Origin of the sequence: Rothia halotolerans (genome assembly GCF_004136635.1) — a bacterium.
In the GTDB taxonomy this organism is placed as follows: domain Bacteria; phylum Actinomycetota; class Actinomycetes; order Actinomycetales; family Micrococcaceae; genus Rothia; species Rothia halotolerans.
The window spans coordinates 1-52,141 of sequence record NZ_NOIU01000001.1 but is presented as its reverse complement, the minus strand read 5'-3'; the positions used below and the strand labels follow the sequence as shown (position 1 = coordinate 52,141).

Here is a 52,141-nt window from a genome sequence, read left to right as displayed (position 1 = left end):
GGGCGTTGCCCCGGGGTGACTTCGACTTCGGGCGAGGTGCTCTCCATCAGCAGTCGTCCACCCATTTCTCGGGATGCCCAGCCGGCGAGGCTCGTCCGCGGGCGTGCGCGCTCTTGTCCTCGCGGACGGGCCGCAGAGCCTTGATGTAACGACCATGACGACTGACCGCACCGGACTTCCGCCTCGGCGTCAAAGGTGCGAGATGGAGGCGGGCAGAGCCCGCCCGGGTGGGGAGTGGACGAGAACCCTCACCCGATCGGAGCACAGCCATGAACGCCGCACCCGCCATCACTGTCCACACCGCCCACGATGTCCAGTCGGCGGCCACGACCCGGCACCTCGCCCGCGCCGGCGTCGACTACGAGGCCGTGCCCGCCGACGCCCTGCGGGTCGCCTGGACTGACAGCGCCGGCACCACCCGCGAATGGTCCGGCTACCGCGCCGACCGCCTCGACGAGGCCGTCGCCGACGTCCGGTCAGCCGCCTGACAGACGAGAGCCCCGGCTGCTGATGCAGTCGGGGCTCCTCTTTTGTTGCTCGTGCCGCTCAGTCCGTCGGCTTCGTCCAGTTGCCGGACACGCTGAGGTCGGCCTCCGTGTCGCCGGTCACCGTCGACGAACCCGATCTCAGGACGGTCACGCTCGCCCTCGCGTACGACTGCTCGCTGCTGCGCTCACCGCGGTCCACGTACGGGAAGTGCAGGCCGACGAACGTCTCCGAGTCGTCCTCGCTGCACTCCTCGACGATGGTGAAGCCGCTGCCATCGCTGGTCACGTAGGCCTGGTCCTCCACGAGGTCGTCGTCGCTCGGCAGGGCGTCGACGGGGACGACGGTGGGGGACTTGCCGGTGAGGTTGTACAGGATCGCCGCCTCGGTGGACTCCCTCTCCTTGTCGCCCGGCGTCGTGGCCTTCACCGACTCGAGGCCCCCATCGCCGTACGTCACCGCGACGTCGGCCCTGCACATGCCGGTGCCGAAGGACTTCGGCGTCACGATGTACTTCTCGACGGCCATTGACTGTCCGTCGGGGATCGCGCCCGCGAGCTCCTCGGAGAGCCGGACGACGAACGGCTGGTCCATCGCCGCGAAGGGCATCTGATCGCTCGAGCTCTCGACCTTCGCGTTCTCGAAGTCGTAGACGGTCGTCGGCTCGGCGGGCTCCGAGGGTGACTGGTCGGCTCCGGCGCTGGGCTGGGACTGACTCGTGTCGGAGCCTCCGGTGCCGCCCTTGCCGTTCTGCGCGTCCGTGCCGCCGCAGGCGGTCAGCGCCAGGCTGAGGCCGGCGACGAGGGCGACCGCCGCGGAAAGGCGGGCCTTCTTGATGGGGTTCGTGGTCATGGGTTTCTCCTTGTTCTCTGGATCGATGTCCTTGTGCCCGTGCGGTGCAGGAGCGGGCCGAGGTCGAGGGCGATGCCGCAGGCCGCCCTTCCGATGTCATCAGGCCGGTGACCCCTGGGTCATCGCACTGGGGTGCAGCATCGGGCCGCCGGCTTAGACCGCGGTCTAATAGACCGCCGGCTCACCGCCCTCGGCCGCCCTTGATCAGCTCGCCGACCTTGCGGCGCAGGATCGTCTGGATCCGGCCGGAGAGCCCGGTCGGGACGACGAGGGTGGCGACGATCCCGCCGAGAATGAACATGACGACCTCCATCACTGCTCACCGCCCGTCGTGGGCTCGTCGGTCGCATCAGTGGCTTCCGAGGACGGCGGGTCGGTCGGCTCGGCATCGGGGCTCTCATTTTCCGAGGACTCCTCGCCGATCGCGCCGCACTGCTCGTCGAACTGCGTCTGCAACTGCGAGCCCTGGTCGCCGTCGGAGGCGAAGAAGTTGACGCCCGCGACCCTGACCATGTCCTCGGACAGGACCTCGACTTCGGCCTCCTTCTCCTTGTCCTTGGCGAAGGCTCCCGGCTCGAGCCACGACAGGGGTGCCGTCGTCTCCGAGGTGGCCTCGCCCAGCTCGCCGAAGGCCGTCTCGCGGGCGTCGGTGACAGGCTCGGCGGTCCCCGTCGGGTCGGCCTTGCAGGTCTGTCGCGTGACCTCGACCCGTCCGTCGTCGGAGACGCTCAGCGTGTAGAGGTCGCCGACCGCTGCTGCCGCCGCCTCGGGGTCACCCTCGTCGAACGTGGCCGTCGATGACCCTTCGGTCTCCTCGTCCTCGCCGCCCGCGGCGGGGGCGTAGACGAAGCTGCCCTCGATGGCGAGCTTCTGCGGCTCCTCCGCCTTCTTCTCACCGCCCTCGAGCATCGAGCAGCCGGTCATGGCCAGCCCGGCGATGGTCAGTGCGGCGATGCCGCCGATCTTGGTCGTGGTGCGGTTCACGGTTCCCCCAGAGGTGTTTGCGTGGATGGACTTGACGTCGGTTCGAGTGCTCACGACCGCTCGCCCCGCTTGACCTTCAAGGCCCGGAACAGGCCGGTGAAGAGGGTCGGTGCGCAGATGACCGCGGCGATCGCGGCACCGGCTCCGGCGGCGATGAAGACGTTCGAGAAGATGCCGAGCATTCCCTGGATCGCGGCGCGGGCCGCGATGAAGGCGAGGCCGTAGGCCATCGCGATGAGCGCCAGCCGCAGGATCGAGCTGCGGTCGATGAACGCCTGGACCATGCCGATGATCGAGCGGATCGCGCTCTTGCCGTCCTCGATCCTCGCGTCGTCGCTCGTGCTGTCGGGCAGGACGATGATGCCGTTGCGCAGCAGGAGCGCGACGAACTGAAAGAGGAACGCCGTCGTCAGGGCCGAGGCGAGCTCGAGAAGCCCTGCCTGACCCAGTCCCCAAGCGATCGAGCAGAAGGCCCCGACTGCGAGGACGGTGCCGACGACCCGCCACACGTGAGCGTTCGCGTCGACGTTGTTGTGAATATGGATCGCTGGCTGCTGCGGCCGGTGCTCCGGCGTCGGCTCGATCGGCCGATCGGCGGGGATGCTGGTCATGACTTCTCTCCTTCTTCGTGTCCTTCGTCGTTCTTCTCGACCTCGTCGAAGTCCCACTCCTCGTCCTCGTCGGAGAACAGCGGTTCCTCCTCGTCGACCTGGTCCTCTGGCTCCTCGTCCTGCGGCTCGGACTCGGCGGCGAGGGAGACCTTCTTCTCCTGCGGCTCCGTGGAATCGACTGCGGCGACCGGCGCTCCCGCGTAGGGGTCGAGTCGGACCTTCTCCTTCTCGGCGACCTTGCGGTACGAGCCGTCCTTGTTCTTCACGGGCTTCGGCACCGCGCCCTGCGGCACGGCCGCCCAGCCGGACCGGACGATGTAGTAGCTGGTCAGGACCAGCCCGGCGACGAGCTGCCCCCAGATCGCCATGAACAGAAAGGCGCTCCAGTCGAACTCGGGGACGAACCCCGCCGAGACGGTCACAGGCTCCGCCGCCGAGTGGCTCAGCGCGTACGCGCCGACCGCCAGCACGGCTGCGGCGGCTGCGAGCCACGGCCAGGCCCACAGCCGCCCGATCCTCGGGGCGAAGATCCAGAGGAGGCCGTAGAGGGCGAAGGCGATCACGAGGGCCGGGCCGAGGACGAGCCAGAGGAGCCCGAACGCGGCCATCACCAGGAGGAAGCGGGAGGCCTTCTCCCCGTCCCTGTCACCGGCCTGCACCCACTCGCGCCACCACTGCTGCGTGACGTCCTCGGAGAACGAGGATTCCGCCGTGCCCATGCCGCCCCGACTCAGACGGCGGGCCCTCCGGGCCAGCAGCTCGGCACGCCGACGCTTCGGCGTGCCCGCCTCGGACCGGCTCAGCAGATGCGCCGAGCGCTCCTTCTCCCAGCGGGACGCGGTCACGGCCGGGCCTTCTCGAGGCAGGCGGCGACGTCCTCGCGGTACTCCGCGACGTCCTTCTCGTCCTTCGACTCCGCGATGCAGGACTCGATCTCGACGACCGCGGCCTCCTGTCCCTCGCTCATCTGCGACCCGCCCCCGAGGAGCGCCCCGGCGAAGAAGATCGCGCCGACGACGAAGATCACGACGATCGCTCCGATGGTGAACCGTCCCATTGCTCTGCCCCTTGTCTGTGTGACCTCACCGCAACTATTGCAGCGGATTCGATGAACTAAGATGTTACGACAATGCTACGCTAGACGGGTAACGCAGACAACCGGAGAAGGGGGCGAGAGCTTGTGAGTGACCTGGGAAAGAAGCAGTGGGTGCCGCTGTCCGACGGCGAGCACAAGGCGCTCGGGGACATCGCGGTCGAACGGGGCCTCGGCAGGGGTCTGCTGGCGCGGGTGCTGCTCGTGCACGGCCTCGATCACGTGGACGAGCCCGAGATCGCCGAGCTCATCGAGGAAGAGAAGACCGCGACGAAGAAGCGGGTCAGCGACGGGGCGCGAGTCGCCATCGCCGCCCGCTGGGGGAACACGAAGAAGGAGACGCCATGAGCTTCATGGGCACGATGAAGAACCGGTTCGCGACACCCGAGGCCGACCAGGCCCAGGACGATGCCGGTGCGGGCACGAAGTCGGCACCGTCGAAGCCGAAGCCGATCGACATGCCGTACGCGGGCCTGCTGCTCGAGGACCAGGACCCTCTGGACTACGGGCTCAACGCAGGACGCCGTGTGGGCGAGACCGCGCTGAGCGGCTGGCACATGCTGCTGGCCGGCCTGACCGGCTCCGGCAAGGGGAGGCGCTGCCTCTACGCGAACGTCGTCATGTGGGGAAATCAGTCGGTGATCTTCATGTCGACGAAGGGCGAGGACGTCGCTTGGACGATCAGGAAGCGCGCCCAGCGCGGCCCCGTCTATGTCCTCGACCTCGGCGAGGAGATCAAGGAGTCCCATGTGCAGGGCATCGACGTCACCCGCGTCGTCAGCGATCCCTGCAAGCTCGTCCACAGCGACGACGAGGCTGTGGGGATGGCCGACCTGCTCATCGCCACCAAGGACGTCGGGACCCCTTCGGGCGGGAGCAAGTCGGGCGGCTCCGACTCGACCTGGGAGGGCATGGCGAGCAGGCCGCTGGCGGCCCTCATCCGCGCCGGCGGCGAGATCCCGCACCTCAAGACCGGCCAGCCGATCGACGGCGGCGGCATTCAGTGGGCCCTCGACGCTCTCGACCACCCGCCGAAGAAGACGAAGCCCGGCGAGGCTCCTCCCGCCGACGAGGAGGACTACGTGACCCCGAACTGGGGCAACGCGTACCTGCGTGCCAAGACGCTCGGGTCGCGCCATGCCGAGGCCCTCCGCGCTGTGATGGACATGGAGCAGCGCCAGCGCGACTCCGTCGCGATGACCATGCGCAACGCGCTGAGGGCCTGGTCGCTCGATGTCGTGGCCGGCGACAAGGACGCCGAGGCGTTCGAGCCGGCGATGCTCGAGAAGCCCGGTGCGACGCTCTACATCGTCTCGCCCGGCGACGGCTCCGCGGCCTCGGCGGCCTGCGCGGTGATCGAGCAGTCCATCCGGTGGTGGAGGAAGGGCGTCGACCGGAATCTGCCGACCCTCGGCCTCTTCCTCGACGAGCTCTGCCAGTCGGCTCCACTGCCGAAGCTGCCCGAGATGGTCAGCCTCCTCCGTGGCTACAACATCCGCCTCGTCGCCGCCGTCCAGGGCACGAAGCAGCTGCGGAGGCGTTACGGCGATGCAGCCGAGGAGCTGCTCGAGACGTTCCCGAGCATCCTCGTCCTGCCCGGGACGCCGGCCAAGGAGGCGCTCGAGCTGGCGGCGTGGTTCGCCGGCGAGGACGAGCGGGTCACCACCTCGACCGATCATGGCGGGCGCGGCACGCGGTCGGTCGACCGCGTCGAGCGCGTGACCTCGTCGGAGCTGCTGCCGCGCAAGCCTGGGACTGGACGCCTCCTCATCGGCGGTCAGCCCGGCGTCCTCGTCTCCCTGCCTGACATCGAGGCGACCGACCTCCTGGACTGAAGCAGCGACCCGCAACGCACTGAGGCCGTGGATCCTGAGATCCACGGCCTCTACTCGTGCGCCGCCGGCTGCGGCCTCATCGGGTCACAGGCTCGCGCCCTCGTCCTGCTCCTCGTCCTTATCCTGGGCCTCCTCAGCCTCGGCGCGCCGCTCCCGGTCTTCGCGCATGTTCGCCCGGGCCTCCTCGAAGCGACGAGCAGCTTCGGTCTGGGCCGGCTCCTGCTCTTCAGCTGCGGCAGCCTCCTCGCGCTGGTCCGCGTGCTCTTCGTCGACAGCCTGCTCTGATTCCTCCTCCTGCTCGAGCTGTTCCTGCTGGGCCTGAGCGGCCTCGTTCTCCTGCTCCTGGCGCTGACGCTCCAGCTCCTCCTGCTGCTGGCGCTCGTTCTCCTCCTGCTGCGCGCGCTCGGCCTCTTCCTGACGTCGCTGCATCTCGTGCAGGCGCTGGGCCTCGGAGGCCTGGCCCTGGTCGTCGCCCGAGGCGAGGAGAGCATCGCCCTGCTCGCCCTCGATGAACGCCTCCTGTCGAAGCTGGCGCTCGCGCTCCCACTGGGCCTGCACCCGCCGCTGCGCCTCTGCGTATTCGGCGGAGTTGAGCGCGCCCTCGCCGTAGCGGTCGGCCACCGCCTGCTCCCCGTCGCGGGCGAGCAGCAGCCGCATCCGGTCGGCCTGCTCCTGATCGATCGTCGTCTCTGCCATGATCTCGTTCCTCTCTCGTTGTGGTTCGTTGCCTGTGCCAGGGCCTGCGTCAGGCCCTGGCGCGTCTCGCCCGGGTCAGCCGCATGTCGGCCGCCTGTGCTCGCAGTTCTCGGGCCTTCGCCCGGTACTTCTCCGCTCGCTCTTCCGCGTTGTTGTAGAAGTGGTAGTTCGGGCTCGTGCGTCCCAGCGTCGGCCGCGGCGCGAAGTAGTAGTGCTGTTCGACCTCGGTCTCCTTCGCCTTCTTCTCCATCTCGTCGGCCCAGCCCTCGAGCCTGTTGATCCAGTACTCGATCGACTTCGTCTCGGTCATCGTCATCACCTCCTCTCGTCTCACAGGCCCATGCCCTGGTCGTGGTCGTTCGCGGCATGGGCATCCGATTCGCGGTCGGCGCGGAGGTTGTCCTTCGCCTCCGCGGCTCGCTGTTCAGCGGCAGTCGGCACGAGCTCTGCCCTCCGGGACGCCGTCTCCTGCCGGTGTGCGCGCAGGTCCTCGTCGTAGTCGCGCGGCGAGTAGACGCCCCGCTTGATCAGATCGCGGACGTCCTTCGCCCACGCGCCGTTGAACTCGGCCTCGTGCCGGAGCTCCTCGATGCGGTCATCGTGCTGGCCGAACAGGTTCTGCTGCTGGAGATCCTCGATCTCCTCGTGATGTGCCACGCGGGTGTCGAACGCCATCTGAGCGTCGTCGCGCATCGCTGCCCGCTGCTCGAGCGGCCGGCGGAACCCGGGCGACATGGCGTCCCCGTGCGTGTCGAGCAGCTGCCTCCGGACACCGCCGATCTCGACGAGGCGCTGCTCGAAGGCGGCGTCGGGCATCCGTCCGCGGTAGTCCTCCTCGAGCTGGGCGAGCATGTCGAGGCGTTCCCTGGTCCGCGGCGACTTCACCTCGATGCCGCGCAGGCGGGACGTGAACGTCGTCGTCGGGGACTGCTGCTCCTCGCGTTCGTCGATGCGCGGCGTCGTCGTCGGCATAGCAACGTCGCGTGTCGAGTCTTGAGAGGTGGCAGTGGCCTCGACCGCCTGCGAGGACTCGGCTCGCGCAGCGATGGCTTCGCGCTCCTGCACGGTCTCAGGGCGGCCCAGCGACCACCACTTCACCGCGAGGTAGTTCGCCTCCTCGTCGGTGTACCCGTGCTCTCGACGCATCGCGGCGAGATCATCGCTGCGCATGGTCTCGAGGTAGCCGCTGCGACGGTCGTCCTTGACGATGACCTTCTCGGCGACGAGCCGCGCCAGCTCGTCCTCGGTCAGCCCGGCGAACCGCTGCGGAGGGTCGGCGAGGAACGCCTGCCGATCGCGCTCGAACTGCTCGCGGTCAGCGTCCTGAGCGGCCCAGCGCTGGTCGAAGTCCCGGTCGACGCGCTCGTCGAAGGCCTCGGTCTCGTTCTCGAGCTGCTTGAGCTTGGCCTCCTGCCGCTCGATCGCCTCGGTCACCCGGCGGTCGCTGGCGGCCTGCTGCTCCTTGGCAGCCTGAGTCGCCTCGATCTCGGCGATCTGCTCCTCGGCCTGCTCGCCGAGGACGTGGAGGCCGGCGTCGGCGTTCTCCCGCCGCGTCGCGGCCCGGAACTGCCTCCGCGCGTCCTGCTCGTCGTCGGCGACGGCGTGGACGGTGTTGGCGTGCCGACCACGTGTGAGCGAGACGTACAGGCCGGCGGCATCGGTGCGGTCGGTGAGGACGAGGTGCGCCCGGTCGACGGTCATGCCCTGCGCGCCGTGGCCGGTCAGTGCCCAGGCGAGCTGGACGTCCTCGCGGACGTAAGCTGCCGAGAGCTCCCGGCCCTTGCCCTTGTCGTTCTCGACGACGATGCCTCCGTTGTCCCGGATCTCCTTGACCGTCCAGGTCTCGCGGTTGGCGACGTCGAAGTCACTGTTGTTCTTCCGGGTCGCCACCTTCGCGCCCACGGCGATGCGGTCGCCGTCGCGTCCGGTCACGGTGCGGCTGACGTCGATGTCGCCGCGCTCGATGAGGCGATCGAGGATCCTGTGGTTGATCTCCTGGTTGAGCGCGTTGGTCGCGGAGATGGCCAGGGAGTCCTGACCGGCGGCGAGCTCCTCGACGACCGTCTGGGCGACGCCGTCGATGATCGCCTCGCGGCCGTCGGTGACGAGCTGGTCGCGGCGCTTGAGGAGATCGACGAAGGCGTCCGGCCTCTGGCGCAGGCGCTGCTTGAGCGTGGCAGCCGCGTACTCCTCGTCGAGGGTTCCTTCGGCCGTGCGGAAGCGCTGAAGCTCCTCGAGGACGACGTGCTGGTCGCTGAGCTCGGCGGCCCGAGCGAGGTAGCCGCTGCGACCGACGGCGGCCAGCTGCTTCGAGTCGCCCATGACGGCGTAGGTGCCGACATTCATGTCGTCGACGTACTTGTGCAGGACGGCGGCGGTGGCCTTGTCGAGCATGCCGACCTCGTCCACGACGAGGACGGTGTTCTCGTCCATGCGCCACTGCGGCGGCTGTTCCTTCCACTGATCGGGCAGCACCCATGCGTTGCCGTTCTCCGGGTCCATGAACGCGCCGGCGCGATAGAGCATGCTGTGGACCGAGTTGCCCTCGGCGTCGATGGCCTCGCCGGCCTCGATCGCGCCCTTCTTCGTCGGGGACACCACGACCATGCGCCGACCGGTCTTCATCAGCTGCTCGTTGGCCGCCTCCAGGGTCGAGGTCTTTCCCGAGCCTGCGGCCCCTTCGATGGCGGCGACCCTGTGCGTGCCGGTGAGCATCCGCGCGGCCCTGGCCTGGCCGTCGGCGAGCGTGAACGTGCCCCGGTCGACCTTGACCTCTCCGTCGACGCCCTGGTGGCGGCTGCGGCGCGCGAGGCTCTCCTCGATGGCCTGCTCCTGGTCGATGACCTCCTGGGTCGTCCAGTGCCGGACGTGCTCGGTGCCGTCGCTGATGACCTTGCGCCCGAGTACGGAGACGAGACGTTCCTGGGCCGCGGCGATCGCGTCCTCGCGCATCTCGTCGAGGTCGGCGTGACCGGTCTCGCGCAGCGGCGCGATGCGGCGGTCGAGCGCCCGCATGAGATCTCTGGTCGACCACGCCGAGCGGCGGGACTCGAGCTCGCGGACGACGGACCGGCCCAAGGTCAGCGGGCCCTTCTCGACGATCTCGGCGGCGGCCTTCTCCTGCTCGTCCTCGACGAGGTCCTTGATGTCGGCGACGAGCTTCTCGTAGTCGCGCTGCGTCTCCTCCGACCAAGGCTTGCCCTCGAACGGCAAGAGCCGGCGGTCGCCGATCTTCTGCTTGCCCTGGGGGACCTCGATCTCCTCGGACAGCGCCTTGAGGCTCAGCTGCGCGTCGATGGCGTTGTAGCTGTACTCGACGCCGAGGGTCTTGCCGTTGATGCCCGTGGACTTCGGGCCCGAGCTCGTCAGCCGGTAGTTGTAGTCGTGGTTCCTGCCGGCCACGCCGCGGCGCAGGCCGGTCTCGCGGACGGCGACGCCGCGCTTGTGCATCTCGGCGACGAACGAGTCGCGGTCGTGGACACTGTCGGTCAGCAGCGCCTCGTAGATCGCTCGGCGGATCCGGTCCTGCTGGCTCTCCTTGCCGGCCCGCTTCGCTTCCCAGTACGAGTGCTGGCCGTCGCGGTGCTGGGCTTCGGCGTACTCCTTCGTCCCGACGCGGGCGAAGCTCTGCTCGAAGCCGTATTCCTGATGCGCGTCGAGGAACTGCTCGAACGCGGCGCGGACCGCGTGCACGCGGAGCAGATCACCGGCCATCTTGTGGCCGGCCTTGTACTGCACGCCGTCGAGCTCGAAGTCGGCGTAGATCGTCGAGTTGCTGGCGACGTGGACGTGGACGTTGCCCGACTCACCGTTCCTCTCCAGCCACATCGACTCCTGGATGCCCGGGTACTTCTCGTCGCGCATCGCCTTGACGGCGAGGAAGAATCGGGCGCAGTCCTCGACGCTGTCGGGATTGACGAGGTCGCGGCCGGCCGAGTAGATCGTGTGGGTCGCCTCGGACTCCTTCTCGTACCTGACGAGGTCGTCCGCCTTGACGAGCAGATGGGTCGGGGTCTCGTCGGCGCGAACCGGCCGCTTCCTCCACTGCTTGCCGTCGTGGTACCGAACGTGCGTTCCCCGCTGACCGTTGGCGTGGATGCCGGTCTCCGGATCGACGGCTTCGTAGCTGTCGTTGACCTTGCGCGTCGCGCCCTGGGTGCCATGCTCCTCGCGGACGGCCTTCCACTGAAGGATCTGAGCCTCTGCGTCGTGCGAGCAGTGCCGGGTCGCCGTGAACAGCGGGGCCTCCTGGCCCTCCTCGAGCTTGTCCCGGTAGCGCTGGAGCGGCGCGGCCGTCCGACCGGTGAGGACCTTAGCGACGATGCTGCCGCGGGTGACATCGCTCATGTTCCGGCCCGCATCCGCTCGATGAGGGCGCGGGCATCGGCCAGTACCTGGTCGTCGGTCAGCTCGATGGAAGCTTGCACGTCGAGGCGGCGCTCGATGCCGCGCACCGCGTAGATGAGATCGTGGAGCTCGTCGTGCAGATCCTCGGCGGCGACCTCGCCCTCGCGCAGACGCAGGCGCTGGACGTTGGCGAAGCGGGAGACCTGGTTGAGGAGCCCGCCGATCATCTGGCGCTGGTGCGCTCGCTCCCGCCATGCGGCGGTCGCACGGTCGAGGGCCTCGACGAGCGGAGCGATCTCTTCTTCGATCGCTGCGATCCGCGCCTTGCTCTGCTGCGCGGCGTCGACGGCTTCGTCGCCGAAGCGTTCCCAGATGAGCTTGAGCGCCTCGCCTCGAGACAGACCCAGCTTCGCTCGCTGACGGTCGAGGTCGGCGATGTCGTCGTGGAAGGACGCGCCGACGACGGTGCGCTTGCTCTTCTTGGGTGCCATGACGCCGGACCTCGCACAGTAGCTACGAATGTCCGGCTACTGCCCGTCCTACGACGGTCCGGCCCCGCGCGGTCCCGCTGTCCGCCCTCGGAGAGTCTCGGCCTGTCGGCCGCGGTACTGGTCAGCCATCCTGGCCTTCCATTGCCTCAATTGTCTCATCCTGCACACCAGGGTTCAAGCACACAGCAGGCTGTGGAGCAGAGAACTCCATGAGCATCCAGAAGTGAAATGCTCAAGGTCCACAATGGAAGCTGCATCAGCAAGGGGCTTCATCCAGATGGGCATTCCACCCCACCTTGGTGTTGACCTGGACCCAGTGGCAGGCAGACTCTCTGGTTAACCGGTCATCGGCCCTTCGGGCCCCCGCGCTGCGCGCGAACCGAGAGTCGGCCTGCCTCGGTCCTCGCTCCGCTCGGCCCTCGGAGGTAGGGGGCTTCGCCCCCTGGTCGCCTTCGGCTCCCCACCCCCGCGAGAAGACCCGCGCAGGCGCGGGCCGAACGACGACGATGCGGCTCCTGCTCGTCATCCGCTGCTCCCTGCGCTCCGCTGCTCCCTGCGCTCCGCTGCGGTCGATATGCCAGGTCGGAGCGGAGCGCAGACCGGCGGCGTCACGGACGTCTCCATTCGGACCCATAGGCGACCACGGGTCGACATCGACGAGCCCTCGTCAAGACCGTGCATGACCATGCCCCGATGAGTGGTCTGACCGAGGGCTCATCGACGGCTGGGCTGTGACTGCTTCGAGACCGGACATGTCCGCGATCAGGCCCGATCATTCCGGCGACCCATGAATGGTCTCGTTGTGGCGCACGTGAGCCCTCGATCAGCCCGGACATGTCCGGAGGTGCTGGCTACACGACGAAGCCCCGGTCACCTTCGCGGTGATCCGGGGCTTTCGTTGGCGGCTCGGGCGAGCCGAGCGTGCTGCCTCATGCGGGCTGTGCGACACGCTCCTGCGGCGTCGGTGCTGGACCGGGAGCAGGCGTCGCCCTGGCGTCCGGCTTGTCCTCGACCTTGGTCTGCTGGCTCTTCGCCGATGCCTTCCTCGCCTCCGAGCGCTCCTCGCGGCGTTCCTCGCGACCCTCGTCGTCCTTGCGCTGGAGCTCCTCGATCACGGACGGGTCGACTGCCTCGACGAGGGCCTCGACCATCTCGAAGAGGCGCACGGACCTCACGTCCTCCCTCTTGTCCACGGCCACCGACATGCTCTTGCCCTTGACCACGCGGACGTTCGGGTGCTCGGGCTCGACGCCGAGGAGATCGTAGAGCTCCAGGACGAGCCGGGTGTGGTTGTCTCCCGCGTGCTCCTTGGCCTGCTCGATGCGCCGCTCCTCGGCCTCGGCCTCGGCCTTCTGCTTGGCCTCGCGCGCGGCGAGCTCGCGGCGCAGCTCCTCGATCTTCTCGTCCTGGCGCTGCTTCTTCGTCTTGAATGACATCGTCTTTTCCTCCGTCTGATCAGGTGTTTTCGTTCTTCAATTCTCGGCGATTCGAATGTGCGTTGAATGTGAAAGTTCAGTTGCTGACAGGATCACCGCCTTCGTCGTTCTCGTCGGTGCCCTCCGGAGCGGTAGCGGAGGTGGCACCGGCCCCGTCGGGAGCGGCAGCGGAAGACGGGGTGCCCAGGTCGTCAGTCGCCGGTCGGGTGCTCGATGACCTCGATCGACCCTGCGCCGTCGATGCGGATCCGGGGACGGTCGTAGACGTTTGCGAGCGGGTTGATCTCGATGGATCCGTCGGGGAACACGAAGACGTCGGCCCGCTCGTACTCGAGCTTCGGCCAGTGGATGCGCACGCCGCCGTTGACGGCTTGATGGACCGCCGGGCGCTGGTCGTTCGTGGTGTCGTCGCTCATGTCAGTTCTCCTCGTCGGTGTGGTTCTCGTCGCCGCCCGGAGCGGGAGCGGAGGTGGCGTCGGCGTCGGGCGGCTGGTGCGCACGCCGGCGCTTCGCATGCGCTCGCGCGAAGACCGGGGGCTTGGGGCGGGGGTCAGGCTCAAGGCCGCCCGCATGCGCCGCGGCCCAGAGCACGAGCCGCAGCTCGTCATGGTCGAGACCGGTGATGGCGTCACCAAGATCGACCGGGTGCTCTTCGCCGGCGAGGCTCGTCGCGACGGCCAGGATGCGGCGCTCCCCGCCGGACAGATGGCCGTCCTCGGCCGCGGCGACGTCCGGGTCGAACCAGACGCGGCCCTGCTCGTCCTTGCGGATCCATGGGCCGTCGAGGAGCCGACCGTCGAGGGCGGTGATGAGCAGCTCGACCGCCGCCTCGAGGGGCAGCAGGCCCCGCGCCCAGGCCCTGAGAGCCCGAGCGCGGTGGTCGACGTCGATGCTCATGCTGCCGCCGCCTTGAAGTCGGCGACGGCCGCTGCGAGGCGATCAGCGCGGTGCCCGGCCCACTGGTGGAGGCTGCCCTCCCTGTCGGTGAAGAGGACCGACAGAGACTCGGCGGTGACCGTGGCGTACGGCACGCGCGCGGCGTCGAGATAGCGCCTGGTCGCCAGCGACTGGACGTCGCCAGAGGTGCTGACGATGAGGCTGGGGTTCGTGGACATGGAGTTCTCCTTCTCTGTGGTGGGGTGGGTCTGATCGGGGATGGTGGTCATCGGTCAGCTCCTCCGCGCTTGCGCAAGACCTCGACGCCCCGCGGGTGGTTCACAGCGACGACGACGCCGAGGCGCTTGGTCATCTCGTCAACGAACGCCCGGACCTCCGGATCGGCGCTCGGGTCGCCATCGACGGCCTTGGCCAGCTCGCGCTCGAAAGCCTTCCTCGACAGGGGCCGACGGGTCTTCTTGGTCATGGGTGGGCCTTTCTCGGGTGGGACGTCGGTGGTCAGGTGGTCGGCGCGTCGTTGTCGGCTGGAGCATCGATGTCGTCGTCGCCGCGATACTTGATGCCAGCGGCCGCGGTCGGCGGCGCGCTGGGCGCGTCGGTCGCCTGCGCGACAGCGGTGTTCGACCGCGGTGTCGAGCGGAGGATGCCGCGGTACTTGTCCCTCACCGACCGCTTCCAGGCCTTGAGGTCGTACTCGGCGATGAGCGGCTCGGTGGCGTTCATGTGCCTGCCGATACGGGTCTCCTTGACCTTGCCCGTCTTGTCCTTACCCGGGAAGTGCCACTCGGGATCGGCGCGCACGATCTCGATGAGGTCGGCGATGAACTGCTGCCTGCCCACGGGCGAGCCCGTGGGCGACACGTCGGCGAACCAGGCCTTGTAAAGGTCGTAGGCGAAGGTGAACGGCACGAGGTCCCAGGCGAGGCGCTCCCGGAACTCCCCCCAGAAGGCGCGGACGGGATCGTTGGCCTCCTTGTACTCGGCGAGGACGATCTCGGTCGCCTCCGGCTCGGACAGCTCGTAGTACGCGCCGCCGCCCGCCTTGTGGAGGACGTACCAGAGGGCGTACTCGAGGACCTCGGGCCGCTTGAGGTAGTCGTCCTTGATGTAGCGGCGCTCGGCCTCGCCGCCGAACCATTTCGAGAACGGGACGAAGAGCTGCCGGCGGTAGAACGACTCGGACTTGTCCTTGACCCGCGGAAATCCGTTGAGGCACTGGACCATGAAGCCCTCGAAGCGATACGCGAGCGGCATCCGATACTTGCGGTCGATCTGGATGACGTCGCCGGTGACGACGGCCTTGAGATTCGCGGCCTTATCGATGTACTCTCCGACGTCGTTCTCGTCGACGATGATCGCCGTCGACTTGATGAGAGGCTCGAGAGCGAAGTTCTTGCCGAAGTCGGACAGCGGGATCGAGGTGTGGGATCCAGCGCCGACGAGATTGCGCAGGAGGCTGCAAGCCGTGCCCTTGCCGTTGTTGCCCCGCTCCGAGTAGAACCAGGCGGACTTGTTCCAGCTCACATGCGGACGGATGATCGCTCCCGCGATCTCCCAGAGCAGTTCAGGGACGCCCTCGTCGTCGGAGAGCTCGGCCACCCAGGACTCGAGGTCCCAGACCGTGCCGTCAGGATTCTCGATGAAGACGGGAGCGGCGTCGTCACGGTAATCGACCTTGCTCTTCACGAGGAAGACCAGCGCCGGGTCGAAGGGGTGGAGCGACTTGGGCTCGAAGTGGAACTCCTTGCCGCCGATGGCGATGTCGAGCGGCTCGGTGCCGTAGTGGAAGATGCCGTTCCCGACGGCGATGAGGTCGCGGTGCTGGCAGGTCGTCGTCCGCCTACAGTCCTCCTTGAGGACGGCGAGGACCTCGTTGAAGTCGCGGAGGATGAGCTGGGCGTTGTAGCCCCGGGCCTTCTTCCGGATGTCGTCCTCGCTCGCCGTGTAAGTTCCGCGACCCGGGCCACGTGACTGGTACATCGCGATGGGGTCGTACTCCTGATCGACGTTGCTCTCGCCGGCAGGCGAAATCCTGACAACGTTGTGCAGCCGAATCAGGATCTGGGCGACCTGCCAGGCGTTGAGGGTCTTGGCCATCGGCAGCTTGAGGTCGCGGTCGCCGGTCTTGGCGTTCTCGGCGCGGATCACCGCGTTGGCGATGGTGAGCAGCTGGGCCTCGATGACGGCGGGCCCGGGGGCATCGCCCGGGTCGAGGTCGGCGAGGTAGGCCTTCGTCACGAAGGTGATGATCTGGTTGAGGGGGACGAGGCCCTGCTGCTCGGCGAAGTGAGCCTTGACCCTGTCGAGGACGCCGCCGGCCTCGTGACCCCGCTTGGCGGTCTCGCTCCCTGTGGAGCCCACAGCCTCGTCGGTTTCAGGTACAATGGAGGTGTTGGAAGACATCGCGTGTCCTTTCAGCAACGCCTGGCAACGAGTCCCACCTCGGCCAGACGGACAATCGGTTGAGATCAGAAGCCCCGCCTCGTGCGGGGCTTCTCTCATGTCCTCGCAGGGGCGAGCAGGCAGCCGAGTTCGGCCTTCTGCTCGGCGGTCAGAGGCGGGAACGTGTCGACGATCTGCTCGACGAGAGCCTCGAGGTCGTCCTCGGTCTTCCGCGTGGCACTGGGCGCGTCGAGGGTCGCGGTGCTCATGCCGACACCTCGGCCATCGAGTTCCAGGCGGCCCACTCGGCTTCCAGGTCGGCCCAGGTGTAGACGGCGTACTCGACGTCGCTGTCCTCGTCGATGCGGAACAGCGCGGCCACGCCCTCGGAGTGGGGCGCGTAGGCCACGATGCCCCACGTGAGCCGGACGTCGCTCCAGAACTGCACGAGCTCGGAGTCCGCATCCGGCGAGTTCTTCATGGCTGCGCCGAGATCTTCGATGAAGCGTCCGCGCTGGCACTGCGGCGGCTGTGCCGTGCCGGTGTCGACGGCGCTCATGCCGAGGCCTCCTCGGCAGGCTCGACAGGCACGGCGAGATAGCGGAGATCGCTCTCACGGACCTTCAGGGTCTTCCCCACACGCACGGCGGGGACGGCTCCCTCGTGGATGCGCGCGCGGATCGAGTTCTTCGAGCCGTAGCCCAGAGCCCACAGCTCGCGCACGGAGTACAGCCGGTCCGGCAGCTGATTGACAGAGGTCATGACAGGAGCCCTTTCAAGACGCCCGATCAACCGTGTCGTCGATCGGTGCCTCGACTGCTCCCCGCGCCTCCGGTTGAACCGAAGATCTTCTTTGCCGCCTGCGTGGTCGAGTTCCATCCGGGGCCGCGTCCCCGGCCCGAGATCTCCCCAGTCGCCAGTGTCGGCGAGAGATCAACGGTCTTATAGAGCGGTGACGGGGCCACTGAGCTCCGCCTTGCTCCCGACTCTACCAACTCGCACCGATCAAAGCAACTTTGATGCTATAGACTGCGATGAGAGCATCTTGTGTGGGTGCTGAGAGAGGGAGACATGGCCACGCCCGAAGAGATCTTCGCCCACCGGCTGCGGCACCGCCGCATGGCCGTCGGCATGACCCAGGCCGAGCTCGCTCACGCGCTCTCGGAGCGTCTCGGGGTCACGCTCATCCCCACGGCGGTGAACAAGATCGAGAAAGGCCTGCGAGGCGTCAAGCTCAACGAAGCCGCCTACGCTGCCGAAGTGCTGCGCATACCGCTGGTGCACCTGCTCGGTGGGGACGACGACGAGCACGACGTCGAGATCCGACACGCCGAGTACGCGGTCGAAAAGGCGGACCTCCTCCTTCGCGCCGCACAGGAGGAGGTCGAACGACGCGAGGAAGAGGTCGAGGCCGCGAAGGAGAAGCTCCGGGAGCTCGAGCACCAGGACCTTCTCAATGACCTTCATGTCCAGCAGTGGCCGCTGCGGAACCTCGATTGAGCACTCCTGCCGCTTCGCGCAGGCCAGGTGGCCTGAGGGAGGGGTCGGGTCAGTGAGGCGTTGAGGTCTATTAGCCTCCGGCCAATTTCTGCACGTAGCGCGAGCAAGGAGGAGCACACCCAAGCGGTCACGCCCCTCGCAACGCGCTCGCCGCCGGGGACAACCAAGGGGAGACCGCTCTCGCAAGCGGACCCTGGCCGACGGGGCTGAGCGACGCGCCTGTCTCACGAGCGTGAGACAGGCATACTCCCTGGTCAGAGCGCATGTTTCCCGCGGAAAGTCAGCGAAGTGTCGCACGCCGATTTCCAGGCGTGAGACAGAGTTTGTCCTGGTCAGGGCAGGTATTTGAGCGAATGTCTCACATGTCTCACGCTTTTCCCGGGCTTATCTAGGACAGAACCAGCATGCAGGTCTACGCATCCCATTGGACGCAGCTCGCTGCTCGCGCGTATGTATCTTTCTAAGAATTGGTGAGACAAGTGAGACAATCACCCCTAAAACTGCCTCTGACCTGCGGAAACGCCTGTCTCACGATCCATTTTGAGTGTGCGACAGTGCATCCGGAGTCAACCCCTGAAACGGCCTTTGACCTGCGGAAACGTCTGTCGCACAACCGTGAGACAGACGCGCTGGCATCCCATGCAGCCTTCCTCTGACCCCCGGCCCTCGGCCGGCCCAGGCCGCCAGGCCAGCGCGCAGCGCCGACCTGTGCTGCCGTCGCCCGAACACAGAGCAGCCCCGGTGCTCAAGCACCGGGGCTGCTCCGCCTCGCTCAGCCGTTCCGCGACCTCCTCGCCTCGGCGAAGACTCGTCGGATCTCCTCGACCTGCTGCGGCGACAGCGGCGGAGGCGGGCAGCACCGCCTGCAGTGGATGGTCAGCGACCCCGACATCGAGTGCCGCTCGTTCCCGCAGCGGCCGTGCTGCTGAGCGAAGCGCTTCTTCTCGGCCTCGTAGCGCTCCCGCTGTTCGTCGGTGAAGTGCGCGGTCCCGCCCGACCGCCATTCCTCCCCGTCCAACCACGGCTGCCCGCAGCCGCGGCACGGCGTCCTGACCTTGAATTCCTCCCAGGTCAGCGGTGGGGCAGCCCGTTCGTTCATTTTCCTCAGCCGCTCCGCCAGTTCGTCGTTCATATCCTCCATCGCTACTCCCTCTCTGTGGTGCAGGGTTGTCGTCAAAGTCGCGTGATGAGTCTACTACAGACGTCGCACGTTAGTAGTGTCGCGTGTAGTCTTGATACGTCACGCACCCTGATAGACGAGCGGAAGGCGGCCATGGTCAAGGATGAGACCACTCCTATCCAGTCAGAGGACGAGGATGAGGGCGACACCGGCACGAAGAAGGGCGTCGACATCCCGATTGAGTCGGCCGAGCTCCAGCGGGCGTACAAGCAGAGCGGGCTCACCGCCGCCGACCTCGCCGCGGCGACAGGCATCAGTGTCGGTGCCGTCCGCATCGCCCTGGCGGGCATCCGCTACTACAAGGGCGAGCCCCGCACGACGCACCCGCCGGACGAGACCCTGGCCAAGCTCGCTTCGGTGCTCGGCATCGACGCGAACATGCTCAGGGGGTTCGGGCGCGAGCGGGCCGCGGCGATCATGGCCGACGTCGAGACGGCTGCCGTCGACCTCCAGGCTCCAGCTGCAATCGCCGGCCGCCAAGCGCTGGCCAAGCAGGTCCTCGGGGTCTTCAGCACCGACGAGCTCGAGGCTGAGGTGAAGCGCCGTCGCATGGCCGAGCGCGAGGACTGACGATGACGCACGCGCCGACCTCCGTGGCCGTCGCCGCAGCCGTCGCCCGTCACCGCGAGGCCGCTGGGCTCACCGTCGATGAGCTGTCCCGGGCGCTGATCGAGCTCGATCATTCGCTCTCCGGCGACGATGTCCAGGGGATCGAGCGCCGCGCGCGAGCGGTCACCGTCGACGACCTCATGGCCCTGTCCGTCGCCCTCGGCGTCACCCTGACCGACCTCCTCGCCCACGTCCCCGCCGACCTGCCCGACCCCGAGGAGGCCCAGCTGGCCACCGCTGTGCCCGACGACGTCGTCGCGCCGCAGCTGCGCGCCTGGATGGAGGGCCGCGTCGGTCTCGGTCGCGAGTCGCGGATTTCCTACTGGCGCGACGAGTCGGAGCGCCTCGACGTCCTGCGCGCCCACCGCCAGGACCAGCACGAGGCGGCAGTGGCCGAGCTGGACGACCTCGGCGAGCTCGCCCTGCGGGAGGCGGACGCACTGCCGGTCATGAGGCTCCGCGCGCGCATCGACGAGGGGGAGCGAGACCTCGGCCTCATGGACCGAGCGCAAGCGCTCGTCGCGTCCCGGCTCGACGCCCTCCGCGCGGTCGAGCGCTAGGCTGGGCGAACGCGCGGCGCACCAGACAGGGCCCGACGACCAGACTGCCCTATGTGTGGACACGTGGTGGAGTTCCGGTTCAACGTCTAACACCGGCCGTCCCACACATCAGGTACTCTAGAATTGGTGACTTGTATCACCGATGGCACTTCCACGTGAAGACCACGTGAATCATCGCGGAGAGGACTGAGCGGTTCAGGCCATGTCCGGGTGGGGTGCGGCGCTCCGATGCGCCGACTTCATGCCGCCGACGCTCGGCGTCGGCTGACGAGAGGACATGCTATGCCGTCGAAGGACGAGAAGAACCTCACCCAGGTGATCGAGAAGATCGCGACGATGGACGAACCGCGCCGGTCGGTCATGCGGCGTGTGCACGACGTCATTCTGGCCGCGGCACCTCATCTGAAGCCGCGGATCTGGTACGGGATGCCCGCCTATGCCGCCTCGGCGAGCACTCCCGCGCTGGTGACGCTGCGCAACGACGAACGACTGAACCTCGCGATCACCGAGAAGGCCGCCTTCCGGCCCGCCGGCGGCGCGGACGGGGCGATGATGCCGGCTGCGTGGTACCTCGACTCCCTCGACGAGGAGACCGAGAAGCGCATCGCCGAGATCGTCCGGTCGGCGGTTTCCTGAGGACCGAGTGAGCCGCCCCATCCCCGACGACAGATCGCATGATCGTCGTCGAGGATGGGGTGGCCGTCGTCAGCCGTGCGGCATCTGAGCTTGTCCCGGGTGAGGTGGCCGCTGCAGCGTCGTCGTCGGGCTCGGCCGTCAGCTCAGTCGGCGGGCTCGCAGGACGACGTCGTGGACGTGATGGGCCGAGGCCGCTCCGGCGGGGCGCTCCCGGCGCTCGTTGACCTCGATCTCCCATTCCGGCGATGCGGTCAGCGCTTCCACGAAGTCGTCGGTGCCGACGAAGGCCTCGTGGTCGAAGGGCCGGGTGGACTCCGGCTCCGCGGTGGAGAGAGTCTCCCGGATATCGCTCACGTCGTGGTTGATGATCAGCAGCCGCCCGCCGGGCGCCACCGCGTCGAGGAAGTTCGTCACTCCGCGCGCATCCGGGGTCCGCGGGATCGAGGCGTACGCGGCGGTGACCAGGTCGTACCGGGCCCTGTCGAAGGGCTCGGCGGCGTTGGCGTCGGTCTGCAGGGTCTCCACCGGCAACGATCGCCGCTGCGCCTCCGCGCGGACGCGCTCGAGGGCCAGCTTCGAGATGTCGCTGGCCGTGACCCGCCATCCCTGCTCCGCGAGCCAGAGGGCGTCCCCGCCCTCTCCGGCCCCGATGTCCAAGGCGGTGCCCGGGGTCAGGCCGGCGGCCTCGGCGACGAGGGAGCCATTGGGGTTGCCGCTCCACTGCAGGTCGCCGCTGTAGCGACCGTCCCAGTCGGCGGCGTGGGCCACCGGGCGAGCCGCTGCCTCGAGGTCCTCCTGGGCCAGGTCGAAGCTGATCATCGCCCCGACCCGCCCACCGGCGGCCGCGGTGGGCAGCACCTGCAGCGTGGGCTCGGCGAGGGTTCCGGCCGCGTAGAGGCCCGGCACGGCCGTCGCCCCGGTGACCGGATCCGCCTCGACGTAGCTCGCGATGCCGGTGGGGTGCTCGCTGGCGGCCAGGCCGAGGCCGGCGAAGGGCGCCACGCGAGCGTGCAGGCGGGTGCCGATGAGGATGGTGTCGGCGGGGACCTCGGTGCCGTCGGCCAGCCGCAGGGCGCGCAGCCGCCCCGCGTCATCGTCGAGGATCCGCTCGACGGGTTCAACGATCACCGGCACGCCCGCGGATTTGAGGGTGGCCAGCTGCGGGTCCTCGGCAGGGACGCCTCCGTGGACGACGACGGTGAGCTGCTCCGTGAGCTGGCGCAGCAGGGGCAGGGCGTGCAGGCCGACGGGCGAGGTCACGAGGGCGACGATGCGTCGATCCCGCGACTCGTAGCCGTGGCAGAAGGGGCAGTGGATGACCGAGGTGCCCCAGTGCTCGGCGAGGCCGGGGATCTCGGGGAGCTCGTCGGTCAGGCCGGTCGCCGCGACGACGCGTCGGGCGCGGAGCACGTGACCGCCGGTCAGCTCGATGCGGAAGCCCTCGGCGTCGCGGGCGACGTCGAGGGCTCGCCCGGTGAGGACCTCCGCGCCGTAGGAGCACACCTCGGCGCGGGCGATCCGCAGGAAGTCGGCGGGGGAGCGCCCTTCGTGGCCGAGGTAGCTGTGCATCGCGGCGGCCGGCGCGTTGCGCGGATCCCCGGCGTCGACCACGATCACCGAGCGCTGCTGACGGGAGAGCTGCAGGGCGGCCGCCAGGCCGGCGGCGGAGCCTCCGATGATCGCGACGTCGGCGTGGCGGGTGATGGAGGGAAGGGCGGGGTGCGGTTCGGCGCTCGAGTCACCGCTGTGGTCGTGCGCCCGGTCGGCGCTGTGCTGGTCTTCGGGGTGCTGGTCGCTGGAGGTCATAGCTCGAGAATAGCGAGGATCGCGTATAGTGCATAGCATCTTGCAGTATTCGCAAAGACCTCCACGAGCCGTTGGGAGCCCCTCATGTCCGAGATCGAACAGGTCGTGCGCACCCGGCTGCGCAGCCTGCGTCGTGCCCAGTCCCTCTCCCTCGACGACCTGGCCGAGCGCTCCCACCTCAGCCCGTCGACGATCAGCCGCATCGAGACCGGCAAGCGCGCGATCAGCCTGGACGTGCTCCTCCCGCTGGCCCGCGCCCTGCGCACCAACGTCGAGACCCTGCTCGAGGACGACACCGACGACGACGTCGTCATCCGTCCCGAGCCGAACCGGGAGGGCCCGCGCACCACGTGGATGCTCTCCAAGGCGACCGGCAGCATGAAGGCCCTCAAGGTCCGGCTCGAGCCCACCTCCGCGGTTCCGGAGCAGCGGGTGCACCCCGGGCACGACTGGTTCTTCGTGATGGAGGGCAGGGTCCGTCTCCTCCTGGGGGAGCGTGCGGTCGTCGTCGAGGCGGGGGAGGCCGCCGAGTTCGCCACGATGACGCCTCATGCCTTCGTGGCCGAAGGGGGGCCTGCCGAGGTGATCATGATCTTCGACCAGGAGGGGCATATCGTGCATCGGCATGACGGCGAGGACTGAGGGGGTGCCCGCAGCTGTCCGCGATGGCCCCCAGTCGGGGCATGGTGGAGCTGCCTCAGCGTCCACTCGATGTCTTCGCGTGTCGGCCCCGGGCCGTATCCACGACGTCGCGATCATGACTGGAGAGGCTGATGATATCGCGATATCATCATATGTAAGAGGTGATCATCATGACGAATGTTCTGATTCGAGGGCTCAGCGACGAGGCGGTGGAGCGTATCGATGCCGCGGCGTCCGATCAGGGCCTGTCTCGTAACGAGTTCCTGCGCAGGAAGCTCGAAGGCGCTGCTCCCGTCAGCTCCGCGTCTGAACTGACGGCTGCGGACTGGGAGCGCTCCGCCGAGGCTTTCGCCGATCTGGCGGACGACGACGTGATGGATGCCGCGTGGCGGTGACGAGTTGGCTGATCGACAAATCGGCCTACGCACGGATGCAGTCCGGGCACGCCGCGCGCCTCGACGTGTGGAATGCGCGCATCGAACGAGGTCTGGTGCGGCTCTCGACGATGACGAGGCTCGAACTCGGCTTCTCCGCCCGCTCGGGTGAAGCGGGGAGGGCGGCCTTCGGTCTGCCGCCGTTGTCCCTGATGCCGATCGAGCATCTGACGCCCGCGATGGAGGACCGCGCATTCGAGGTGCAGATGCTCCTCGCCGATCGCGGCCATCATCGAGCGCCTTCCATTCCGGATCTGCTGATCGCGGCGACCGCCGAGAAGGCCGGGCTCACGGTGCTGGCACTGGACAAGGACTTCGATCTCATCGCAGAGATCACGGGGCAGCCGGTGGAGACGCTTGCGTTGAGGTGACCGGAGGCGAAGGGCCGCAGCGTTCCGTTCGCAGAGCGCTATCGGCCTCGATCCGCAGAATGGCATCATCTCGCTACGAGGGGCTGGGGGCTATCCAAGGATGGCGCATCGCCAGGCAAAATCACGCTATGCATCGCTGTCGGACCCTGCTCTGCGAGAGGGGTCCCGTTGAGCAGATTGAGCAGAGCCATTGAGGCTCAAAACGAGAGATCGTCATACTTATGGCGCCGCATGCACCCTTCGGCATGTCGAAGAATGCCGTAAGCCTATGGTGTTCTTCTCTGGCGCGAACACGGGGCCCGAGGCCTACCGTCGTGCCCGGATCGCGCCGTGAGGCCGGCTGCCCGGATCGGTGCGGGCGTGGGTCCTCAGGATCTCGAATCCGGCGCGGCGGAGCTCCTCCGCCATGGCCTCGACGGGCCAGAACCAGGCCGTGACGACCGCGTGGTCGAACGGCTCGATCCGGGGCCCGTCGAAGAACCCGAGCAGCAGAGTTCCCCCGGGGCGCAGGCACCGGGCGAACTCGCCGAGGATCGCCGGAACGCCCTCGGGCTCTGTGTGGATCACGGAATACCAGCTCAGGATGCCGCCGAGGGACCCGTCCCCGACGGGCAACGCTTCGAGCTCGCCGAGACGGAATCGCAGCTGTGGGAAGCGCTGCCGCGCGCTCTCGACGAACTCGGGCACGACGTCGAGGCCCTCGGCCTTCACGCCGCGCTCAGCGAGGAACGCGGTCCAGTGGCCGGGGCCGCTCCCGGCGTCGAGCGCGGGGCCGTGGATCGCCGCGGCCCACTCGGCGATGACGCGGCGGTCCTCGGCGGCCGTCACCTCGACGGAGCCGAGGTGCTCGGTGTACTCGGCCGCTCGCGAGCCATAGCGGCTGCGGATCTGCTCGATCGGCATCGGCACCCTCTCCTCGTCATAATCGGCCAGTCTATCCGGGAGGGCTGCCGGTGCCCGCTCCCTCCTCAGCGAGGCGTTCCGAGCGATGCCTGGCACCGAGGCCCTCGGGGGCGTCTCCTCATAGTCGTCCGACGGCGGTGTGGGGCTTGAGCATGCTGACGAGCGGGATGGCTGACTGATATCATTGTCGATATCAAAGGAGGTGATTCTGATGGCATCCATTGTCATTCGAGGGTTAGACGAGAGCGCGAAGAGTCGGCTTGCCGCCCAGGCTAAGGAGCACGGCCGCTCCATGGAGGCCGAAGCCCGCGACATCCTCACCAGGGCCGCGCGTCGACCCCATGTCGGCCTTGCGCTCATGCGGGCGGCACAGGAGGCGGGCGGCATCGAGGATCTTCGGGTTCCTGGCCGCGATGATGTGGCGCGGGCGGTGGACTTCGAATGATCGTCCTGGACACGAATGTCATCTCGGAGATCTTCCGACCGAGTCCCGACTCACGGGTGGTCGAATGGATGGAGTCCCTCGAGGGCGAGGTGGCCATGACGACGATTACGCTCGCGGAGCTCCTGGCGGGCGTCCGTCGTCTGCCGGACGGACGACGCAAAGCGGCATTGCGCACGGGCATCGAGATCGCGCTGCAGCCCTATCGGGAGAGCGGGGCGGTGCTGGGGTTCGACGAGGAGGCGGCCGAGCACTACGCCGAGGTCCTCCTCTCGCGTGAGCAGGCGGGACTGCCGATCAGCACGGCCGATGCTCAGATCGCTGCGATCTGCCGAGCGCATCGCGCGTTCTGCGCGACCCGGAATGTCAAAGACTTCGCCGAGACCGGGGTCGAGCTGATCGATCCTTGGGGAACCTGAGCGGCGAGTCGTAGAGGAATTCGGGGGTCGGCTCCCGTCAGGCCGAGATGCCTTGCGTCCAAGATCGTGATCCCGCAGGGGTGACGTGAACTGGCGCCTCGCGAAGCTCAAGCATGCAGGCGGAAGAAGGGGCCGTTTCGGTCAGCACCGGCAGAACCGTTGCCCCTGGGAGGAAGGGACGCTCTGTGTGGCCGGGACTATCGTCGATCCTGTGATCTCGGTCATACTGGTCTCTCCAGTACGTCACATCCGAAGGAGCCGATCATGACATCGTCACTCGCAACCTACATCGCCCTGCCCGGCACCACGGCCGAGGCCATGGAGCACTGGCACGAGGTCTTCGGAGGTGAGCTGGAGATCCTGAGGTACGGGGACATGGAGCTGGAGGGCATGCCGTTCACCCCGGACCCCAAGGCGGTCGCGCACTCGACCCTGACCCTGCCCGGCGGGGTCATCGCCGGAGGGGACGCCATGGACGACGAGAACGACTACCCCGTGACCGGCACCGCCTACTCGCTGCTCTACACCACGGCCACCGCCGACGAGGCGCGAGGATTCATCCACAAGCTCCTCGACGGCGGCGGCTCGGTCGGGATGCCCTTCGAGAAGGCGCCGTGGGGCGACTGGTACGGCCAGGTCTTCGACCGCTTCGGCGTGATGTGGGCCTTCTCCTGCGAGAACGACTGAGCGCCGGCCCGGACGCTCCCGCGGGGAGGGGCGAAGGCCGCCACGGGCCCCGGATGGAAGGGTGGGCACCGGATCCGGACCCCGAGCCGGACCCCGGGCCCGGGCATTCGCCGGGAACGCCCGCCGCGACTACCGTGGACACGTGACCGAACGACTCTCGCCCGCCCTGAACTCCACCGCCGTCGGCCCCGCCGACGCCGCCCGCCGCATCGTCTTCCTCCACGGCCTCTTCGGCCGCGGCAAGAACTTCACCCGCATCGCCTCGGGCCTCGCCCCGGAGGCCCGGTGCCTGCTGGTCGACCTGCCCAACCACGGGCAGTCGGAGTGGACCGAGCACGTCGACTACCGGCAGATGGCCGACGCCGTCGCCGCGCACCTGCGCGAGGGCTTCGCCGCCGAGGGGTCGGTCGACGTCGTCGGGCACTCGATGGGCGGGAAGGTCGCGATGGTGCTGGCGCTGCGGCATCCGGAGCTGGTGCGGCGGCTCGTCGTCGTCGACATCTCGCCGGTGGCCGCGGAGGAGTCGCGCGGGGAGTTCGAGCACCTGCTCGGCGCGCTGGTCGAGGTCGACCTGGGCTCGCTGCAGCGCCGCACCGACGCCGGCCGGCAGCTGCGCGAGAAGATCCCCGAGGACGGCGTCCGCGGCTTCCTCCTGCAGAATCTCCGGCGGGACGACGCGGAGGGGTTCCGCTGGGAGCCCAACCTGCGGCTGCTGCGGGCCGAGCTCGACGTCGTCATGGGATTCCCCGACGCCGAGGGCGCGCGGTACGAGGGGCCCGTGCTCTGGATCGCCGGCGGGCGCTCCGACTACGTCAGCCGCGAGGACCTGCCCGCGATGCGGGAGCTGTTCCCCAAGGTGCGGCGCATGACGGTGCACGGGGCGGGCCATTGGGTGCACGCGGAGAAGCCGGATGAGGTCATCGCGGCGCTGCGCTCGTTCCTCTTCGCGGACTGACGCGGTGGGGTCGGGTCGTGCCGGCGTGGAGGCGTCCCGAGGCTCGAACCGTCCGGTCCGGTAGCGAGGGTCGGGCTGCCCGGCACCGGCACCGGCGGACAGTCGGCAGCCTGAGACCGCGCCTTGGGCAGCCGGCCTGAGCGTGGCAGGGGCCTGCTGTCCGCAGTCCTACGCCTGGCAGAGGCAGAACGGATGCCCCGCCGGGTCGAGGTAGACGGTGAAGCCGCCGTTCCCGCCCGGGAAGTCGGCGTTCTCGGCCGGCTGGACCTCGTGCCGCCGGGCGCCGGCGGCGAGCGCGCGCGGCTCGGCCTCGGCGATGGAGTCCACGTAGAAGTCCAGATGCGCCTGCTGAGGGACCTCGCCCTCCGGCCACTCGGGGGGCCGGTAGCCCTCGATCCGCTGGCAGGCGATGTGGTACCCCGTCTCGCCGTGGGCCGGGCGGACGTCGATCCAGTCGGTCTCGCCGCCGGCGTCGTCGATCTCCCAGCCGAGCAGTGTCGCGTAGAACTCGGCCAGTGCCACGGCGTCGGGGCAGTCGATGGCGAAGACGGTGTGTCGGGTCTGTATGGAGGCGCTCATACGAGTGCAGTGTAGGCGCCTCCGACTGGCGGCGGAAGGGCTGCCGATGGCTAGGGGACGCCGGATCGCGTTTCTCGAGGGCGCCGAGACGTCCCATGCGGTGCCGGCCACTCGCCCCCGGGGCCGCTCTCATCGGGTGGACCTGTGACCCTCGCCCCGGGGGCACCCGATGAGAGCGGTCCGGAGAAATCGGGCACGCGGCCCGTGCGCCGGCGAGACTGGAGGATGAAGGGAGCCGCCATGATCGAGATCCTGAACCGGCTCGTCGACGAGGTCGAGGAGCACCTGGCCGACGAGCTCGACGTCGACGCGCTCGCCGGCAGGATGGGGACCACGGGGTATCACGCCCGCCGGATGTTCTCGTCCCTCGCCGGAATGCCCCTGTCGGAGTACGTGCGACGCCGCCGCATGACCGTCGCCGCGGCCGACCTGCTCGGAGACGAGGACCTGCTGACGATCGCCGTGCGTTACGGATACGGATCGGTCGAGGCCTTCGGACGCGCGTTCCGCGCCGTGCACGGCGTGAGCCACGGCCAGGTCCGTCGCCGCGGCGGCCCCCTTCGCAGCCAACCGCGCCTCAGGCTCCGCCTGACCATCGAAGGGAGCACACCCATGGACACCCGCATTGTCGACCGCGACGCCTTCCGCCTGATCGGCCACGCCGCCCGCGTGCCGTTGATCTACGAGGGCGTCAATCCCCACATCCAGGCGCACGTCGCGTCATTGCCGGAGGCCGAGCACGAGCGCCTCAAGCGCCTGAGCTCCGCGGAGCCGGCCGGCATCCTGGCGGTGAGCTCCGACGTCGCCCCCGACTACTCGGAGGGCAGCGAGCTGGTCTACCTGCACGGTGCGGCGGTGGGGGCCGAGGCGAACGTGCCCGAGGACCTCGACGTCATCGACGTGCCGGCCGGCATGTGGGCGGTCTTCCGGACCTCCGGCGAGTACCCCCGGGCCCTGCAGGATGCGTGGGCGGCGACGGCGACCGAGTGGTTCCCCTCCAATCCCTGGCGGCTGCGCCCCGGCCCGTCGATGGTCGCCGTCCTCGAGCACTCGGCAGACTTCAGCACCGCCACGTGCGAGCTGTGGTTGCCCGTCGAGCGCGGAGAGGAGGGAGAGACGGCGCATAAGGGGTGACGTCCTCCTGAGGCGTTCCTCGGCGCGGGCGGAGTCTGGAACGTGGCATCGCCTCCTGACGGCCGGTCACGTGGTTCCGCCGCCGCCCGTCCCCATCGCCGTGAGCCGCCGTCCCAGCCCCGCCGCCACGGTCCGCAGCTCCTCCGGCTCCAGCACCTCCGCCTCGTAGCCCAGCATCGCCACGTGGACGGCGATCGCGTCCAGCCGGTCCGCCCCCGCGACGAGCACGCACCACCCCGGCTCCCGGTCCTCCTCGACGCGGCCGACCTGCGGCGGCACCTGCACCGCGACCTCCTCGGCCGGGGCGTGCCCCCTCACCCGCGCTACGTGCCGGTACGGCGCCGCGGTCACCGAGTGCTGCACTAGTCCACCGGGTCCGGATGGGGGCGCGCGGGGAAGCGCCACGTCGTCCTCTCGAGGCCGTCGATGCGGTCGAGCCGGAAGACTCGCCAGTCGTCGCGGTCCACGTCTCAGGCCATCAGGTACCAGCGGTGCGCGGTGGCGACCATCCGGACGGGCTCCACCGTGCGGCGTCGCGCCTCTCCTGAGCGGGAGGTGTAGCCGAAGCGCACCCGGACCTCGTCGCGGCAGGCGCGGGCGAGGACGAGGAGCAGGTCGGGATCGATGCCGACGCCGGGCCGGGGCAGCGCCTCCGTGGCGCCGTGCACCGCGCGGACCTCGGAGCGCAGCCGCGGCGGCATCACCTGGTCGAGCTTCGCCAGGGCGCGCAGCGCGGCCTCGCCCTCCCCGGCCACGGTGCCGCCCGTGCCCAGGCGCAGGGAGACCGCGGTGGCGATGGCCTCCTCGTCGTCCAGCAGCAGCGGCGGCATCCTCGCCCCCGCGCCCAGCTGGTAGCCGCCTCCCACGCCCGGCGTGGACCGCACCGGGTACCCGAGGGTCCGCAGCCGCCCGACGTCGCGCCGGACGGAGCGCTCCGTCACCCCGAGCTCGACGGCGAGCTCCGCGGCCTTCCAGACGGGGCGGCGCAGCAGGAGGGACAGCAGGCGCAGGACCCGCTCCGCGGTCGACTCGACGGTCATGCTCACAGCATCGCACGGATCACGGACCGGAGCTGTCCGGAAGAGGAGGCATGCTGGGATGGAAGCTGACGAGTCGTCGAGAAAGGCGAGACCATGCACGAGAGCACCGCACACGACGGGACCACGCGAGGGCAGTCCGGGGAATCCTGGAACGACCTGCTCCTGAACCAGATCGAATGGCACTGGGACCACCAGCTGCGTCGTCGCCTCGAGGGGCTGGAGGACGCCGAGTACTTCTGGGAGCCGGTGCCCGACTGCTGGAGCGTGCGCCCCCGCGGCACCGGCACCGCGCCGCTTCAGGGCGGCGCCGGCGAGATGGTCATCGACTTCGAGGCCCCCGAGCCCGACCCCGCGCCGTTCACCACGATCGCCTGGCGGCTCGGGCACGTCATCGTTGGCGTGCTAGGGATGCGCAACGCCTCCCACTTCGGGCGGGAGCCCGTGGACTACTTCTCCTACGACTACGCCGCGACGGCGACCGAGGCGCTCGGGCAGCTCGACGAGGAGTACGCCCGGTGGAGGGCCGGCGTCGCCTCCCTGGGGGAGGAGGGCCTCGCCCGGCCCTGCGGGGAGGCCGAGGGGGAGTACGCCGAGTGGTCCATGGCCGCGCTGGTGCTGCACATCGACCGGGAGATCATCCACCACCTCTCGGAGGTGTGCCTGCTGCGCGACCTCTACCTGCACACCCGCCGCGCCGAAGGAGGGCGGCGATGAGCCGCCGCGTCCAGGTCACCTTCGACGCCCGGGATCCGCGGGTCCTCGCCTCCTTCTGGAGCGAGGCCCTGGGGTACGTGGTTCCCGGCCCTCCCGGCGGCGAGAGGCCCGCGGGGGACCCGTGGGCCGCGTGGGACGAGTTCTTGGAGCGAGCCCGAGTGCCTGAGGAGGAGCGGAGATCGAAGGCGGCGGTCGAGGCTCCGGAGGGGAGCGGCCCGCGGATCTTCTTCCAGCGCGTCCCCGAGGGCAGGACAGCGAAGAACCGCGTGCACCTGGACGTCCGCGCGGCGCCCGGCCTGCGGGGCGAGGAGCGGATGGCGGCGCTCGAGGCGGAGTGCGGGCGGCTCCTCGCGCTCGGCGCCGCCCGCCTGCGCCGCGTGGAGCCGGAGCCGCCCTTCGACGCCGGACACCTCGTCATGGCGGATCCCGAGGGCAACGAGTTCTGCCTCGACTGAGGGGGCGCGCCCCATCGCTCGCGTGCCCCGAGGGGAGGAGGGGCCGGGGGAACCCCGCGTCCTCTGGGCTTTCGAGGGCCCGGGGCCTGGTGCAGGGAACCCCGGCGGAGTATCATGTAGGTACGTACCTACATCTGGAGGCGGGCCATGGTGACGAAGATGACCGCTCGGGAGCTGAACCGCGACGTGAGCGCGGCCAAGCGCGCGGCCGCCTCGGGGCCGGTGGTGATCACGGACCGAGGCGAGCCCGCCTACGTCCTCCTCACGGTGGCGGAGTACCGGACGCTGCAGGGGGAGGCGGAGGACGTCGTGGAGCGCCTGCGCATGGAGGATGACGACGACGTCGAGTTCGAGCCGCTGCCCCGCCCCTTCGGCCTGAACACGCCCGAGCTGTGAACTACCTGCTGGACACCAACGTGCTGAGCGAGCTCCGCAAGCCCGCGCACCGGGCCGAGCCGGCCGTGCTCGAATGGGTCCGCTCCCATCCTCCCGAGAGCCTGCACCTGAGCGTGATCACCGTCCTGGAGATCGAGCTGGGGGTCCGCCGGGTGGAGCGGCGTGACGCGGTCCAGGGCCGCCGGCTCCGCCGGTGGCTCGAGGAGGAGGTGCTCGACCTCTTCTCGGAACGGGTGCTGCCGGTCGGCCTCGCGGTCGCCCGGCGGGCGGCCGCGCTCCACGTGCCGGGTCCCCAGCCGGAGCGGGACGCCTACATCGCGGCCACCGCGCAGGTCCACGGGATGACCGTGGCGACGCGGAACGTCGGCGACTTCACGGCGCCGGGCGTTCCGCTGGCGAATCCGTGGGACGGGTGCTGAGGCCGCTCCGACGGCGTTGCCCTCCTTCCCGTCATCCCTCTCGCGGCGTCGCTGCTCCTCCCGCTATCCCCTCACAGAGCTGCCGCCCGTACGGAAAGCCCACCGGAGGAGCAAGGCATATGGACCCGGAGCTCTTCTCGCGCCTCGCGGTGAGCGACCTGCCCCGCGTCGTTGCGTGGGGTGACAGGCTCTTCGGCGACGTCGAGGCCTTCGCGCCCAACGACGTCGAGGTGGGCGGCGGAGGGGTCTCGGCGTGATCCGCCATGATGCGCGGCATTGCCTTCAGACCTTGCAGGGTCTAACCTGGGCTCATGTGAAGGATGGATATCGGGCTGATCGCACAGTGGCTCGCTTCACTGGACGGCGGCTCACGGGAACAGGTGGTCGCCGCCCTCGAGCTGCTGGAGGAGCACGGCCCGCAGCTCGGGCGACCGCTGGTGGACACCGTGACCGGATCCCGCCATCAGAACATGAAGGAGCTCCGCCCGGGTTCCTCCGGTCGATCCGAGCTGCGAATCCTTTTCGCCTTCGACCCCGAGCGTCAGGCGATACTGCTGGTCGCCGGCGACAAAGCGGGAAATTGGAGACGCTGGTACCACCAGAGCATCCCTCTGGCCGACGACCTGTTCGAAGAGCACCTCACCAGACTGAAAGGGGAGTGAAAGAGATGGCCACCACGCTGAAGGACTTCCTCGCCGAGCATCCCGTGGACCGGGAGAACGTCGAGGCGCATAAGGCGCGGATGCTCGCGGAGGTCCGCGCCCATCGCCTCCGGGAACTGCGTGAGCACGCCGGGCTGACCCAGGAGCAGCTCGCCCAGAGGATCGGGGTGGGGCAGCGGCAGGTCTCCAAGATCGAGCACGGAGACCTCGAGAACGCGAAGATCGGCACCATCCGCAGCTACCTGGAGGCCGTCGGCGGCGGGCTCGCCATCGAGTACGTCACCGACGAGGAGCGTGTCCGGGTCGCCTGATCCGGCGCCGCCGCGCCTACCCGTGCGCCGCGACGTCGTCCTTCAGCACCCCGGGCCACGCGTCCACGTCCGCCGGGGTGTAGGCGACCCGCAGCGTCGCGGCCGGGAGCAGCTGCGCCAGCGCCTCGGCCGTGGAGAGCGGGTGGGCGGGGTCCTCCGCCCAGGCCAGCAGCGAGGTCGGCGTCCCGAGCCGGGCGAGCTCCCCGGCGGACGGCAGGTCGCTGAGCGCGGCGCCGCGGTAGACCGCGGGCAGGAGCCCCTCCGCGACGTCGGGCGCGCTGGCCGGCGCGGGGACCGCCGCCGGGGGAGGGGGCACGTCCTCGGCCGCGGCCAGCATCCCGGCGACTCCCCGCCGCTCCACGATCGCGGCCGCCTGCCGGTACCGCTCCGCCCTGGCCGGGCGGGTCCCCCACGCCGTCGGCGGGACCATCAGGGTGAAGCCGCTGAACCGGCCGGGATCCAGCATCGCGGCGTGCAGCAGCGTCGCCGCCCCCATCGAGGGCCCGACGCCGTGCACCCGCTCCCCGGGGAACCACTCGTCCAGCAGCCGCAGCAGGTCCTCGGCCAGCACCGTCCACCGGTAGTCCTCGGGGACCGCGCGGCCCGTCGAGCGGCCGTGGGCGCGGGCGTCGTAGCGCAGCAGCCGGGTGCCGCTCAGCCCCCGCCCGAGGTCCAGGTTCATCACGCGGTCCCGTGAGCGGCTCGAGGTCAGCCCGTGCAGCTGCACCACCGCGTGCCCGCCCTCGTCGCTGAGCTCCGTGTCCAGGACGGCTCCCGGGACGCTGAATGACGGCATGTGGGCTCCTTGTGACGTGTGCCGAGGGGTCAGAACGCTAGACTACCGCCATGCGACTGACCAACGTCGCGCACCTGCGGCTCCCCTTCGGACGGCTGTTGGGGTACGACGTGACCGCCTCCCCTCCGGGGCCTCCGCTGCCGGTCTCCTTCGACCAGCGGCGGCACGTCGGCGCGGGCGACCGCCCCGGCTCGTGGATGGCGCTCTCCTTCCGGCTGGGCGAGCCGGTGGACCGCGAGGACCTGGCCACGGCGTGGCTCGCGGTGATCGCCCGGCACGGGACGCTGCGCTCGGCCTTTGTCCCCGGTGACGACGGCGTCCCGCGGCTGCACGCCGTCGAGGTCGGCCCCGGCGGCTGGACGGAGCACCCCATCGCTCCCGGCCAGGCCGTGAACGAGGCCCTCCGCGACGTCCTCGACCGCGCGTGCGCCCCCTACGCCCGCCCCTCCCACCGGCTCTGCGTTCTGGAGACCGCGGCGGGGCCCACCGTCGTCGTCGGGGCAGACCACTCCCACGTGGACATGTGGTCGATGCTCGTGATCGCCCGGGACCTCCTCGCAGCGCTCGCCGAGCTCCGCCGCGGCCGCGCCCCGCGGCTGCCACCGGCCCTGGACTTCGCGGAGCACACCGGTGCCGCCGGCGAGCGCCCCACCGCCCCCGAGGGCGTCCGGCGCCGCTGGGCCGAGATCCTCGCGGCGGAGGGCGGCGTCATGCCCCGCTTCCCGCTGCCCCTGGGCGAGGCGGCGATGCAGCCGGAGCGGGTGGAGGTGCGGGACGTGCTCGACGTCGACGACAGCGCGGCCCTCTCCGCCCAGGCCCGCGAGGACGGCGTCTCCACGCTGACCCTGGCTGTGGCCGCGATGGCGGCGGCGACCCGCGAGCTGGCCGGCTCCCCGCTGCGGGCGGTCTTCCCGGTGCACAGCCGCTACGAGCCCTCCTGGCACGACTCGGTGGGCTGGTTCATCACCAACTCCGTGCTGGAGTGCGCCGACCCCGCGCCGGGCGCCGCCGCGGCGGCGGTCAAGGAGGCCGTGCGCCTGGGCTCCTGGCCGCTGGAGGATCTGATGCGGCCCTGGGACGGCATGCCGGAGGCGCCGGGCATGTTCGCGATCTCCTGGCTGGACCTGCGCCGGCTGCCGGTCCGCATCGACGCGACGGGCCTGGAGGCGCAGTACGTCGGCGCGACGATCCGGACCGACGGCGTCATGCTCTGGTTCATCCTCGACGAGTCCGGCCTGCACCTGCGCTGCCGGTACCCGGACACGCCCGAGGCGCGGGAGCACGTGGGGGCCTGGCTCGACCTGCTGGTGGCCAAGCTGCAGGCCGCGGCGCGCTCCTCGGCCGGCGGGCTGCTGCGGCTGGAGGGCCGTGGGTTCCGCCTCCAGCGGGCGAGCCGGGCGGACGTCCCGGCGATCGCGGCGCTCCTGGCCGGGCAGGCGGGGGAGACTGGGCCCGACGCCGACGCCGATACGAGCGGGGCCGCCGGCGCCGCCGGGGACGAGGAGTCGGCGGCGACGGCCCGCTACGAGGCCGCCTACGACGTCGTCGCCCGCGACCGATCCCACTACCTCGCCGTGGTCCGGGACGAGGCAGGCCGGATCGTGGGGACGGTGCAGCTCATCATCGTCCCGGGGCTGACCCGCGACGGCTCGTCCCGCCTGCGCATCGAGGGGCTCGCCGTGGACCGTGAGCAGCGGACGAGCGGGCTCGCCGTCGCGATGGTGGGCTGGGCGCACGGCCACGGCCGGGCCCGCGGCGCCGCCCTCGCCCAGGTGGGCCTCGACGCCGCCGGCGGGGAACGCGGGTTCTACGAGGGACTGGGCTACGTTCCGGACGGGGTGGTCCTCAGCAGGAGCCTATGAGGCGGGCCTGGGACACGGTCGGCGGTAGCGAGATCCCACGGCGGGCATCCCCGCTGTGGGCGTCACCAGACCGGCCGTCCTCGTCATGGTGTGACCCGGGACATAAGCTGGACGCATGCTCACCGAGTTCGCCCGTGACCACGCCTTCGTCATCGCCTGGTTCGGCCTGATGGCGTTCGTGTGGTTCGGCTGGGCCCAGGAGGACCCGCCGGCGCGGTGGCGGTGGCGGCTCGGGCTGGGATCGGCCCTGGGCGCGGTGCTGGCGGGGGTCTTCGGGTACGCGGTCGCGACGCGGTGGGGTGGCGGCTCCGCTCTGGAGGGAAGGTACGGGTGGTTCGGCGTCGTCGTGCTCGCGGAGGTGCTCCTGGCCGGGGTCGGGTGCCTGCTCCTGTGGCGGCGGGGGAGAGGGCGCTGGGCGGCCTGGTGGGTCGCGCTGGTGGTGGCCCTGCACTTCGTGCCGCTGGCGGGCTTCCTGGAGGACTGGTCCCTCGCCGTCCTCGGTGTGCTCCAGGCGCTGTGCCTGCTCGCCCTGCTTCCCCGCCTGCGCGCGAGCGGGGAGGCCAGCAGCCGGCTGGCGGGGCCGCTGATGGGTGCCTCGTTCCTGCTCTTCGCGCTCGCCTCTGCCCTCATCTACCTCCTGCGGTAGCAGCCCCGCCTCGGTGTGCCGGCGTCCGCGGAGGCTGGGCCTCCCGTGTCTGGGCCCTCCCCTCCGGCGAGGCTCGTTGACGCCGTCCGGGGTGAGCAGCGTGCCCCTCACCTCCAGCGTCTCGGGCGAGGCACCGAGGCCCCGCGTCGTCCGCGAGGGGCCTCCTACGAATGACGGCGCGGGCCCCTACTTTCGGATGAAGATCCCCTCCGCCGCTTGATGCATTCCACCTCGGGCCGTAATTTGCCTCGTATGGATTTCTCGAGAAGACGACTGCTCAGGACCGGGGCCGCCACCGCAGCCGCCACCGGCGTGGCGCTGGCCGCGGGGACCGCCGCGCATGCCGCGCAGACGCAGGAGGAGGCGCCCTCCCAGGAGCCCCTGCGCGGGAGGGAGACCGCCTTGGACCTCGAGCAGAAGCAGGTCAACCCGGCGAACCAGCTGGGCTGCCCGCTCGGGAAGGGGGAGTAGCGTGGCGCCCGTGACGAAGACCAGCCCGAACTACACCGCCGGCCGCGGCGGCAGCGCCGTGGACCGCATCGTCATCCACTACATCGTGGGGACCCTCGCCGCGGCCGACGCGACCTTCGCGGACCCCAACTCGGGCGTGAGCGCCCACTACGGGATCGGCGAGGGCGCCGTCCACCAGTACGTGAGCGAGAAGAACACCGCCTGGCACGCCGGCAACTTCGCGATGAACCAGCGCAGCATCGGCATCGAGCACTCCGCCGACGCCGTCCGCCCGCCCAGCCAGTCCACCTACACCGCCTCGATCGAGCTGTGCGCCCAGCTGTGCCGCACCTACGGCCTCAACCCCCTGACGCAGATCATCCCCCACAGCTCCGTGGTGGCGACGGCGTGCCCCGGCACCGTGGACCTCCAGCGGATCCGCAACGGCGTGAAGGCCCGGCTCTAGGGTCGTTCCGCGCGCCGTCGGGAGCAGAGGGGGAGGACCCGTCCCGCGCGCCGTCGGGAGCGGGCGGGCCTACCCGTGCAGCTCCCGGTGCCGCCGCTTCATCCCGGCATAGCGCTCGTCGGCCTCGGCGGCGTCCCACGCGGCCTTGAAGATCCGGGCGGCCTCCGCCTTGACCGGGTCCTCGGGGCCGCGCGGCCTCTCCTCGCGCCCGTGGGCGCCGCTGCGCCCCTTCTGGTCCTCCGGGACCGGCCCCCGGTACTTCTTCCCGCCGGGGTGGTTCGCGTAGCGGCGCGCGCGGGTGTACCCCATCTGCAGGAACTTCCGCGCCATGTCCGCGCCGACGAAGTCCTCCGCCTCCAGGTAGGCGCGGAACAGCTCCGTGATCCTCCGGCTCGACGCCGCGGCCGCCTCCGGGTCCTTGAACCTCCAGTGCGGCAGGATCTCGTCCTTGTAGGGCTGGACCTTCAGGACCCCCTGCTCGCCTCGGCCGACCCGGTACAGCTCCGGATGCTCGCGCAGGTCCAGCTCCGCGTAGTCCAGCGAGTAGTCAAATGCCCTGGAGTCCTTGCCCATGGCGCGAGTCTAACCCGTGGTCCTCGCCGGGCCCGGCCTCCCGGCCAGGCACCGGCCGTCACGGATCACGGGACCCGGTGCCGCCACTGCTCGGTGCCGAACTTCTCCTCGACGAGGCGGCGGCCGGCGTCGAGGTCGTGCTCGCTCAGCTCCCCGGTCCGGGCGCCGTAGCGGCGGACGAACGTGTCGATCATGGTCTGGATGATCTCCTCGCGCGAGGCCCCGGTCTGCCGCCGCAGCGGGTCCACGCGCTTCTTGGCGCTGGAGATGCCCTTGTCGGAGATCTTGGCCTGGCCGATCCGCAGGACCTCGGTCATCTTGTCCGCGTCGATGTCGTAGGACATCGTCACGTGGTGCAGCAGCCCCTGGGCGGTGCGCTTCTGCGCGGCCCCGCCGATCTTGCCGCCGGTCGAGGTGATGTCGTTGATCGGCTTGTACCAGGCGTCGACGCCGTGCGCGGCCAGGGACTCCAGGATCCATCCGTCCAGGTAGGGGTAGGAGTCCACGTAGCTCAGCCCCGCGACCAGCTCGAGCGGGGCGTACATCGAGTAGGTGATGCAGTTGCCGCCCTCCATGAACATGGCCCCGCCTCCGGAGATGCGGCGCACGACGTCGATCCCGTGCTTCGCGACCCCCTCCGGGTCCACCTCGTTGACGTAGGACTGGAAGGAGCCGATCACGGTGGCCCGGTCGGACCACTCCCAGATCCGGATCGTGGGGCCGCGGCGCCCCTCGACCACCTCGTTCAGCAGGTGCTCGTCGAGGGCGACGTTGAGCGCCGTCGGCAGGACGGGGGAGTGGATCACGGTCCAGTCGTAGTCGGTGAAGTCCTTGGCGCGGGTCAGCGCACGGCGGACCACCACGGCGACGTCGGCCGTGGTGAACCCGTGCAGGTGCAGCTCGGAGCCGTGGCGGGACAGGGCGGCGTCGAGCCGGGAGGCCAGCCCCGGCGCGTCCTCCGCGACCGAGGCCCCCACCAGGGCCGGGGCGATGTCGAAGAAGGCCTCCTCCGGCTCCATGAAGAAGTCGCCGGAGATCTTGGCGTCGGTGATGGCGCGGCCGTCGGTCGTCAGGTCGGCGACCACCAGCTTGCCGCCCACCACCTTGAACTCTGCGTGAAACGTCTCGTGACTCATCCCTCCAGGCTACGCCCGCCGGCGCGGGCCCCTCCTGTTACCGTGGCCCTTGTGATGGACAGCGCGGATTCGAGGACAGAGACGGAACCCACGGGAAGCCCGGAGAGCCCGGGGAGCGGACACATCCGGGCGCTCGACGCCCACCTGCACAACCTGCGCCACGTCTCCGTGGAGTTCCCGCGCGGCGCCCTGGTGGCCTTGACCGGCGTCTCCGGCTCCGGCAAGTCCTCCCTGGCCTTCGGGACGCTCCACGGGGAGGTCCAGCGTCGCTACCTCGAGTCCATCGCCCCCTTCGCCCGGCGGCTGCTGGGGGACGCGATGGACCCCTGCGTCGAGTCCGTGACGGGCATGCCGCCCAGCGTGGCGCTGGAGCAGCGGACCTCGGGCGGCGGGGCGCGCTCCACGGTGGGCACCGTCACCACGCTCTCCAACGCCGTGCGGCTGCTCTACTCCCGCGCAGGCGAGCACCCCGCGGACGTGCTCGCCCGCGGCTCGGCCCTGCACGACGGCCGCCTCACCTCGGACGCCTTCAGCCCCAACACGCCCGAAGGGATGTGCCCGGTCTGCCACGGCGCCGGCGTCCTGCGGGAGCCCACCGAGGAGTCGATGGTCCCGGACCCGAGCCTGAGCATCGCCGACGGCGCGATCGCGGCCTGGCCCGGCGCCTGGCTCGGCAAGAACTTCCGGGACATCCTGCGCACCCTCGGCGTGGACATCGCGACGCCGTGGCGGGACCTGCCCGCGCCCACCCGCGAGTGGATCCTCTTCACCGACGAGCAGCCCGTGGTCACCGTGGTCCCGGACCGGGAGCCCGGCCGGACCCAGGGCACCTATCAGGGCAAGTGGTCCTCCGTCGCCCGCTACCTGCTGCGCTCCGTCGACGAGTCGAAGACCGAGCGCTCGCGCCGCCGGGCCCTGCGCTACCTCCAGACGCGTCTCTGCCCCGAGTGCGAGGGCCACCGCCTCAACCGCGACGCGCTGCGGGTCACCTACCTGGGCGAGCCGATCCACCGGCTCGGCGAGCGCTCGGGGGAGGACCTGCTGGAGCGGCTGAGCCGGCGCGAGGAGGCCCTGCCCGCCGAGGGCGGGCGTCCCGAGGAGGAGGCCGAGCGGCTGCTGCTCGGCAGCATCCTGCCGGTGCTGCGCGCCGTCGTCGGCCTGGGGCTGGGGCACCTGTCCCTGGACCGCCGGGCCCGGAGCCTCTCCTCGGGCGAGCTGCAGCGCCTGCGGCTGGCGGCCCAGCTCCGGGCGGGGCTCTTCGGCGTCGCCTACGTCCTGGACGAGCCCTCGGCCGGGCTGCACCCCTCGGAGAAGGGCATGCTCCTGGACCTCTTCCGGCGCTTCCTCGAGGAGGGCAACTCGGTGCTGCTGGTCGAGCACGACATGGACCTGGTGGCGCAGGCCGACTGGGTCGTCGACGTCGGCCCCGGCGCGGGCACCGAGGGCGGCCGGATCCTGCACTCCGGGACGGTCGCGGAGCTGCTGGAGAATACCGAGTCGCCGACGGCGCGCAGCCTCCGCGCGCCCGCCCCGGAGCCCAGGACCCCGGACCGGGCGCGAGCCCCCGCGGGGATCCTGCGGCTGCGCGGCATCCGGGCCCGGACCCTGCAGGACGTGGACCTGGAGCTGCCGCTCGGGGCCTTCACCGCCGTCACCGGCGTCTCCGGGGTGGGCAAGTCCACGCTGGTGACGCACGTGGTGGGGAGCGTCCTGGGCGAGCGGGTGCGGACCGCGCTCGCCGAGGATCCGGAGCCCGCCGACGCCGACGCCGAGGCCCTCGACCCGGCCGAGGAGGCCGCCCCGGCGGTAGACGAGGTCGAGGGGGCCGAGACCGTGGACCGCCTGGTGCGGATCACGCAGAAGCCGATCGGCCGCAGCCCGCGCTCCTGCCTGGCGACCTACACGGGCCTGTTCGACCGCGTCCGGAAGCTCTTCGCCCAGACCCCGGCGGCGCGCGAGCGGGACTGGGGGATGGGCCGGTTCTCCTACAACGTGGCCGAGGGCCGCTGCCCCACCTGCGCGGGCGAGGGCCGCATCGAGGTGGAGCTGGTCTTCCTGCCGGGCAGCTACGCGGTGTGCCCCGACTGCCGTGGCGCCCGCTACGCCCCGGACACCCTCGAGGTCACCTGGAACGGCCGGAACATCGCCGAGGTCCTCCAGCTGAGCGTCCGCGGGGCCCGGGAGGTCTTCGCCGACGACGCCGGGGTGAGCCGGGCGCTCGAGGCCCTGGACGCCATCGGCCTCGGGTACCTGACCCTCGGGCAACCGGCTACCGAGCTCTCCGGCGGCGAGGCGCAGCGCATCAAGCTCGCGACCGAGCTGCAGCGCGCCCCGCGCGGGCACACCGTCTACCTGCTGGACGAGCCGACCAGCGGGCTGCACCCGGCCGACGTCGAGCTGCTCACCGCCGAGCTGAACCGGCTCACGGACCAGGGGAACACGGTGGTGGTCGTCGAGCACGACCTGCGGGTCGTCGCCCAGGCCGACCACGTGGTGGACCTCGGCCCCGGGGCGGGGGAGCGGGGCGGCAGGATCGTGGCCCAGGGCGCGCCCGCCGAGGTGGCGGCCGACGCCGGGAGCGCGACCGGCCGCTGCCTGGCCCGGCCGCCGGCGCGGCGCACGCGGTGACGGCCGCCGGGAATATCCGGACCGCCCCGCGCCGTTTCTGATGATGAGGAAGAATCGAGACCGTTGCGAGGACTCGACACGTGAGCGATGGAGGCACAGTGACAGCACCGACCGATCAGCACCCGAAGTTCGCGCAGTACGCGCACCCGGAGCGCTTGGTGAGCACCCAGTGGGTGGCCGAGCACGCGGGGGACGAGGACGTCGTCGTGGTGGAGAGCGACGAGGACGTCCTGCTGTACGAGACCGGGCACGTCCCCGGCGCCGTCAAGATCGACTGGCACACCGAGCTCAACGACCCGGTGACCCGCGACTACGTCGACGGCGAGGGCTTCGCCCGGCTGATGTCCGCCAAGGGCATCTCCCGGGACACCACCGTGGTCGTCTACGGCGACAAGTCCAACTGGTGGGCGGCCTACGCCCTGTGGGTCTTCGAGCTCTTCGGGCACGAGGACGTGCGCCTCATGGACGGCGGCCGCGCCCAGTGGCTCGCCGAGGGCCGCGAGACCGTCACCGAGGCGCCGGCGCCCGCCGCGACCGAGTACCCGGTGGTGGAGCGCGACGACGCCTCGATCCGCGCCTTCCTGCCCGAGGTCCGGGACAGCATCGGCCGGCTGCCGCTGATCGACGTGCGCAGCCCCGACGAGTACACCGGACGCCGCACCCACATGCCCGACTACCCCGAGGAGGGGGCCATGCGCGGCGGCCACATCCCCACCGCGCACTCCGTGCCGTGGGCCCGCGCCGCCGCCGAGGACGGGACCTTCAAGGAGGCCGAGGAGCTCCGCGGGATCTACCAGGAGGAGCTCGGCCTCGAGCCCGGCCAGGACGTCATCGCCTACTGCCGGATCGGCGAGCGCTCCAGCCACACCTGGTTCGTCCTGAAGTACCTGCTGGGCTTCGGCAGCGTGCGCAACTACGACGGCTCGTGGACCGAGTGGGGTAACGCCGTGCGGGTGCCGATCGCCCGGGGCGAGGAGCCCGGCGAGGCGGTGGCGGCCTAGATGCTCGAGAACGCCGACCTGCCGGAGTCCCTGCGGGAGATCGCCGAGGACTTCGCCTCGATGCCCAAGCCCGAGCGGCTGCAGCTGCTGCTCGAGTTCAGCAAGGGCCTGCCGGCCCTGCCCGAGCGGCTCCAGGACCACCCGGAGCTGCTGGAGCCCGTCCCCGAGTGCCAGTCGCCGATCTTCCTGCTCACCGAGGTGGACGACGACGGCACCGTGCACCTGCACTTCTCGGCCCCGCCCGAGGCGCCGACCACGCGCGGCTTCGCCGGGATCCTCCACGAGGGACTCGACGGCGCCCCCGCCGAGACGGTCCTCGCCGTCCCCGCCGACCTCGCCCTGCGCCTCTCGCTGAGTGAGGCGGTCAGCCCGCTGCGGCTCAACGGCATGAGCGGGATGCTCGCCCGCATCCAGCGCCAGGTCTCGGAGAAGTCCGCCGCCCTGGCCGGATGAGGCCGCGCCCGGGCTGAAACCCGGCGTCACGGCGATACGACGACGGCCGGCACGCGATCCCCGCGGGGAGGCGTGCCGGCCGTTGTCGTCTCCGGGGTATGCGCGCCGGGCGAGGTCGTCCTCCGGAACCCCCAGCCGGGCTGCGCCGTTATCCGGACCCGCAGGCCAAGCGGCGTCGGTGTCGTTCCTGAGGGTCGAGGCCCGGCGGTGTCGTCCCCCGGCGCCGTGCTCCGGGCGCCTCGCCTCCCGGCCGCGCGGCCGGGCTCAGAACACGAGGTTGGCCAGCACCAGGCACACCACGGTGCCGGAGAGGATCGAGAGCAGGACGTTGCGCCGCCAGAGGTGCACCAGCGCGGTCACGGCGGCCCCCGCCAGCGCCGGCACGCCGTGGTCCGGCGCCGAGAAGTCGATCGTGGAGAGCCCGTACACGGCGAGGATGACGACGATCCCCAGCGGCATCCAGCGGGAGACCGAGGCCATGACCTGCGAGTCCCTCAGCTTCGGGCCGGCCAGGAACGGGATGAGGCGCAGCGCGAAGGTGATGGCGACGGCGATCCCGATGGCCGCGGCGACATAGGCGGGACTAGGCACGACGACGAGACCTCCGGGACGTGACGAGGAAGCGGGCCACCAGCGTGGTGAGGAAGACGAGCATGGCGACCAGGAGCATCGAGCCGCGCGCGAGGAGCAGCGCGACGGCGGCGGAGGCGGCGGCAAGGCCGGCGGTCAGCAGGTCCGGCCGCTCCAGGTAGGCCTCCAGCGCCAGCACGATGAACAGGGCCGTGAGGATGAAGTCCATGCCCTCGATCTCCGAGAGCAGGGTTGCCCCGGTGAGCCCGCCGAGGGCGCCGCCCGCGGCCCAGCCCACGTGGAGCCCCAGATGCGTCCAGAGCATCCGGCCCCCGGTCAGGGTCTCGGGCTCCCGGCTGGCGTGCAGGGCGAATGCCTCGTCGCACAGCGAGAAGCTCGCGTAGAGCCGACCCCACCTGCTGCGGATCCTCTTCAGCGGGTAGGAGAGGCCGTAGAAGAGGTGCCGGGAGTTCATGAGGAAGGTCGTCAGCGCGATGCTCGCCAGCGGCGCCGAGGCCGCGATGAGCCCGATGAGGATGAACTCCACGGACCCGGCGAAGACCGTCCCCGAGATGATGGGCGCCAGCCACCAGGGCAGGCCGTGGGCGGTCACCAGGACGCCGAAGCCGAGGCCGAGGACGAAGATGCCCATCCAGACCACTCCGGCGCTCTTGAAGGCCGCCTTCAGGTCGGAGGCCCGGGGCGCGGTCTCGGCCTCGGGGGCCGCCGAGGCCTCGGAGACGGAGGGCTCGGCGGCTTCGGAGGGTGTTCCCGCCGGCGCCGGGGGCGGCTCCGGCGGGTCGGCGGGCGAGGATGCCGCCGGCAGGGAGGCAGTATCGGGAGCGGGCATGATGCGAGACTATCCGATCCGGTCCGCAATCGGCTGTCCTTTTTGTTGCCGCAGATCCGGCTGGTGGGCAATCATGGGTCCATGGATTCCTTGGATCGCGCAATCATCGACGAGCTGAGCCGGGACGGGCGTCTCAGCAACCAGGAGCTGGCGGGACGGGTGGGACTCACCCCCGCCCCCTGCCTGCGGCGGGTGAGGCGGCTGGAGCGGGAGGGCGTCATCACCGGCTACCGGGCCGTCGTCGACCCCGAGTCCCTCGGACGCGGCTTCGAGGTCGTCACCCACGTGGAGCTCAGCGCCCAGGGGCGGGAGGTCATCACGGGCTTCGAGGAACGGGTGGCGCAGATGCCCGAGGTCGTGGAGTTCCGGAGGATGTTCGGCTCGCCCGACTACATGATGCACGTGCAGGTGCGCGACGCCCCGGCCTACGAGGAGTGGGTCATGAGGCGGCTGTTCAGCGACAGCGCCGTGGCCCGCGTCGACTCGCGCATGACGATGAAGAACCTCAAGTCGCAGCGCTGACAGGCGCGCGCTGCCGGACTCCTGGGTACCCTTCGGCGGTGATAGCCTGAACTGGTTTTCAACCTGGCGAACCATCGGGGGCCACAGTGTCGTTAGATATCGAGAAGGACCTCTCCACACAGGAGGGCCTCAAGCGCGGCCTGAGCCCCAGGCACCTGATGATGATCGCCATCGGCGGCGCCATCGGGACCGGGCTGTTCGTCGCATCCGGCGGGACGATCGCGCAGGCCGGGCCCGGCGGCGCGCTCGTCGCCTACGTCGTCATCGGCGGCATGGTGCTGCTGCTGATGCAGTCCCTGGGGGAGATGGCGGCGCACCTGCCGGTCCCCGGCGCCTTCCAGACCTACGCCACCCGCTTCGTCAGCCCCTCCTTCGGCTTCGCGATGGGATGGAACTACTGGTTCAACTGGGCCATCACGGTCGCGGCGGAGCTCGTGGCGGCCGGGCTGATCATGTCCTTCTGGCTCCCGGACGTCCCGGGGTGGGTCTGGGCGGGCGCGTTCCTGGTGATCCTCACGGGCCTGAACGCGCTCTCGGCCAAGGCCTTCGGGGAGAGCGAGGCGCTGCTGGCCTTCATCAAGGTCGCGGCGGTGATCGTCTTCCTCATCACGGGCGTGCTGATGATCCTCGGAATCCTCGGCGGCTCCGCGCCGGGCCTGTCCAACTGGACGACCGAGGACGCCCCGTTCAACGGCGGCTTCGTCTCGATCATCGCCGTGTTCATGATCGCCGGCTTCTCCTTCCAAGGCACCGAGATGGTCGGCGTCGCCGCCGGCGAGTCCCGGAACCCGCAGAAGGACGTGCCCAAGGCGATCCGCACCGTCTTCTGGCGCATCATGCTCTTCTACGTCGGGGCGATCACCGTGATCGGCTTCCTCATCCCCTACACGGACCCCAACCTGCTGCGCAACGACGAGACCGACATCGCCTTCTCGCCCTTCACGCTGGTCTTCGAGCGCGCCGGCATCGCCTTCGCCGCCTCCCTGATGAACGCCGTGATCCTCACCGCGATCCTATCGGCCGGCAACTCGGGGCTGTACGCCTCGGCGCGGATGCTCTTCTCGATGGCCACGGAGGGCAAGGCGCCCAAGATCTTCGCCCGCGTGAACCGCCGGGGCATCCCGCTGCCGGCGCTGCTCATGACGGCCTCGGTGGGGCTGTTCGGCTTCCTCACCGCCCTCGTCGGACAGGGGGCCGCCTACACCTGGCTGGTGAACATCTCCGGGCTCTCCGGGTTCATCGTCTGGGTGGGCATCGCCGTGTGCCACTTCCGCTTCAGACGGGCCTTCGTGCGGCAGGGCTACGACCTGGCCGAGCTGCCCTACAAGGCCCCGCTCTTCCCCGCCGGGCCGCTGCTGGCCTTCGCCCTGTGCGTCGTCGTCATCCTGGGGCAGAACTACCAGGCGGTGTTCGACGGGAAGCTGCTGCAGGTCCTGAGCGCCTACATCGGCCTGCCGATCTTCCTCGCGGTGTGGCTCATCCACAAGGCCGTGACCAAGGACCGGATCATCCCGCTGGACGAGGTCGATGTCTCCGGCATCCGCGTGGGCGAAGGGAAGAAGTAAGGCCCACTCGTCCACGCGTGAGGAAGGGCCGCCCTTCCCTCGTAGCCGGCGGCTTCTCGACTCCGCATCGCGACCGCACGACGAAGGCCCCGGCGCCTCCCTTCTCTGGGAGACGCCGGGGCCTTTGTCGCCGCGTGCGGGGGCATTTCGACCGGTGGGCCCGTTCGGAGCGCCTGCCCGGCCCGTGGCCCGTCCGGAGCGCGAAGAGGCCCGGGGCCGAGGGCGCCGCAGCAGCGGACGCCGTCGGCCCCGGGCCACTTTTTCCGGGAGCGGGCTAGCGCAGCAGCTGCGCCAGGATCCCGTTGAGGGTCTGCGAGGGCCGCATGACCGGCTCGGCCTTCTCGTCGCGGGGCCGGTAGTAGCCGCCCAGGTCGACGGCGGAGCCCTGGACCTCGAGCAGCTCGCCGGTGATCCGCTCCTCGTTCTCCCGCAGCTGGGAGGCGATGGAGCCGAAGGCCTCGGCCAGCTCGGCGTCACGGTCCTGCTTCGCCAGCTCCTCGGCCCAGTAAAGGGCCAGGTAGAAGTGGCTGCCGCGGTTGTCGATCTCGCCGACCTTGCGGGAGGGGGACTTGTTCTCGTCCAGGAACGTGCCGGTCGCGGCGTCGAGCGTGTCCGCCAGCACCGCGGCGCGATCGTTGCCGGTCGAGCTCGCGAGGTGCTCGAAGGAGGCGGCCAGGGCCAGGAACTCGCCCAGGGAGTCCCAGCGCAGGTGGTTCTCCTCCACCAGCTGCTGGACGTGTTTGGGCGCGGAGCCGCCGGCGCCGGTCTCGAACAGGCCGCCGCCGTTGATCAGCGGGACGATCGAGAGCATCTTCGCCGAGGTCCCGAGCTCGAGGATCGGGAACAGGTCGGTCAGGTAGTCGCGCAGCACGTTGCCGGTGACCGAGATGGTGTCCTCGCCCTCGCGGATGCGGTCCAGCGAGAACTGGGTGGCCTCCTCGGGGGAGAGGATCCGCAGGTCCAGGCCCTCGGTGTCCTCCTCGCCCAGGTACTGCTCGACCTTGGCGATCAGGTTCGCGTCGTGCGCGCGGCCGGCGTCGAGCCAGAACACCGCGGGGGCGCCGGACTCGCGCGAGCGGCGCACGGCGAGCTTGACCCAGTCGCGGACCGGGACGTCCTTGGTCTGGCAGGAGCGCCAGATGTCGCCCGCCGAGACCTCGTGGGAGGTCAGCGCCTCGCCGGCCGAGTTCAGGATCTCGACGACGCCGTCGGCCTCGATCTCGAAGGTCTTGTCGTGCGAGCCGTACTCCTCGGCCTTCTGCGCCATGAGCCCGACGTTGGGCACCGATCCCATCGTGGTCGGATCGAAGGCGCCGCGCGCGCGGCAGTCCTCGATCACGGTCTGGTAGACCCCGGCGTAGGAGGAGTCGGGGATGACGGCGAGCGTGTCGTGCTCGGCGTCGTCGGCGCCCCACATGTGGCCCGAGGTGCGGATCATCGCGGGCATCGAGGCGTCCACGATGACGTCCGAGGGGACGTGCAGGTTGGTGATGCCCTTGCGGGAGTCGACCATGGCGATCGAGGGGCCCTCCTGCAGCGCGTGCTGGATGCCCTCCTGCACGCCGCGGGCGGTCTCCTCGTCCAGGGCGTCGAGCCCGTTGAGGATCGCGGCCAGGCCGTTGTTGGGGGAGAGGCCGGCGGCGGCCAGCTGCTCGCCGTAGGTCTCGAAGACGTCGGAGAAGAAGGCCTTGACCGCGTGGCCGAAGAGGATGGGGTCGGAGACCTTCATCATGGTGGCCTTCAGGTGCACCGAGAACAGCACGTCCTCGGACTTGGCCCGGGCCACCTGCTCGGCGAGGAAGCGGTCCAGGGCCGCGGCGCGCATCACGGTCGCGTCGACGATCTCGCCCTCGAGGACCTTCAGGCCCTCCTTGAGGACCTTCGCCGAGCCGTCGGCGCCGGTGAAGCGGATGGTCAGGGAGTCGTCGGCGGGCAGGACGACGGACTGCTCGTTGGAGCGGAAGTCGTCCTCGCCCATCGTGGCGACGTTGGTCTTGGAGTCGGAGGACCACGCGCCCATGCGGTGCGGGTTCTTCCGGGCGTAGCTCTTCACCGACTGCGGGGCCCGGCGGTCCGAGTTGCCCTCGCGCAGCACCGGGTTCACGGCGGAGCCCTTGACGCGGTCGTAGCGCTCGCGGACGTCGGCGTCCGCGTCGTCCTTGACCTCGTCGGGGTAGTCCGGCAGCTCGAAGCCGGCCTCCTGCAGCTCCTTGATCGCGGCCTTCAGCTGCGGCACCGAAGCGGAGATGTTCGGCAGCTTGATGATGTTGGCCTCGGGGGTCTTGGCCAGCTCGCCGAGCTCCGCGAGGGCGTCCTCGACCTGCTGGTCGGCGGGGAGGCGGTCGCTGAACTGCGCGAGGATGCGGCCCGCCAGCGAGATGTCGCGGGTCTCGACCTCGACGCCGGCGCTGGCGGCGTAGGCCTCGACGATCGGCTTGAAGGAGTAGGTCGCCAGGAGGGGCGCTTCGTCGGTCTGGGTGTAGATGATGGTGGACATAGGCGTGGGCATTCTCCCTGCTGCTGAGTCACGGGTCGTTTCCTCGCCTCAATATACCGGACGGGCCCCGGCGGGCCCCGGGTCTCGCGGAGTGAGCGGGGGCGGCGGAGGCCCTGGGGAGGCGGGCTACGCTGGGCAGATGCCCGTCATCACAGTCTCAGCAGTCGTCATCCAGGACTCCGCAGGAAGCGTCCTGACGGTGCGCAAACGGGGGACCGCCTCCTTCATGTTCCCGGGCGGCAAGCCGGAGCCGGGGGAGAGCGCCCTCGCCGCGGCCGCGCGCGAGGTGAACGAGGAGCTCGGTCTCGAGGTGGACCCGGGCGACCTGCACCACCTCGGCAGGTGGGAGACGGCGGCCGCGAACGAGGCCGGCTGGGCGCTGGTCGGGGAGGTCTTCGAGCTGCGCGGCGCGGCGGGGGCGTTCCCGGAGACGGGGCCGCTGGCCGCCCGCGCCGAGATCGAGGAGCTGCGCTGGACCAACCCCATGGAGGGCATCGGCCGGCCGGAGATCGCCCCGCTGACTCGCGACTGCGTCTTCCCCTATCTGATCGACCGGGCGGCGGCCCTCAGGGGCTGACCGCCCGGGCGGGACGCCTCGGCGCCCCGCCCCGCCCGGTTCTGCTCGGCGTGGGGCCCGGCCCGCCTCACTCGGCGCCTGGTTCGGGCCGGTTCTGCTCAGGGACCAGCCCGGCCCGGCTCAGCGGCCGCGGTGCTCCAGGTAGTAGGAGATCAGCCCGCGCGTCGAGGCGTCCTGCTCCTCCAGGACCCCGCGGTCTCCCGCCACGGCCGGCAGGATCTCCTGGGCGAGCTGCTTGCCCAGCTCGACGCCCCACTGGTCGAAGGAGTCGATGCCCCAGATCGTGCCCTCGACGAAGGTGATGTGCTCGTAGAGCGCGATCAGCTGGCCGAGGACCGCGGGGGTCAGCGCGGGGGCGATGAGCGAGGTCGTCGGCCGGTTGCCGCTGAACACCCGCGCCGGGACCACCGCCTCCTCGGTGCCCTCCGCGCGGACCTCCTCGGCGGTCTTGCCGAAGGCCAGCGCCTTGGTCTGGGCGAAGAAGTTGGCCAGGAAGACCTCGTGGACGTCCGTCTCGCCGTCCTTCACCGGGTGCACGGGGTTGGCGAAGGCGATGAAGTCCGCCGGGATCAGCCGGGTGCCCTGGTGGATCAGCTGGTAGAAGGCGTGCTGGCCGTTGGTGCCGGGCTCGCCCCAGAAGATCTCGCCGGTCTGGGTGGTCACCGGGCTGCCGTCCCAGCGCACCGACTTGCCGTTGGACTCCATCGTCAGCTGCTGGAGGTAGGCGGGGAAGCGGTGCAGGTATTGGTCGTAGGGGAGGACCGCGTGGGAGGCGGCGTCGAAGAAGTTGACGTACCAGACGTTGAGCAGGCCCATCAGCAGCGGCAGGTTCCGCTCGGCCGGCGTCGTGCGGAAGTGCTCGTCCATGGCGTGGAAGCCGGAGAGGAGCTCCTCGAAGGCATCGGGGCCCAGCACGACGGCGAGCGAGGTGCCGATCGCCGAGTCCACCGAGTAGCGCCCGCCCACCCAGTTCCAGAAGCCGAAGGCGTTCTCGGGGTCGATGCCGAAGGCCTCGACCTTGTCCAGCGCGGTGGAGACGGCCACGAAGTGCTTCGCGACGGCTTCGGTGCCGTCGTCCGAGCCCTCCAGGGCCCCCTCCTCGCGCAGCCGGTCCAGCAGCCAGGAGCGGCACACCCGGGCGTTGGTCAGCGTCTCGAGGGTGCCGAAGGTCTTGGAGGCCACGATGAACAGGGTGGTCTCGGGATCCAGGTCGGCGACGGTCTCGGCGGCGTCGGTCGGGTCGATGTTGGAGATGAACCGGGCGCTCAGGCCGGGCTGGGCCAGGTGCTTGAGCGCCTCGTAGACCATCACGGGGCCGAGGTCCGAGCCGCCGATGCCGATGTTGACGACCGTCTCGATGGGCTTGCCGGTCACGCCGGTCCACTCGCCCGAGCGCACCCGGTCCGCGAAGTCGTAGACCTTGGCCAGGACCTCGTGGACGTCCTCGTCGACGTCCTGGCCGTCCACCGTCAGGTGGGGCTCGACGTCGCGCGGCCGGCGCAGCGCGGTGTGCAGCACGGCCCGGTCCTCGGTGACGTTGATGTGCTCGCCGGCGAACATCGCGTCCCGGCGCTGCTCGACGCCGGCCTCGCGGGCCAGGTCCAGCAGCAGCTCGAGCGTGCGCCCGGTGACGAGGTTCTTGGACAGGTCCGCGACGATCTCGCCCGCCTCGACCGTGAGGTCGGAGGCGCGCCGCGGGTCCTCGGCGAACCAGGCGCGGAGGTCCGGCTCGATCTCGGAGCGGTGGGCGGCCAGGGCCTTCCAGGAGGAGCTGGCAGTGACATCGGGAAGCTTCGGTGAACTCATAGCCTCATTGTGGCCTCTGAGCGCGCGCCGACGCCATAGTCCGCTCCCCGTGTCCGCGTCGGACAGCGTCGTATGAGAACACGAACGGGGCGGTGAAGCTGGGCATAGACGGCGGTTCAGCCCGTGGCTGAAGTGGCATTGATCAGCCGACTTGTCTACCGTATGGGTAAGTGTGCTTGTTATCGGTCCTGCAGAAGTACGGATGCGATGGGTCCGAGATCCACGGATCACGTCCGGATCGCCGAGCAAGCCTCGCACCTCATGAGCCACGAGATTTAGGTAGTAGATGTCCAATTTTCTGACTCGCAAACCCGATCTCCGGGAGGGGGACATCTCCCCCCGGATTCGGAACAAGATGCGGAAGGGGCTGATCGACAAGCGCGTCTTCATCCCCGCCGCGGTCGTCATGGCCCTGTTCATCGGGGGGACCATGGCCTTCCCCCAGGAGGCCAACCGCCTGTTCTCGGCGCTGCAGGAAGACGTCATCGGCTACTTCGGCTGGTATTACGTCGCCATCGTCGCGCTGTTCGTGATCTTCGCCCTGTACCTGGGTTTCAGTCGCCTGGGCGACATCAAGCTGGGCCCGGACGACTCGACGCCCGACTACAGCTTCATGACCTGGCTGGCGTTCCTGTTCGCGGCGGGAATGGGCATCGGCCTGGTCTTCTTCGGAGCCTCCGAGCCGCTCTCGCACTTCGCGTCGCCGCCTCCGGGCGTCACCGGCTCGGAGGAGCAGATCGCCCAGTCCGCGATGTCCCGCTCCTTCCTGCACTGGGGTC

General features: G+C 70.1%; 64 protein-coding genes. 33 read left to right on the top strand and 31 right to left on the bottom strand.

The annotated features are described in order from the left end of the window. The first annotated feature begins 269 nt into the window (after positions 1 to 269). Positions 270 to 488 (top strand): hypothetical protein, encoded by a 219-nt coding sequence (locus EWV39_RS00290; RefSeq protein ID WP_129656319.1) that lies wholly within the window; start codon positions 270 to 272, stop codon positions 486 to 488. 58 nt (positions 489 to 546) lie between these two features. Here the strand turns inward: EWV39_RS00290 and EWV39_RS13885 are convergent, their stop codons facing one another. The 5 genes from EWV39_RS13885 to EWV39_RS00265 all read right to left on the bottom strand — a co-directional run bounded on the left by EWV39_RS13885 (position 547) and on the right by EWV39_RS00265 (position 3,990). Continuing rightward, positions 547 to 1,338, bottom strand: a complete 792-nt coding sequence (locus EWV39_RS13885) for a hypothetical protein (RefSeq protein ID WP_193554663.1) — start codon at positions 1,336 to 1,338, stop codon at positions 547 to 549. Between the two features lie 312 nt (positions 1,339 to 1,650). Then, a complete protein-coding gene (locus EWV39_RS00280) occupies positions 1,651 to 2,376 on the bottom strand; it encodes a hypothetical protein (protein WP_129656318.1) in 726 nt (241 codons plus the stop codon). Further along, complete coding sequence (locus EWV39_RS00275) at positions 2,373 to 2,933, bottom strand: hypothetical protein (protein WP_129656317.1); 561 nt, start codon at positions 2,931 to 2,933, stop codon at positions 2,373 to 2,375. Before EWV39_RS00275 ends, EWV39_RS00280 begins: the two co-directional genes overlap by 4 nt. Further along, positions 2,930 to 3,778, bottom strand: a complete 849-nt coding sequence (locus EWV39_RS00270; RefSeq protein WP_129656316.1) for a hypothetical protein — start codon at positions 3,776 to 3,778, stop codon at positions 2,930 to 2,932. The genes EWV39_RS00275 and EWV39_RS00270 overlap by 4 nt, the downstream gene beginning before the upstream one ends. Continuing rightward, entirely contained in the window at positions 3,775 to 3,990 is a 216-nt protein-coding gene (locus EWV39_RS00265) for a hypothetical protein (protein ID WP_129656315.1), read from the bottom strand. Before EWV39_RS00265 ends, EWV39_RS00270 begins: the two co-directional genes overlap by 4 nt. A 123-nt stretch (positions 3,991 to 4,113) precedes the next feature. Here EWV39_RS00265 and EWV39_RS00260 point away from each other — a divergent pair, with 123 nt between their 5' ends. After that, positions 4,114 to 4,374, top strand: a complete 261-nt coding sequence (locus EWV39_RS00260; RefSeq protein WP_129656314.1) for a hypothetical protein — start codon at positions 4,114 to 4,116, stop codon at positions 4,372 to 4,374. Further along, a complete protein-coding gene (locus EWV39_RS00255) occupies positions 4,371 to 5,861 on the top strand; it encodes a type IV secretory system conjugative DNA transfer family protein (protein ID WP_129656313.1) in 1,491 nt (496 codons plus the stop codon). Before EWV39_RS00260 ends, EWV39_RS00255 begins: the two co-directional genes overlap by 4 nt. Positions 5,862 to 5,945: 84 nt before the next feature. Here EWV39_RS00255 and EWV39_RS00250 read toward each other — a convergent pair whose 3' ends face one another. The 13 genes from EWV39_RS00250 to EWV39_RS00205 form a co-directional block, all read right to left on the bottom strand. Further along, a complete protein-coding gene (locus EWV39_RS00250; protein ID WP_129656312.1) occupies positions 5,946 to 6,557 on the bottom strand; it encodes a hypothetical protein in 612 nt (203 codons plus the stop codon). Between the two features lie 49 nt (positions 6,558 to 6,606). After that, a complete protein-coding gene (locus tag EWV39_RS00245; RefSeq protein ID WP_129656311.1) occupies positions 6,607 to 6,867 on the bottom strand; it encodes a hypothetical protein in 261 nt (86 codons plus the stop codon). Between the two features lie 20 nt (positions 6,868 to 6,887). Next, a complete protein-coding gene (locus EWV39_RS00240; protein ID WP_165313055.1) occupies positions 6,888 to 10,904 on the bottom strand; it encodes an AAA family ATPase in 4,017 nt (1,338 codons plus the stop codon). Further along, complete coding sequence (locus EWV39_RS13730) at positions 10,901 to 11,395, bottom strand: hypothetical protein (protein ID WP_165313053.1); 495 nt, start codon at positions 11,393 to 11,395, stop codon at positions 10,901 to 10,903. The genes EWV39_RS00240 and EWV39_RS13730 overlap by 4 nt, the downstream gene beginning before the upstream one ends. 929 nt (positions 11,396 to 12,324) lie before the next feature. Next, complete coding sequence (locus EWV39_RS00235) at positions 12,325 to 12,831, bottom strand: hypothetical protein (protein ID WP_129656309.1); 507 nt, start codon at positions 12,829 to 12,831, stop codon at positions 12,325 to 12,327. A gap of 191 nt (positions 12,832 to 13,022) precedes the next feature. Then, the gene (locus tag EWV39_RS00230) at positions 13,023 to 13,247 is read right to left on the bottom strand and encodes a hypothetical protein (RefSeq protein ID WP_129656308.1); all 225 of its coding nucleotides are present in this window, start codon (positions 13,245 to 13,247) and stop codon (positions 13,023 to 13,025) included. Between the two features lies 1 nt (position 13,248). Then, entirely contained in the window at positions 13,249 to 13,728 is a 480-nt protein-coding gene (locus EWV39_RS00225; RefSeq protein ID WP_129656307.1) for a hypothetical protein, read from the bottom strand. Beyond that, complete coding sequence (locus EWV39_RS00220) at positions 13,725 to 13,997, bottom strand: hypothetical protein (RefSeq protein ID WP_129656306.1); 273 nt, start codon at positions 13,995 to 13,997, stop codon at positions 13,725 to 13,727. Before EWV39_RS00220 ends, EWV39_RS00225 begins: the two co-directional genes overlap by 4 nt. Next, complete coding sequence (locus tag EWV39_RS00215; RefSeq protein ID WP_129656305.1) at positions 13,994 to 14,194, bottom strand: hypothetical protein; 201 nt, start codon at positions 14,192 to 14,194, stop codon at positions 13,994 to 13,996. Before EWV39_RS00215 ends, EWV39_RS00220 begins: the two co-directional genes overlap by 4 nt. Before the next feature lie 32 nt (positions 14,195 to 14,226). After that, positions 14,227 to 16,131 carry a DNA primase family protein gene (locus tag EWV39_RS00210; protein ID WP_129656304.1) on the bottom strand — a complete coding sequence of 635 codons (1,905 nt, stop codon included), beginning with the start codon at positions 16,129 to 16,131 and terminating at the stop codon, positions 14,227 to 14,229. Between the two features lie 95 nt (positions 16,132 to 16,226). Beyond that, complete coding sequence (locus EWV39_RS13725) at positions 16,227 to 16,379, bottom strand: hypothetical protein (protein ID WP_165313051.1); 153 nt, start codon at positions 16,377 to 16,379, stop codon at positions 16,227 to 16,229. Beyond that, positions 16,376 to 16,669, bottom strand: coding sequence for a hypothetical protein (locus tag EWV39_RS13720; RefSeq protein WP_165313049.1), 294 nt, complete (start codon positions 16,667 to 16,669; stop codon positions 16,376 to 16,378). The genes EWV39_RS13725 and EWV39_RS13720 overlap by 4 nt, the downstream gene beginning before the upstream one ends. Then, positions 16,666 to 16,872 (bottom strand): MerR family transcriptional regulator, encoded by a 207-nt coding sequence (locus tag EWV39_RS00205; protein WP_129656303.1) that lies wholly within the window; start codon positions 16,870 to 16,872, stop codon positions 16,666 to 16,668. Before EWV39_RS00205 ends, EWV39_RS13720 begins: the two co-directional genes overlap by 4 nt. Positions 16,873 to 17,181: 309 nt before the next feature. On the opposite strand from EWV39_RS00205, the gene EWV39_RS00200 reads away from it, so the two are divergent. Then, positions 17,182 to 17,610 (top strand): helix-turn-helix domain-containing protein, encoded by a 429-nt coding sequence (locus EWV39_RS00200; RefSeq protein ID WP_129656302.1) that lies wholly within the window; start codon positions 17,182 to 17,184, stop codon positions 17,608 to 17,610. Between the two features lie 772 nt (positions 17,611 to 18,382). Here EWV39_RS00200 and EWV39_RS00195 read toward each other — a convergent pair. Next, entirely contained in the window at positions 18,383 to 18,742 is a 360-nt protein-coding gene (locus tag EWV39_RS00195) for a hypothetical protein (protein ID WP_129656301.1), read from the bottom strand. Between the two features lie 141 nt (positions 18,743 to 18,883). Here EWV39_RS00195 and EWV39_RS00190 point away from each other — a divergent pair, with 141 nt between their 5' ends. The 3 genes from EWV39_RS00190 to EWV39_RS00180 all read left to right on the top strand — a co-directional run bounded on the left by EWV39_RS00190 (position 18,884) and on the right by EWV39_RS00180 (position 20,595). Further along, positions 18,884 to 19,360: a rhodanese-like domain-containing protein gene (locus EWV39_RS00190; RefSeq protein ID WP_129656300.1), complete on the top strand. Its 477-nt coding sequence runs from the start codon at positions 18,884 to 18,886 to the stop codon at positions 19,358 to 19,360. 2 nt (positions 19,361 to 19,362) lie between these two features. Then, a complete protein-coding gene (locus EWV39_RS00185; RefSeq protein WP_129656299.1) occupies positions 19,363 to 19,959 on the top strand; it encodes a DNA-binding protein in 597 nt (198 codons plus the stop codon). 282 nt (positions 19,960 to 20,241) lie between these two features. Further along, positions 20,242 to 20,595, top strand: coding sequence for a DUF1801 domain-containing protein (locus EWV39_RS00180; protein WP_129656298.1), 354 nt, complete (start codon positions 20,242 to 20,244; stop codon positions 20,593 to 20,595). 138 nt (positions 20,596 to 20,733) lie between these two features. Here the strand turns inward: EWV39_RS00180 and EWV39_RS00175 are convergent, their stop codons facing one another. Next, positions 20,734 to 22,401, bottom strand: a complete 1,668-nt coding sequence (locus EWV39_RS00175; RefSeq protein WP_129656297.1) for a bifunctional NAD(P)/FAD-dependent oxidoreductase/class I SAM-dependent methyltransferase — start codon at positions 22,399 to 22,401, stop codon at positions 20,734 to 20,736. A gap of 84 nt (positions 22,402 to 22,485) precedes the next feature. Between EWV39_RS00175 and EWV39_RS00170 the strand changes: the two genes are divergently transcribed. From EWV39_RS00170 to EWV39_RS00160, 3 genes are all read left to right on the top strand, one after another. Continuing rightward, positions 22,486 to 23,043, top strand: a complete 558-nt coding sequence (locus EWV39_RS00170; protein ID WP_129656296.1) for a helix-turn-helix domain-containing protein — start codon at positions 22,486 to 22,488, stop codon at positions 23,041 to 23,043. A gap of 170 nt (positions 23,044 to 23,213) precedes the next feature. Next, positions 23,214 to 23,438 (top strand): type II toxin-antitoxin system VapB family antitoxin, encoded by a 225-nt coding sequence (gene vapB, locus EWV39_RS00165; protein WP_129656295.1) that lies wholly within the window; start codon positions 23,214 to 23,216, stop codon positions 23,436 to 23,438. Next, positions 23,429 to 23,848: a PIN domain nuclease gene (locus EWV39_RS00160; protein WP_129656294.1), complete on the top strand. Its 420-nt coding sequence runs from the start codon at positions 23,429 to 23,431 to the stop codon at positions 23,846 to 23,848. The genes vapB and EWV39_RS00160 overlap by 10 nt, the downstream gene beginning before the upstream one ends. Positions 23,849 to 24,154: 306 nt before the next feature. On the opposite strand, the gene EWV39_RS00155 is transcribed toward EWV39_RS00160, so the two are convergent. Next, positions 24,155 to 24,751: a class I SAM-dependent methyltransferase gene (locus tag EWV39_RS00155; RefSeq protein ID WP_129656293.1), complete on the bottom strand. Its 597-nt coding sequence runs from the start codon at positions 24,749 to 24,751 to the stop codon at positions 24,155 to 24,157. Between the two features lie 211 nt (positions 24,752 to 24,962). Between EWV39_RS00155 and EWV39_RS00150 the strand changes: the two genes are divergently transcribed. The 4 genes from EWV39_RS00150 (at position 24,963) to EWV39_RS00135 (ending at position 27,254) form a co-directional block, all read left to right on the top strand. Then, complete coding sequence (locus tag EWV39_RS00150) at positions 24,963 to 25,196, top strand: FitA-like ribbon-helix-helix domain-containing protein (protein WP_129656292.1); 234 nt, start codon at positions 24,963 to 24,965, stop codon at positions 25,194 to 25,196. Continuing rightward, positions 25,193 to 25,612 (top strand): type II toxin-antitoxin system VapC family toxin, encoded by a 420-nt coding sequence (locus EWV39_RS00145; RefSeq protein WP_129656291.1) that lies wholly within the window; start codon positions 25,193 to 25,195, stop codon positions 25,610 to 25,612. Before EWV39_RS00150 ends, EWV39_RS00145 begins: the two co-directional genes overlap by 4 nt. Positions 25,613 to 25,876: 264 nt before the next feature. Beyond that, complete coding sequence (locus EWV39_RS00140) at positions 25,877 to 26,299, top strand: VOC family protein (RefSeq protein ID WP_129656290.1); 423 nt, start codon at positions 25,877 to 25,879, stop codon at positions 26,297 to 26,299. A 142-nt stretch (positions 26,300 to 26,441) separates the two neighbouring features. Then, positions 26,442 to 27,254: an alpha/beta fold hydrolase gene (locus EWV39_RS00135; RefSeq protein ID WP_129656289.1), complete on the top strand. Its 813-nt coding sequence runs from the start codon at positions 26,442 to 26,444 to the stop codon at positions 27,252 to 27,254. A 168-nt stretch (positions 27,255 to 27,422) separates the two neighbouring features. On the opposite strand, the gene EWV39_RS00130 is transcribed toward EWV39_RS00135, so the two are convergent. Next, the gene (locus EWV39_RS00130) at positions 27,423 to 27,833 is read right to left on the bottom strand and encodes a VOC family protein (protein WP_129656288.1); all 411 of its coding nucleotides are present in this window, start codon (positions 27,831 to 27,833) and stop codon (positions 27,423 to 27,425) included. Positions 27,834 to 28,073: 240 nt separating this feature from the next. Here EWV39_RS00130 and EWV39_RS00125 point away from each other — a divergent pair, with 240 nt between their 5' ends. Next, on the top strand, positions 28,074 to 28,967 hold the full coding sequence (locus tag EWV39_RS00125; protein WP_129656287.1) for an AraC family transcriptional regulator: 894 nt from the start codon (positions 28,074 to 28,076) through the stop codon (positions 28,965 to 28,967). A 66-nt stretch (positions 28,968 to 29,033) separates the two neighbouring features. Here the strand turns inward: EWV39_RS00125 and EWV39_RS14195 are convergent, their stop codons facing one another. Further along, complete coding sequence (locus EWV39_RS14195; protein ID WP_272947814.1) at positions 29,034 to 29,330, bottom strand: WYL domain-containing protein; 297 nt, start codon at positions 29,328 to 29,330, stop codon at positions 29,034 to 29,036. Positions 29,331 to 29,437: 107 nt separating this feature from the next. Continuing rightward, complete coding sequence (locus tag EWV39_RS14190) at positions 29,438 to 30,007, bottom strand: helix-turn-helix transcriptional regulator (protein ID WP_272947813.1); 570 nt, start codon at positions 30,005 to 30,007, stop codon at positions 29,438 to 29,440. A gap of 93 nt (positions 30,008 to 30,100) precedes the next feature. On the opposite strand from EWV39_RS14190, the gene EWV39_RS00115 reads away from it, so the two are divergent. From EWV39_RS00115 to EWV39_RS00090, 7 genes are all read left to right on the top strand, one after another. Continuing rightward, entirely contained in the window at positions 30,101 to 30,721 is a 621-nt protein-coding gene (locus tag EWV39_RS00115; RefSeq protein WP_129656286.1) for a DinB family protein, read from the top strand. Next, the gene (locus tag EWV39_RS00110) at positions 30,718 to 31,176 is read left to right on the top strand and encodes a VOC family protein (protein ID WP_129656285.1); all 459 of its coding nucleotides are present in this window, start codon (positions 30,718 to 30,720) and stop codon (positions 31,174 to 31,176) included. The genes EWV39_RS00115 and EWV39_RS00110 overlap by 4 nt, the downstream gene beginning before the upstream one ends. 159 nt (positions 31,177 to 31,335) lie before the next feature. Then, a complete protein-coding gene (locus EWV39_RS00105) occupies positions 31,336 to 31,572 on the top strand; it encodes a type II toxin-antitoxin system prevent-host-death family antitoxin (protein ID WP_238147951.1) in 237 nt (78 codons plus the stop codon). Next, on the top strand, positions 31,569 to 31,991 hold the full coding sequence (locus EWV39_RS00100; RefSeq protein ID WP_129656284.1) for a type II toxin-antitoxin system VapC family toxin: 423 nt from the start codon (positions 31,569 to 31,571) through the stop codon (positions 31,989 to 31,991). The genes EWV39_RS00105 and EWV39_RS00100 overlap by 4 nt, the downstream gene beginning before the upstream one ends. A 119-nt stretch (positions 31,992 to 32,110) precedes the next feature. Continuing rightward, positions 32,111 to 32,248 carry a hypothetical protein gene (locus EWV39_RS13715; RefSeq protein ID WP_165313047.1) on the top strand — a complete coding sequence of 46 codons (138 nt, stop codon included), beginning with the start codon at positions 32,111 to 32,113 and terminating at the stop codon, positions 32,246 to 32,248. A gap of 63 nt (positions 32,249 to 32,311) precedes the next feature. Beyond that, on the top strand, positions 32,312 to 32,653 hold the full coding sequence (locus EWV39_RS00095; RefSeq protein ID WP_129656283.1) for a type II toxin-antitoxin system RelE/ParE family toxin: 342 nt from the start codon (positions 32,312 to 32,314) through the stop codon (positions 32,651 to 32,653). A gap of 5 nt (positions 32,654 to 32,658) precedes the next feature. Beyond that, entirely contained in the window at positions 32,659 to 32,964 is a 306-nt protein-coding gene (locus tag EWV39_RS00090; protein WP_129656282.1) for a helix-turn-helix domain-containing protein, read from the top strand. 16 nt (positions 32,965 to 32,980) lie between these two features. On the opposite strand, the gene EWV39_RS00085 is transcribed toward EWV39_RS00090, so the two are convergent. Next, positions 32,981 to 33,760: an alpha/beta fold hydrolase gene (locus tag EWV39_RS00085; RefSeq protein ID WP_129656281.1), complete on the bottom strand. Its 780-nt coding sequence runs from the start codon at positions 33,758 to 33,760 to the stop codon at positions 32,981 to 32,983. A gap of 50 nt (positions 33,761 to 33,810) precedes the next feature. Here EWV39_RS00085 and EWV39_RS00080 point away from each other — a divergent pair, with 50 nt between their 5' ends. The 4 genes from EWV39_RS00080 (at position 33,811) to EWV39_RS00070 (ending at position 37,184) form a co-directional block, all read left to right on the top strand. Then, entirely contained in the window at positions 33,811 to 35,622 is a 1,812-nt protein-coding gene (locus EWV39_RS00080; protein WP_129656280.1) for a GNAT family N-acetyltransferase, read from the top strand. A gap of 115 nt (positions 35,623 to 35,737) precedes the next feature. Beyond that, positions 35,738 to 36,268, top strand: coding sequence for a hypothetical protein (locus tag EWV39_RS00075; protein WP_129656279.1), 531 nt, complete (start codon positions 35,738 to 35,740; stop codon positions 36,266 to 36,268). 252 nt (positions 36,269 to 36,520) lie between these two features. After that, entirely contained in the window at positions 36,521 to 36,739 is a 219-nt protein-coding gene (locus EWV39_RS13710; RefSeq protein ID WP_165313045.1) for a hypothetical protein, read from the top strand. 10 nt (positions 36,740 to 36,749) lie between these two features. Next, positions 36,750 to 37,184, top strand: a complete 435-nt coding sequence (locus EWV39_RS00070; RefSeq protein WP_165313043.1) for an N-acetylmuramoyl-L-alanine amidase — start codon at positions 36,750 to 36,752, stop codon at positions 37,182 to 37,184. A 69-nt stretch (positions 37,185 to 37,253) separates the two neighbouring features. Here EWV39_RS00070 and EWV39_RS00065 read toward each other — a convergent pair whose 3' ends face one another. Then, complete coding sequence (locus tag EWV39_RS00065) at positions 37,254 to 37,757, bottom strand: DUF4385 domain-containing protein (RefSeq protein ID WP_129656277.1); 504 nt, start codon at positions 37,755 to 37,757, stop codon at positions 37,254 to 37,256. 65 nt (positions 37,758 to 37,822) lie between these two features. Then, positions 37,823 to 38,893 (bottom strand): lipoate--protein ligase family protein, encoded by a 1,071-nt coding sequence (locus EWV39_RS00060; protein WP_129656276.1) that lies wholly within the window; start codon positions 38,891 to 38,893, stop codon positions 37,823 to 37,825. 54 nt (positions 38,894 to 38,947) lie between these two features. Here EWV39_RS00060 and EWV39_RS00055 point away from each other — a divergent pair, with 54 nt between their 5' ends. The 3 genes from EWV39_RS00055 to EWV39_RS00045 all read left to right on the top strand — a co-directional run bounded on the left by EWV39_RS00055 (position 38,948) and on the right by EWV39_RS00045 (position 42,975). After that, positions 38,948 to 41,521 (top strand): excinuclease ABC subunit UvrA, encoded by a 2,574-nt coding sequence (locus EWV39_RS00055; RefSeq protein WP_129656275.1) that lies wholly within the window; start codon positions 38,948 to 38,950, stop codon positions 41,519 to 41,521. A gap of 98 nt (positions 41,522 to 41,619) precedes the next feature. Further along, positions 41,620 to 42,522, top strand: a complete 903-nt coding sequence (locus EWV39_RS00050; RefSeq protein WP_129656274.1) for a sulfurtransferase — start codon at positions 41,620 to 41,622, stop codon at positions 42,520 to 42,522. Next, complete coding sequence (locus tag EWV39_RS00045) at positions 42,523 to 42,975, top strand: SufE family protein (RefSeq protein ID WP_129656273.1); 453 nt, start codon at positions 42,523 to 42,525, stop codon at positions 42,973 to 42,975. A gap of 264 nt (positions 42,976 to 43,239) precedes the next feature. Here the strand turns inward: EWV39_RS00045 and EWV39_RS00040 are convergent, their stop codons facing one another. Next, positions 43,240 to 43,566 carry a branched-chain amino acid transporter permease gene (locus EWV39_RS00040; protein WP_129656272.1) on the bottom strand — a complete coding sequence of 109 codons (327 nt, stop codon included), beginning with the start codon at positions 43,564 to 43,566 and terminating at the stop codon, positions 43,240 to 43,242. Beyond that, positions 43,559 to 44,395, bottom strand: coding sequence for an AzlC family ABC transporter permease (locus EWV39_RS00035; RefSeq protein ID WP_202864865.1), 837 nt, complete (start codon positions 44,393 to 44,395; stop codon positions 43,559 to 43,561). The genes EWV39_RS00040 and EWV39_RS00035 overlap by 8 nt, the downstream gene beginning before the upstream one ends. Before the next feature lie 81 nt (positions 44,396 to 44,476). Between EWV39_RS00035 and EWV39_RS00030 the strand changes: the two genes are divergently transcribed. Further along, a complete protein-coding gene (locus EWV39_RS00030; RefSeq protein WP_129656271.1) occupies positions 44,477 to 44,917 on the top strand; it encodes an Lrp/AsnC family transcriptional regulator in 441 nt (146 codons plus the stop codon). A gap of 158 nt (positions 44,918 to 45,075) precedes the next feature. Beyond that, on the top strand, positions 45,076 to 46,482 hold the full coding sequence (locus tag EWV39_RS00025) for an amino acid permease (RefSeq protein WP_129657251.1): 1,407 nt from the start codon (positions 45,076 to 45,078) through the stop codon (positions 46,480 to 46,482). 274 nt (positions 46,483 to 46,756) lie between these two features. On the opposite strand, the gene EWV39_RS00020 is transcribed toward EWV39_RS00025, so the two are convergent. After that, positions 46,757 to 48,979, bottom strand: coding sequence for an NADP-dependent isocitrate dehydrogenase (locus EWV39_RS00020; protein WP_129656270.1), 2,223 nt, complete (start codon positions 48,977 to 48,979; stop codon positions 46,757 to 46,759). 139 nt (positions 48,980 to 49,118) lie between these two features. On the opposite strand from EWV39_RS00020, the gene EWV39_RS00015 reads away from it, so the two are divergent. Then, a complete protein-coding gene (locus tag EWV39_RS00015) occupies positions 49,119 to 49,556 on the top strand; it encodes an NUDIX hydrolase (protein ID WP_129656269.1) in 438 nt (145 codons plus the stop codon). Between the two features lie 120 nt (positions 49,557 to 49,676). Here EWV39_RS00015 and pgi read toward each other — a convergent pair whose 3' ends face one another. Next, positions 49,677 to 51,362, bottom strand: a complete 1,686-nt coding sequence (gene pgi / locus EWV39_RS00010) for a glucose-6-phosphate isomerase (protein ID WP_129656268.1) — start codon at positions 51,360 to 51,362, stop codon at positions 49,677 to 49,679. Positions 51,363 to 51,648: 286 nt separating this feature from the next. Here pgi and EWV39_RS00005 point away from each other — a divergent pair. After that, positions 51,649 to 52,141, top strand: a 493-nt coding sequence (locus tag EWV39_RS00005; protein WP_202864864.1) for a BCCT family transporter, incomplete at its 3' end; no start/stop codon positions are given.

Coding starts and splice junctions, on each gene's coding strand:
- EWV39_RS00290 (WP_129656319.1), top strand. CDS start 270: ATGAACGCCGCACCCGCCATCACTGTCCACACCGCCCACGATGTCCAG.
- EWV39_RS13885 (WP_193554663.1), bottom strand. CDS start 1,338: ATGACCACGAACCCCATCAAGAAGGCCCGCCTTTCCGCGGCGGTCGCC.
- EWV39_RS00275 (WP_129656317.1), bottom strand. CDS start 2,933: ATGACCAGCATCCCCGCCGATCGGCCGATCGAGCCGACGCCGGAGCAC.
- EWV39_RS00265 (WP_129656315.1), bottom strand. CDS start 3,990: ATGGGACGGTTCACCATCGGAGCGATCGTCGTGATCTTCGTCGTCGGC.
- EWV39_RS00255 (WP_129656313.1), top strand. CDS start 4,371: ATGAGCTTCATGGGCACGATGAAGAACCGGTTCGCGACACCCGAGGCC.
- EWV39_RS00250 (WP_129656312.1), bottom strand. CDS start 6,557: ATGGCAGAGACGACGATCGATCAGGAGCAGGCCGACCGGATGCGGCTG.
- EWV39_RS00245 (WP_129656311.1), bottom strand. CDS start 6,867: ATGACCGAGACGAAGTCGATCGAGTACTGGATCAACAGGCTCGAGGGC.
- EWV39_RS00240 (WP_165313055.1), bottom strand. CDS start 10,904: ATGAGCGATGTCACCCGCGGCAGCATCGTCGCTAAGGTCCTCACCGGT.
- EWV39_RS13730 (WP_165313053.1), bottom strand. CDS start 11,395: ATGGCACCCAAGAAGAGCAAGCGCACCGTCGTCGGCGCGTCCTTCCAC.
- EWV39_RS00235 (WP_129656309.1), bottom strand. CDS start 12,831: ATGTCATTCAAGACGAAGAAGCAGCGCCAGGACGAGAAGATCGAGGAG.
- EWV39_RS00230 (WP_129656308.1), bottom strand. CDS start 13,247: ATGAGCGACGACACCACGAACGACCAGCGCCCGGCGGTCCATCAAGCC.
- EWV39_RS00225 (WP_129656307.1), bottom strand. CDS start 13,728: ATGAGCATCGACGTCGACCACCGCGCTCGGGCTCTCAGGGCCTGGGCG.
- EWV39_RS00220 (WP_129656306.1), bottom strand. CDS start 13,997: ATGACCACCATCCCCGATCAGACCCACCCCACCACAGAGAAGGAGAAC.
- EWV39_RS00215 (WP_129656305.1), bottom strand. CDS start 14,194: ATGACCAAGAAGACCCGTCGGCCCCTGTCGAGGAAGGCTTTCGAGCGC.
- EWV39_RS00210 (WP_129656304.1), bottom strand. CDS start 16,131: ATGTCTTCCAACACCTCCATTGTACCTGAAACCGACGAGGCTGTGGGC.
- EWV39_RS13725 (WP_165313051.1), bottom strand. CDS start 16,379: ATGAGCACCGCGACCCTCGACGCGCCCAGTGCCACGCGGAAGACCGAG.
- EWV39_RS13720 (WP_165313049.1), bottom strand. CDS start 16,669: ATGAGCGCCGTCGACACCGGCACGGCACAGCCGCCGCAGTGCCAGCGC.
- EWV39_RS00205 (WP_129656303.1), bottom strand. CDS start 16,872: ATGACCTCTGTCAATCAGCTGCCGGACCGGCTGTACTCCGTGCGCGAG.
- EWV39_RS00200 (WP_129656302.1), top strand. CDS start 17,182: ATGGCCACGCCCGAAGAGATCTTCGCCCACCGGCTGCGGCACCGCCGC.
- EWV39_RS00195 (WP_129656301.1), bottom strand. CDS start 18,742: ATGAACGACGAACTGGCGGAGCGGCTGAGGAAAATGAACGAACGGGCT.
- EWV39_RS00190 (WP_129656300.1), top strand. CDS start 18,884: ATGGTCAAGGATGAGACCACTCCTATCCAGTCAGAGGACGAGGATGAG.
- EWV39_RS00185 (WP_129656299.1), top strand. CDS start 19,363: ATGACGCACGCGCCGACCTCCGTGGCCGTCGCCGCAGCCGTCGCCCGT.
- EWV39_RS00180 (WP_129656298.1), top strand. CDS start 20,242: ATGCCGTCGAAGGACGAGAAGAACCTCACCCAGGTGATCGAGAAGATC.
- EWV39_RS00175 (WP_129656297.1), bottom strand. CDS start 22,401: ATGACCTCCAGCGACCAGCACCCCGAAGACCAGCACAGCGCCGACCGG.
- EWV39_RS00170 (WP_129656296.1), top strand. CDS start 22,486: ATGTCCGAGATCGAACAGGTCGTGCGCACCCGGCTGCGCAGCCTGCGT.
- vapB (WP_129656295.1), top strand. CDS start 23,214: ATGACGAATGTTCTGATTCGAGGGCTCAGCGACGAGGCGGTGGAGCGT.
- EWV39_RS00155 (WP_129656293.1), bottom strand. CDS start 24,751: ATGCCGATCGAGCAGATCCGCAGCCGCTATGGCTCGCGAGCGGCCGAG.
- EWV39_RS00150 (WP_129656292.1), top strand. CDS start 24,963: ATGGCATCCATTGTCATTCGAGGGTTAGACGAGAGCGCGAAGAGTCGG.
- EWV39_RS00145 (WP_129656291.1), top strand. CDS start 25,193: ATGATCGTCCTGGACACGAATGTCATCTCGGAGATCTTCCGACCGAGT.
- EWV39_RS00140 (WP_129656290.1), top strand. CDS start 25,877: ATGACATCGTCACTCGCAACCTACATCGCCCTGCCCGGCACCACGGCC.
- EWV39_RS00130 (WP_129656288.1), bottom strand. CDS start 27,833: ATGAGCGCCTCCATACAGACCCGACACACCGTCTTCGCCATCGACTGC.
- EWV39_RS00125 (WP_129656287.1), top strand. CDS start 28,074: ATGATCGAGATCCTGAACCGGCTCGTCGACGAGGTCGAGGAGCACCTG.
- EWV39_RS14190 (WP_272947813.1), bottom strand. CDS start 30,007: ATGACCGTCGAGTCGACCGCGGAGCGGGTCCTGCGCCTGCTGTCCCTC.
- EWV39_RS00115 (WP_129656286.1), top strand. CDS start 30,101: ATGCACGAGAGCACCGCACACGACGGGACCACGCGAGGGCAGTCCGGG.
- EWV39_RS00110 (WP_129656285.1), top strand. CDS start 30,718: ATGAGCCGCCGCGTCCAGGTCACCTTCGACGCCCGGGATCCGCGGGTC.
- EWV39_RS00105 (WP_238147951.1), top strand. CDS start 31,336: ATGACCGCTCGGGAGCTGAACCGCGACGTGAGCGCGGCCAAGCGCGCG.
- EWV39_RS13715 (WP_165313047.1), top strand. CDS start 32,111: ATGGACCCGGAGCTCTTCTCGCGCCTCGCGGTGAGCGACCTGCCCCGC.
- EWV39_RS00095 (WP_129656283.1), top strand. CDS start 32,312: ATGGATATCGGGCTGATCGCACAGTGGCTCGCTTCACTGGACGGCGGC.
- EWV39_RS00090 (WP_129656282.1), top strand. CDS start 32,659: ATGGCCACCACGCTGAAGGACTTCCTCGCCGAGCATCCCGTGGACCGG.
- EWV39_RS00085 (WP_129656281.1), bottom strand. CDS start 33,760: ATGCCGTCATTCAGCGTCCCGGGAGCCGTCCTGGACACGGAGCTCAGC.
- EWV39_RS00080 (WP_129656280.1), top strand. CDS start 33,811: ATGCGACTGACCAACGTCGCGCACCTGCGGCTCCCCTTCGGACGGCTG.
- EWV39_RS00075 (WP_129656279.1), top strand. CDS start 35,738: ATGCTCACCGAGTTCGCCCGTGACCACGCCTTCGTCATCGCCTGGTTC.
- EWV39_RS13710 (WP_165313045.1), top strand. CDS start 36,521: ATGGATTTCTCGAGAAGACGACTGCTCAGGACCGGGGCCGCCACCGCA.
- EWV39_RS00065 (WP_129656277.1), bottom strand. CDS start 37,757: ATGGGCAAGGACTCCAGGGCATTTGACTACTCGCTGGACTACGCGGAG.
- EWV39_RS00060 (WP_129656276.1), bottom strand. CDS start 38,893: ATGAGTCACGAGACGTTTCACGCAGAGTTCAAGGTGGTGGGCGGCAAG.
- EWV39_RS00055 (WP_129656275.1), top strand. CDS start 38,948: ATGGACAGCGCGGATTCGAGGACAGAGACGGAACCCACGGGAAGCCCG.
- EWV39_RS00045 (WP_129656273.1), top strand. CDS start 42,523: ATGCTCGAGAACGCCGACCTGCCGGAGTCCCTGCGGGAGATCGCCGAG.
- EWV39_RS00035 (WP_202864865.1), bottom strand. CDS start 44,395: ATGCCCGCTCCCGATACTGCCTCCCTGCCGGCGGCATCCTCGCCCGCC.
- EWV39_RS00030 (WP_129656271.1), top strand. CDS start 44,477: ATGGATTCCTTGGATCGCGCAATCATCGACGAGCTGAGCCGGGACGGG.
- EWV39_RS00025 (WP_129657251.1), top strand. CDS start 45,076: ATGATGATCGCCATCGGCGGCGCCATCGGGACCGGGCTGTTCGTCGCA.
- EWV39_RS00020 (WP_129656270.1), bottom strand. CDS start 48,979: ATGTCCACCATCATCTACACCCAGACCGACGAAGCGCCCCTCCTGGCG.
- EWV39_RS00015 (WP_129656269.1), top strand. CDS start 49,119: ATGCCCGTCATCACAGTCTCAGCAGTCGTCATCCAGGACTCCGCAGGA.
- pgi (WP_129656268.1), bottom strand. CDS start 51,362: ATGAGTTCACCGAAGCTTCCCGATGTCACTGCCAGCTCCTCCTGGAAG.